This is a genomic window from Kiritimatiellaceae bacterium, assembly GCA_013141415.1.
Taxonomy (GTDB): domain Bacteria; phylum Verrucomicrobiota; class Kiritimatiellia; order Kiritimatiellales; family Tichowtungiaceae; genus Tichowtungia.
The window spans coordinates 172,777-229,732 of the sequence record JABFQY010000002.1; the positions used below are offsets into that span (position 1 = coordinate 172,777).

Annotated in this window: 55 protein-coding genes and 4 tRNA genes (2 of these 59 running past the window's edge); 32 read left to right on the forward strand and 27 right to left on the reverse strand. The window is 55.8% G+C overall.

The window, feature by feature from the left end:
- Positions 1-46: the start of an RsmB/NOP family class I SAM-dependent RNA methyltransferase gene (locus HOO88_03615; GenBank protein ID NOU35844.1), read on the reverse strand. 1,205 nt of this gene lie to the left of the window's left edge; only the first 46 of its 1,251 coding nucleotides appear in the window; its start codon is at positions 44-46; its stop codon lies beyond the left edge, outside the window.
- Between the two features lie 108 nt (positions 47-154).
- On the opposite strand from HOO88_03615, the gene HOO88_03620 reads away from it, so the two are divergent.
- Both HOO88_03620 and HOO88_03625 read left to right on the forward strand, forming a co-directional pair.
- The gene (locus HOO88_03620; protein NOU35845.1) at positions 155-1,315 is read left to right on the forward strand and encodes a nucleoside-diphosphate kinase; all 1,161 of its coding nucleotides are present in this window, start codon (positions 155-157) and stop codon (positions 1,313-1,315) included.
- Positions 1,316-1,402: 87 nt separating this feature from the next.
- Entirely contained in the window at positions 1,403-2,581 is a 1,179-nt protein-coding gene (locus HOO88_03625; protein NOU35846.1) for an aspartate/tyrosine/aromatic aminotransferase, read from the forward strand.
- Positions 2,582-2,631: 50 nt separating this feature from the next.
- Here the strand turns inward: HOO88_03625 and HOO88_03630 are convergent, their stop codons facing one another.
- From HOO88_03630 to HOO88_03645, 4 genes are all read right to left on the reverse strand, one after another.
- Positions 2,632-4,179, reverse strand: coding sequence for a site-2 protease family protein (locus tag HOO88_03630; GenBank protein ID NOU35847.1), 1,548 nt, complete (start codon positions 4,177-4,179; stop codon positions 2,632-2,634).
- A gap of 386 nt (positions 4,180-4,565) precedes the next feature.
- Complete coding sequence (locus HOO88_03635; GenBank protein NOU35848.1) at positions 4,566-5,084, reverse strand: tetratricopeptide repeat protein; 519 nt, start codon at positions 5,082-5,084, stop codon at positions 4,566-4,568.
- 111 nt (positions 5,085-5,195) lie between these two features.
- Positions 5,196-6,089, reverse strand: coding sequence for a HEAT repeat domain-containing protein (locus HOO88_03640; GenBank protein NOU35849.1), 894 nt, complete (start codon positions 6,087-6,089; stop codon positions 5,196-5,198).
- A 109-nt stretch (positions 6,090-6,198) separates the two neighbouring features.
- Positions 6,199-7,605, reverse strand: coding sequence for an MBL fold metallo-hydrolase (locus HOO88_03645; GenBank protein NOU35850.1), 1,407 nt, complete (start codon positions 7,603-7,605; stop codon positions 6,199-6,201).
- A 109-nt stretch (positions 7,606-7,714) separates the two neighbouring features.
- Here HOO88_03645 and HOO88_03650 point away from each other — a divergent pair.
- The 8 genes from HOO88_03650 (at position 7,715) to HOO88_03685 (ending at position 12,087) form a co-directional block, all read left to right on the forward strand.
- Positions 7,715-7,796: transfer RNA gene (locus tag HOO88_03650), tRNA-Leu, on the forward strand.
- A gap of 29 nt (positions 7,797-7,825) precedes the next feature.
- A complete protein-coding gene (locus HOO88_03655) occupies positions 7,826-8,119 on the forward strand; it encodes a hypothetical protein (protein NOU35851.1) in 294 nt (97 codons plus the stop codon).
- A 62-nt stretch (positions 8,120-8,181) separates the two neighbouring features.
- Positions 8,182-8,257, forward strand: a tRNA-Lys gene (locus HOO88_03660).
- Between the two features lie 78 nt (positions 8,258-8,335).
- Positions 8,336-8,422: transfer RNA gene (locus tag HOO88_03665), tRNA-Leu, on the forward strand.
- 112 nt (positions 8,423-8,534) lie between these two features.
- On the forward strand, positions 8,535-9,617 hold the full coding sequence (gene aroC / locus HOO88_03670) for a chorismate synthase (GenBank protein NOU35852.1): 1,083 nt from the start codon (positions 8,535-8,537) through the stop codon (positions 9,615-9,617).
- A 77-nt stretch (positions 9,618-9,694) separates the two neighbouring features.
- Positions 9,695-10,804, forward strand: coding sequence for a tetratricopeptide repeat protein (locus HOO88_03675; GenBank protein ID NOU35853.1), 1,110 nt, complete (start codon positions 9,695-9,697; stop codon positions 10,802-10,804).
- A 64-nt stretch (positions 10,805-10,868) separates the two neighbouring features.
- Positions 10,869-10,945, forward strand: a tRNA-His gene (locus HOO88_03680).
- 38 nt (positions 10,946-10,983) lie between these two features.
- On the forward strand, positions 10,984-12,087 hold the full coding sequence (locus HOO88_03685; protein ID NOU35854.1) for a tetratricopeptide repeat protein: 1,104 nt from the start codon (positions 10,984-10,986) through the stop codon (positions 12,085-12,087).
- Positions 12,088-12,094: 7 nt separating this feature from the next.
- On the opposite strand, the gene HOO88_03690 is transcribed toward HOO88_03685, so the two are convergent.
- Together HOO88_03690 and HOO88_03695 are read right to left on the reverse strand one after the other, a co-directional pair.
- A complete protein-coding gene (locus tag HOO88_03690; protein NOU35855.1) occupies positions 12,095-13,975 on the reverse strand; it encodes a DUF4131 domain-containing protein in 1,881 nt (626 codons plus the stop codon).
- Positions 13,976-13,985: 10 nt separating this feature from the next.
- Positions 13,986-15,257, reverse strand: a complete 1,272-nt coding sequence (locus HOO88_03695) for a hypothetical protein (protein ID NOU35856.1) — start codon at positions 15,255-15,257, stop codon at positions 13,986-13,988.
- A gap of 101 nt (positions 15,258-15,358) precedes the next feature.
- On the opposite strand from HOO88_03695, the gene rmuC reads away from it, so the two are divergent.
- Complete coding sequence (gene rmuC, locus HOO88_03700) at positions 15,359-16,456, forward strand: DNA recombination protein RmuC (GenBank protein ID NOU35857.1); 1,098 nt, start codon at positions 15,359-15,361, stop codon at positions 16,454-16,456.
- Positions 16,457-16,578: 122 nt separating this feature from the next.
- On the forward strand, positions 16,579-16,749 hold the full coding sequence (locus HOO88_03705; GenBank protein ID NOU35858.1) for a 4Fe-4S binding protein: 171 nt from the start codon (positions 16,579-16,581) through the stop codon (positions 16,747-16,749).
- 50 nt (positions 16,750-16,799) lie between these two features.
- Here HOO88_03705 and HOO88_03710 read toward each other — a convergent pair whose 3' ends face one another.
- Both HOO88_03710 and HOO88_03715 read right to left on the reverse strand, forming a co-directional pair.
- A complete protein-coding gene (locus HOO88_03710; GenBank protein ID NOU35859.1) occupies positions 16,800-17,243 on the reverse strand; it encodes a divergent PAP2 family protein in 444 nt (147 codons plus the stop codon).
- Positions 17,244-17,322: 79 nt separating this feature from the next.
- Positions 17,323-18,201 carry an HAD hydrolase-like protein gene (locus HOO88_03715; protein ID NOU35860.1) on the reverse strand — a complete coding sequence of 293 codons (879 nt, stop codon included), beginning with the start codon at positions 18,199-18,201 and terminating at the stop codon, positions 17,323-17,325.
- On the opposite strand from HOO88_03715, the gene HOO88_03720 reads away from it, so the two are divergent.
- The 7 genes from HOO88_03720 to rpiB all read left to right on the forward strand — a co-directional run bounded on the left by HOO88_03720 (position 18,189) and on the right by rpiB (position 24,453).
- A complete protein-coding gene (locus tag HOO88_03720) occupies positions 18,189-18,971 on the forward strand; it encodes a class I SAM-dependent methyltransferase (GenBank protein ID NOU35861.1) in 783 nt (260 codons plus the stop codon). The genes HOO88_03715 and HOO88_03720 overlap by 13 nt on opposite strands.
- A 284-nt stretch (positions 18,972-19,255) precedes the next feature.
- Complete coding sequence (locus HOO88_03725; GenBank protein ID NOU35862.1) at positions 19,256-19,654, forward strand: hypothetical protein; 399 nt, start codon at positions 19,256-19,258, stop codon at positions 19,652-19,654.
- A 171-nt stretch (positions 19,655-19,825) separates the two neighbouring features.
- Positions 19,826-21,091, forward strand: a complete 1,266-nt coding sequence (gene purD, locus HOO88_03730; protein NOU35863.1) for a phosphoribosylamine--glycine ligase — start codon at positions 19,826-19,828, stop codon at positions 21,089-21,091.
- Positions 21,092-21,166: 75 nt separating this feature from the next.
- Positions 21,167-21,673, forward strand: coding sequence for a 5-(carboxyamino)imidazole ribonucleotide mutase (gene purE / locus HOO88_03735; protein NOU35864.1), 507 nt, complete (start codon positions 21,167-21,169; stop codon positions 21,671-21,673).
- 47 nt (positions 21,674-21,720) lie between these two features.
- Complete coding sequence (locus HOO88_03740; protein NOU35865.1) at positions 21,721-22,314, forward strand: threonylcarbamoyl-AMP synthase; 594 nt, start codon at positions 21,721-21,723, stop codon at positions 22,312-22,314.
- On the forward strand, positions 22,311-22,769 hold the full coding sequence (locus HOO88_03745; protein NOU35866.1) for a low molecular weight protein arginine phosphatase: 459 nt from the start codon (positions 22,311-22,313) through the stop codon (positions 22,767-22,769). The genes HOO88_03740 and HOO88_03745 overlap by 4 nt, the downstream gene beginning before the upstream one ends.
- Position 22,770: 1 nt before the next feature.
- Complete coding sequence (rpiB, locus tag HOO88_03750; GenBank protein ID NOU35867.1) at positions 22,771-24,453, forward strand: ribose 5-phosphate isomerase B; 1,683 nt, start codon at positions 22,771-22,773, stop codon at positions 24,451-24,453.
- Positions 24,454-24,455: 2 nt separating this feature from the next.
- On the opposite strand, the gene HOO88_03755 is transcribed toward rpiB, so the two are convergent.
- The 7 genes from HOO88_03755 to HOO88_03785 all read right to left on the reverse strand — a co-directional run bounded on the left by HOO88_03755 (position 24,456) and on the right by HOO88_03785 (position 34,103).
- Complete coding sequence (locus HOO88_03755) at positions 24,456-24,884, reverse strand: hypothetical protein (protein ID NOU35868.1); 429 nt, start codon at positions 24,882-24,884, stop codon at positions 24,456-24,458.
- Positions 24,881-25,486 (reverse strand): sigma-70 family RNA polymerase sigma factor, encoded by a 606-nt coding sequence (locus tag HOO88_03760; GenBank protein ID NOU35869.1) that lies wholly within the window; start codon positions 25,484-25,486, stop codon positions 24,881-24,883. The genes HOO88_03755 and HOO88_03760 overlap by 4 nt, the downstream gene beginning before the upstream one ends.
- 139 nt (positions 25,487-25,625) lie before the next feature.
- Positions 25,626-28,379: a pyruvate, phosphate dikinase gene (locus HOO88_03765; GenBank protein NOU35870.1), complete on the reverse strand. Its 2,754-nt coding sequence runs from the start codon at positions 28,377-28,379 to the stop codon at positions 25,626-25,628.
- Between the two features lie 110 nt (positions 28,380-28,489).
- Positions 28,490-29,773, reverse strand: a complete 1,284-nt coding sequence (locus HOO88_03770; protein NOU35871.1) for a hypothetical protein — start codon at positions 29,771-29,773, stop codon at positions 28,490-28,492.
- A 60-nt stretch (positions 29,774-29,833) separates the two neighbouring features.
- The gene (nadB, locus tag HOO88_03775) at positions 29,834-31,450 is read right to left on the reverse strand and encodes an L-aspartate oxidase (protein ID NOU35872.1); all 1,617 of its coding nucleotides are present in this window, start codon (positions 31,448-31,450) and stop codon (positions 29,834-29,836) included.
- A 76-nt stretch (positions 31,451-31,526) separates the two neighbouring features.
- Positions 31,527-33,104, reverse strand: coding sequence for a hypothetical protein (locus HOO88_03780; GenBank protein ID NOU35873.1), 1,578 nt, complete (start codon positions 33,102-33,104; stop codon positions 31,527-31,529).
- A 114-nt stretch (positions 33,105-33,218) separates the two neighbouring features.
- Positions 33,219-34,103, reverse strand: coding sequence for a 50S ribosomal protein L11 methyltransferase (locus tag HOO88_03785; protein ID NOU35874.1), 885 nt, complete (start codon positions 34,101-34,103; stop codon positions 33,219-33,221).
- Between the two features lie 42 nt (positions 34,104-34,145).
- On the opposite strand from HOO88_03785, the gene HOO88_03790 reads away from it, so the two are divergent.
- Positions 34,146-35,279, forward strand: a complete 1,134-nt coding sequence (locus HOO88_03790; protein ID NOU35875.1) for a 4-phosphoerythronate dehydrogenase — start codon at positions 34,146-34,148, stop codon at positions 35,277-35,279.
- Between the two features lie 225 nt (positions 35,280-35,504).
- Here HOO88_03790 and HOO88_03795 read toward each other — a convergent pair whose 3' ends face one another.
- The 7 genes from HOO88_03795 to ruvA all read right to left on the reverse strand — a co-directional run bounded on the left by HOO88_03795 (position 35,505) and on the right by ruvA (position 41,616).
- Positions 35,505-35,741, reverse strand: a complete 237-nt coding sequence (locus HOO88_03795) for a hypothetical protein (protein NOU35876.1) — start codon at positions 35,739-35,741, stop codon at positions 35,505-35,507.
- Positions 35,738-36,748 carry a tRNA-dihydrouridine synthase family protein gene (locus HOO88_03800; protein ID NOU35877.1) on the reverse strand — a complete coding sequence of 337 codons (1,011 nt, stop codon included), beginning with the start codon at positions 36,746-36,748 and terminating at the stop codon, positions 35,738-35,740. The genes HOO88_03795 and HOO88_03800 overlap by 4 nt, the downstream gene beginning before the upstream one ends.
- A 92-nt stretch (positions 36,749-36,840) precedes the next feature.
- On the reverse strand, positions 36,841-38,166 hold the full coding sequence (locus HOO88_03805) for a phosphomannomutase/phosphoglucomutase (protein ID NOU35878.1): 1,326 nt from the start codon (positions 38,164-38,166) through the stop codon (positions 36,841-36,843).
- Positions 38,167-38,204: 38 nt separating this feature from the next.
- Positions 38,205-38,612, reverse strand: a complete 408-nt coding sequence (locus HOO88_03810) for a DUF1573 domain-containing protein (GenBank protein NOU35879.1) — start codon at positions 38,610-38,612, stop codon at positions 38,205-38,207.
- Between the two features lie 11 nt (positions 38,613-38,623).
- Entirely contained in the window at positions 38,624-39,652 is a 1,029-nt protein-coding gene (ruvB, locus tag HOO88_03815; GenBank protein ID NOU35880.1) for a Holliday junction branch migration DNA helicase RuvB, read from the reverse strand.
- A 74-nt stretch (positions 39,653-39,726) separates the two neighbouring features.
- The gene (locus tag HOO88_03820) at positions 39,727-41,013 is read right to left on the reverse strand and encodes a hypothetical protein (protein ID NOU35881.1); all 1,287 of its coding nucleotides are present in this window, start codon (positions 41,011-41,013) and stop codon (positions 39,727-39,729) included.
- Positions 41,014-41,025: 12 nt separating this feature from the next.
- Positions 41,026-41,616 carry a Holliday junction branch migration protein RuvA gene (gene ruvA / locus HOO88_03825; protein NOU35882.1) on the reverse strand — a complete coding sequence of 197 codons (591 nt, stop codon included), beginning with the start codon at positions 41,614-41,616 and terminating at the stop codon, positions 41,026-41,028.
- 427 nt (positions 41,617-42,043) lie between these two features.
- Here ruvA and sppA point away from each other — a divergent pair, with 427 nt between their 5' ends.
- The 6 genes from sppA (at position 42,044) to prfA (ending at position 47,124) form a co-directional block, all read left to right on the forward strand.
- The gene (gene sppA, locus HOO88_03830) at positions 42,044-43,009 is read left to right on the forward strand and encodes a signal peptide peptidase SppA (protein NOU35883.1); all 966 of its coding nucleotides are present in this window, start codon (positions 42,044-42,046) and stop codon (positions 43,007-43,009) included.
- Positions 43,010-43,021: 12 nt separating this feature from the next.
- Positions 43,022-43,534 carry a LysM peptidoglycan-binding domain-containing protein gene (locus HOO88_03835; protein ID NOU35884.1) on the forward strand — a complete coding sequence of 171 codons (513 nt, stop codon included), beginning with the start codon at positions 43,022-43,024 and terminating at the stop codon, positions 43,532-43,534.
- A gap of 19 nt (positions 43,535-43,553) precedes the next feature.
- On the forward strand, positions 43,554-44,786 hold the full coding sequence (locus HOO88_03840) for a hypothetical protein (GenBank protein NOU35885.1): 1,233 nt from the start codon (positions 43,554-43,556) through the stop codon (positions 44,784-44,786).
- 3 nt (positions 44,787-44,789) lie between these two features.
- Complete coding sequence (locus tag HOO88_03845) at positions 44,790-45,704, forward strand: radical SAM protein (protein ID NOU35886.1); 915 nt, start codon at positions 44,790-44,792, stop codon at positions 45,702-45,704.
- A 69-nt stretch (positions 45,705-45,773) separates the two neighbouring features.
- Positions 45,774-45,971: a 50S ribosomal protein L31 gene (gene rpmE / locus HOO88_03850; GenBank protein ID NOU35887.1), complete on the forward strand. Its 198-nt coding sequence runs from the start codon at positions 45,774-45,776 to the stop codon at positions 45,969-45,971.
- 58 nt (positions 45,972-46,029) lie between these two features.
- The gene (gene prfA / locus HOO88_03855; protein ID NOU35888.1) at positions 46,030-47,124 is read left to right on the forward strand and encodes a peptide chain release factor 1; all 1,095 of its coding nucleotides are present in this window, start codon (positions 46,030-46,032) and stop codon (positions 47,122-47,124) included.
- 60 nt (positions 47,125-47,184) lie between these two features.
- Here the strand turns inward: prfA and HOO88_03860 are convergent, their stop codons facing one another.
- Positions 47,185-47,499, reverse strand: a complete 315-nt coding sequence (locus HOO88_03860) for a cupin domain-containing protein (protein NOU35889.1) — start codon at positions 47,497-47,499, stop codon at positions 47,185-47,187.
- 85 nt (positions 47,500-47,584) lie between these two features.
- On the opposite strand from HOO88_03860, the gene mnmG reads away from it, so the two are divergent.
- Positions 47,585-49,471, forward strand: a complete 1,887-nt coding sequence (gene mnmG / locus HOO88_03865) for a tRNA uridine-5-carboxymethylaminomethyl(34) synthesis enzyme MnmG (protein NOU35890.1) — start codon at positions 47,585-47,587, stop codon at positions 49,469-49,471.
- A 10-nt stretch (positions 49,472-49,481) separates the two neighbouring features.
- On the opposite strand, the gene der is transcribed toward mnmG, so the two are convergent.
- A complete protein-coding gene (der, locus tag HOO88_03870) occupies positions 49,482-50,864 on the reverse strand; it encodes a ribosome biogenesis GTPase Der (protein NOU35891.1) in 1,383 nt (460 codons plus the stop codon).
- Positions 50,865-50,971: 107 nt separating this feature from the next.
- Here der and tpx point away from each other — a divergent pair, with 107 nt between their 5' ends.
- The 3 genes from tpx to HOO88_03885 all read left to right on the forward strand — a co-directional run bounded on the left by tpx (position 50,972) and on the right by HOO88_03885 (position 52,175).
- On the forward strand, positions 50,972-51,469 hold the full coding sequence (gene tpx / locus HOO88_03875) for a thiol peroxidase (protein NOU35892.1): 498 nt from the start codon (positions 50,972-50,974) through the stop codon (positions 51,467-51,469).
- 10 nt (positions 51,470-51,479) lie between these two features.
- A complete protein-coding gene (locus HOO88_03880) occupies positions 51,480-51,812 on the forward strand; it encodes a hypothetical protein (GenBank protein ID NOU35893.1) in 333 nt (110 codons plus the stop codon).
- A 72-nt stretch (positions 51,813-51,884) separates the two neighbouring features.
- Positions 51,885-52,175, forward strand: coding sequence for a hypothetical protein (locus tag HOO88_03885; protein ID NOU35894.1), 291 nt, complete (start codon positions 51,885-51,887; stop codon positions 52,173-52,175).
- A 152-nt stretch (positions 52,176-52,327) separates the two neighbouring features.
- Here the strand turns inward: HOO88_03885 and HOO88_03890 are convergent, their stop codons facing one another.
- Complete coding sequence (locus HOO88_03890; protein NOU35895.1) at positions 52,328-53,482, reverse strand: ATP-binding protein; 1,155 nt, start codon at positions 53,480-53,482, stop codon at positions 52,328-52,330.
- A 69-nt stretch (positions 53,483-53,551) separates the two neighbouring features.
- On the reverse strand, positions 53,552-54,448 hold the full coding sequence (locus HOO88_03895; protein ID NOU35896.1) for a radical SAM protein: 897 nt from the start codon (positions 54,446-54,448) through the stop codon (positions 53,552-53,554).
- Between the two features lie 118 nt (positions 54,449-54,566).
- Between HOO88_03895 and hisA the strand changes: the two genes are divergently transcribed.
- Both hisA and fusA read left to right on the forward strand, forming a co-directional pair.
- Positions 54,567-55,292, forward strand: coding sequence for a 1-(5-phosphoribosyl)-5-[(5-phosphoribosylamino)methylideneamino]imidazole-4-carboxamide isomerase (gene hisA / locus HOO88_03900; GenBank protein ID NOU35897.1), 726 nt, complete (start codon positions 54,567-54,569; stop codon positions 55,290-55,292).
- A gap of 132 nt (positions 55,293-55,424) precedes the next feature.
- Positions 55,425-56,956: the 5' portion of an elongation factor G gene (gene fusA, locus HOO88_03905; protein ID NOU35898.1), read on the forward strand. The gene runs 568 nt beyond the window's last position; the window shows 1,532 of its 2,100 coding nt (coding positions 1-1,532); it begins with the start codon at positions 55,425-55,427; the stop codon falls past the right edge of the window.

Below are 56,956 nucleotides of genomic sequence, written 5' to 3' on the forward strand. Positions count from 1 at the left end.
CCAGCCGGGTTTGCTGGTTGATAATTTTTTCGTTTAAATTTTTCACGGGGTTCCCCAAAGATTTTTGTTTTTTTGTTTTAGAAGTTGGACATAATCCGTGCCCCAACCAGCGGAATGGAAGAGTGCAGGTAAAAGCGGACGAAAGGCAACTGTTATGGCAAAAGAACTAGGATTTGTGATGATCACCCCCCACTCCTTGCGCAAATCGCGCACCGGAGGAATCATCGGCCGGTTCAGCCGGATCGAGGGTCTCGAGTTTGTCGCCTCGCGCATGTTCGGCCCGAGTCAGGATCTGGTTAATCACTACGCCGAGCTGCTGCGCAAAAATCCGGACATCACGCCGGACAAGCGCGACATTCTCGCTGACTACGTTTTGCGCGCCTTCGGCCCCGAAACCGACACCGGCCGACCGCACCGCGTCATGATGCTGCTGTTCGAAGGCGAAGACGCCATCAAAAAAATCTATGCCGCCGCCGGCGGTTTTGACGACACGCAGGAATCGTCCGACACCGTGCGCGGAACGTACGGCGATTGTATCCGCGATTCCGCCGGTAAAGTGATTTATTTTGAGCCATCCGTGCTGGTGGCTCCCAGTCTGGCTTCGGCCAAACAAACCCTTTCGCTCTGGCTGAAATATGCCGAACGCGACGGCGGACTGGTCAAAAACGCCCTCAGCCTGCCGGATGCCGACGTGCAGAAAACGCTCGTCATCATCAAGCCGGATAACTTCCGCTTCCCCAGCTCACGCCCCGGCAACATCATCGACCTGTTCTCGCGCTCCGGTCTGCGCATTGTCGGCGCACAGGTTCACCGGATGAGCATGGCCGAAGCCAAGGAATTTTACGGCCCGGTTCAGCCGGTTCTGCGCGAAAAACTCTGCGGACGCACCACCGATAAGGCCTGCGCCGCTCTCGAAAAAGAATTCGGATTCGCAATGCCCGCTGAAGTCAAAGAGGCGCTCTGCAAAACCCTCGGCCCGTACTACGGGGATTATACATTTTATGAGATCATGCAGTTTATGACCGGCCTGTGGTGCCCCGATGTTCCGGCTTCAGAAATGACCACCGATGGCAAAGTGCGCTGCCTTGCGCTGATCTATGCCGGCAAAGACGCCGTGAACAAAATCCGCAACATTCTCGGCCCGACCGATCCGAGCAAAGCTCAGCCCGGTTCCGTACGCAAAGAATACGGCAGCGATATCATGGTCAACGCCGCACACGCCTCTGACTCCGCTGAAAACGCCCAGCGCGAAATCGGCATCATTAAACCCGAGCGGAATCAGCTCAAAACTTGGTTCGACAAATATTATGCATGATGCGTGAGTGGATTTTTTATTAAAGTAGGACAGGCTTCCAGCCTGTCTGGACAGCCAAGATGGCCGTCCTACATTATGGAGAATATTATGTGGAAAAATGTGACCCCCGCCCCTGAAGATGCCATCCTCGGACTGACCGAGGCGTTCAAAAAAGATACGCGCTTCGCCAAGATCAACCTCGGCGTCGGCGTTTACAAAGACGAAGAAGGTCATACTCCGATTCTGGAGTCGGTCAAAGCCGCCGAAAAACTGATCTTCGAAAAAGAAAACACCAAGTCGTACATGCCGATCGCCGGAGAAAAATCCTACGGCGACGAAGTCCAGAAGATGATCTTCGGTGCGCTGTGCAACCGCTCCGCCACCGTTCACACGCCCGGCGGAACCGGAGCTCTGCGCGTCGCCGCCGATCTGCTGGCCAAGTTCAGCAGCAAAACCATCTGGGTCAGCAATCCGACCTGGGCCAATCACAACAACATCTTCGAAGCCGCCGGTCTGACCGTCAAAACCTATCCCTATTACAACGCGACCACCAAAGACCTCGACGCTGACGGCTTCTTCACCGCGCTCGAAAAAATTCCGGCGGGCGACTGCGTTCTCCTGCATGCCTGTTGCCATAATCCGAGCGGTGTCGATATTTCTGCCGAACAGTGGAAACAGGTTGCAAAAATCGCGCAGAAAAACGGCTGGTCTGCGCTGGTGGACTTCGCCTATCAGGGCTTCGGCGAAAGCATCGAAGCCGACCGCGTCGGCGTCGAAGCACTGCTGGCCAGCGGTATTGATTTTTTCATCGCCAGCTCCTTCTCCAAAAACTTCGGCCTCTACCGCGACCGTACCGGCGCGCTGACCGCCGTCGCCGCCACGCCGGCCGACGCCGAAACCGCCATGAGCCACATGATGGCCACGGCCCGCGTGCTTTATTCCAATCCGCCCGCGCACGGCGGCATGATCGTCACCACGATTCTGAAGGACAAGGAACTTTCCAAACTCTGGAGAAACGAACTCGACGCCATGCGCGACCGGATCGCTCAGGCTCGCGCGGCGCTCGCCGACGGACTCACCGAACGCGGCGTACCGATGGACTGCTCGTTCATGACGAAGCAGAAAGGGATGTTCTCCTTCAGCGGACTGAACAAAGATCAGGTCAAATTCCTGCGCGAAGAAAAAGCCGTTTACATCGTCGGCTCCGGCCGCATCAACGTCGCCGGACTCACGCCCGGTAACATGGGATTCGTCTGCGACGTCGTCGCCGAAGCGATGAAGCGCTGAACCCGGACAAGCCGACTTTTCAGATGCGGAGAATGCGGCTAGATTTTGAACTATCTACGTTCATTGATGCCACGCGGTTTGTCTTGTTTTACCATCTTCATAACGCGCGACCACTCGTCGCGCGGAACATCTCGCATCTCACCATTAATCAATTTCTGATATCGAACGGGGTTGCCCATATCATATTCCGTAATCCCGGTCAGCCGCCCCTCCGCATCCCAAGATTTCCATTCACCATGCCAATAGCCGTCTTTCCAACGCCCTTCTTTGCTCCTGTTTGTCGTAAACATATGCCACGCGGTCTGTGATCCGTGAAACAAGCCATCGTCGTTGATTTGTGTTTCAGAGAACTTCTGCCCGCGTATTGATACTATCTGAATGCGCGTTGTATCACCGGTTGGCAAGGTGCGTGAAATAACTTCTGTTTTACGCTCCTTCATAATAGAAGCCGCCTGAAATATGGGCCCCGAGCTAATGCCCAACAAAATGAAAAATCCATAACACAAGAGGAGCCCTACTGAAGAACCCGTTGAGCACCGTTTATTCCGAACTCTTTGCCAAATTTCAGTAACATATCGAGCAATGAGCTTCGGATCCGCCCGCCCGGCGGGAAGTTTTGCCTGAAGCAAGGTGACCAGCATTGGCAGGCATTGTGATGGAACCGTATAGGAATCGGTGTGATCACATTCACTCAACTGGTTTCTGACCGCACGTGCAACACCTGCTGAAATGTAGGTATTGCGCAGAGACAAGAGCGATATAAAAGCAAACACCCCAAGGAGCGCAGTTTTCGATTCCACTGCCACCCAGCCGAGAATAAGCGCCGTAATAATTTTAAACCCGATTTCGAGTTTCGGATGCCGTGAAAAAAGCACGGCATCAAAGAAGCGTCCTCCATCAAGCGGGTGAAACGGAAGCAGATTGAAGGTGTTCAAGAATAGAAATGTTCGCGCGGCATCAGCAAGAAACGGTTGTCCGGTTCTTAAATAAGCAATCCCGACAGCGATACCGATGATAATCCCAGGGACAGGCCCAAGAAGCGAAATAACAGCTTTTCGCAAATCGCTAGGGGCGGTTTCCGTGCCGGAAACGGCAGCCCCAAACAGAGGAATGAAGAACATCTTGATGTCTTTGTATCGCAAAAGCTTCATGCCGATGAAGTGGCCGCATTCGTGCACAAAAATAACACCAACAAGCAGTGCAACTCCGGCGATCGAAGCGCTGAAAAGCCCGAAGCTCATGAACAAGATCAGGGACACGACCAGCGCCCCTAGATTCTGCCATAGAGTTTTTTGCGTCCCTGCAATCGCATCCAGTTCTACTGAAATATGCGCAAGAAGATCCTCTGTATTTGTGTTCTGTCCCGTTTCTGCGCCCCCCTCATCAAGCTCTTCTGACAATGGGGCAAGCTCGAATCCGTCATCTCCTATTATTTGAGCTGCTGCATCAAAATAGTCCGGGGTTACAAACAACGTGGTGCAAATGCCGCTCATTTCCGTCGTAACCCGACAAGGTATGCCCTCTATCTCAAGTTTGAGTGCAACGTCTCTCGCCTCGTCCTGCGACGAAAAGCTCCTAATTGCGATGTCTTCTTTCATTTTATCCTTCGAACTAGATTGCATGCGATCCCCAGCCAGCGCGAGCGATGCTATCAAAGGAAAAGGTTGGGCGGCAGAAGATTTTCGGGGTTTAGGCGGGAATCCAACTCACAAACAAATCCCGAAGAGCCGGAACTTGGATGTCAGCAAATGGTCCAGCACCGGCAACATGGGCTTCGTCTGCGACGTCGTCGCCGAAGCGATGAAGCGGTAACATAGAGCAAATAACGTTTAAATCGTCGTATCACTTTGTGGTTGTAGGACGCGCTTACCGTATTCGGGAGCGTGTGATGATAAAGACACAGGCTCCTCGGACGTACCGAGGAAGCCTGTCCTACAAGAAAGAAGATAATGCGGCATTTAAATCGGCACATGCTCTAGTCAGCTTAGCGGCAAACTGCGTTCAGCTGTTGCAGTTCCTTTTTAACTTCGCTTTTCGGATAGATTGATCGGCAACCTGATTCTCGAAGGGCAAGGTGGCGTCGATATGCCGTGCGAGCTTGCTTTTTGTTGTCACAGGCTTGGTAGCAGCGCGCCACCCTGTAATGGCAGTCCGCAACCAAGCCTCTTGCCCAGACTATTCCTTCACCACAATCTCCATCGGCAAGACGATCAACACCTCGCCTGATAAGCCGACGGTAGATGTCGAGCGCCTCTTGCGGTTGGTCAAGCATTTCCAGACATCCTGCATAATCCCAAAGAACGAGAGGACACTGCGGAGCAAGGGCAAGTGCTTTCCGAGTGTACTGAAGCGCGCGTTTGTATTGCCGCTGTTCGTAATAAGTTAACCCGAGACGGGTAATCAACCAATGATTGTCCGGCTCCTGTTGCAGCGCATCCCGTATCAAAACCCGCGCTTCAAACCAGCGTTCTTCCTCCAAGGCTCTTTCGATTAGTTTGCTCATAACATTCTCGATACTTTTTATTAACAGCCATCAGCTCCACCCGACGCGAGCGATGCTATCAAAGGGAAAGGTTGAGCGGCAGAAGATTTTCGGGGTTTCGGGGAATCCAACTCACAAACTGACCCCAAAGAGCCGGAACTTGGATGTCAGCAAATGGTCCAGCACCGGCAAATCTTTCGGATAGACGGAGACGAGTCGCTTGCCTTCCTGCTGATAGAGTGTCTGTTTTTTGTACATGCTCATTTTGTACTGCGGCGTATCCAGCCCCCAGTATTCGATATAAAGATCCACCTCGGGCAGATAAAAGTCAGGCCGGATCTGAAATTCGCCGATGATGCGGTACTTTGCGTCGTAGCGGTAGGCCAGCCCGTGCGCCGTCAACCATTCGGCGATACGCCGCTCACCTTCCGACTGCACCAGTGTGCCGTCCCGCGCTTCGATGGTTTTGTTGATCTCGACCTGCGTTTCAAAATTGCGCCGTTCCAGAAACACCTCGTCAAAACAGCGGTCGCAGAACACGCGCTGAAAAACTTCGTTGGCCCGCGCGTATTCTTCAGCGGAAACCGTGACGTTGCATCGTTTACACCGGTGCTTTACTCCGGCTCCGGCATCCTGTGCGGCCAGCTCAATTGCATCGGCAGCAGTCTTGGCGGCGGCCCGCACATAGTTGGGGTTGCCTGGATTACGGGCGGCGTCGCGCAGGTCCGGCACATGCGTCTGAGCGGCGGCCCCGAATTTTTTGAGTGCGCGGATGGCGTATTGCTGTGTCTGAGGATGTCGCCCATGCAGCGCTAACGGGGCCAGCGCTGCCACAGCCATCCCGACATCGGCACCGAAATCCGCCAGCTTGCCGATGGCAGAAGCCGCTAAACGCTGCACCTCGTTCGAAGGAAGGCGCGACAGTTCGATCAGTTCCGGTAATGCCGCCGGGTTGCCGCTGCGCCCGAGGTGCAAAGCCCTTTGTACGGCGGCTTGGTGTTCAGATGGCAGCATCGGGCTTTTCATGGGAACCTCTTTTGTAGGCGACTCGCTATCGCTTGTCACAAAAATTCCCATTGGCAAGCGGTAGCGAGTCATATGTTTCGGAAAAGAATTTTCCAGAGTTGGAAAAAATTCAATCCAAAACAATTTCCTGCTGATACTCTGGCACGATGCAGTTCCAGCCGGTTTTTTCGGTGAGGAATTTTTTGAAGGCGTTGGCGGCTTCCGGTTCGCCGTGGGTGATGAATACGCGGCGCGGCGCTTTTCTGAGCATGGTGATCCAGCGCAACAATTCGTCGCGGTCGGCGTGGGCGGAGAAGCCGGATATTTTTTCGACCCTCGCTCGCATCGGTTGCATTTCGCCGAAGATGCGGACTTCGGCGGGCTGATCTTGAATAACGCGGCCCAAGGTTCCGACGGCCTGGTAGCCGACGAACAGGATCGTGCTTTCGGCGCGGCTGATATTGTTTTTGAGATGGTGCTTGATGCGACCTCCGGTACACATGCCGGACCCGGCGATGATAATGGACGTGCCTTTATTGTTGTTGATGGCTTTGGACTGCTCCACGGTATTCGCCATCGTCAGCCTAGGCAGGTCGCACGGATGAATCCCTTTGCGGAGAAGCTCGCGGGTTTCTTCGTCGAACAGTTCGGGGTGTCTCTTAAAAATTTCCGTAACGCGAATCGCCATCGGACTATCCACGAAAGTGAGCAGATGCGGGATGCGGTTTTCGCGCTGTAGCGCGTTGAGGTGATAGAGCAGTTCCTGCGTACGCTCAACGGCAAAACTTGGAATGACAATGTTGCCGCCCGCCTTGACCGTTTCGTTGATGATGCGCGCCAGTTCGCCGGGAATATCTTTCACTGCGCCATGCGTCCGGTCGCCGTAGGTTGATTCGACCAGAACGTAGTCAGCCGCATCGAACGGATCGGGATCGTTGATGATCGGCATATTCCAGCGTCCGACGTCGCCGGAAAAAAGAATGGTGCGCGTTTCGCCGCCTTGCGCCACGCTCAAGCGGATGCTGGCGGAGCCAAAGATGTGGCCGGCCTCGCGGAATGATGCGGTCATGCCGGTCGCAACCGGAACCGGCGTAATGTAATCAACCGGCGTCAGCAGCGGAACGGTTCTCTCAACGTCGGCGACGGTGTAGAGCGGTTCATAAGGAAACGGACTGGTCTTGTCCTGTTTTTCGTGGCGTTCCTTTTTATGCTTCACATCTTCTTCCTGCAGGAAGGCAGAATCTTTCATGATGATCTGCGCGATGTCCGCCGTGGCGGGCGTGCAGAAAATTTTTCCGCGAAAACCTTCCTTCACCAGTTTCGGCAGACGTCCGCAGTGGTCGAGATGGGCATGCGTCAGCAAAACCGCATCAATCGTTGCGGGCGGAACCGGAAAGGCGTCCCAGTTGCGCTGCTTCAGATCGCGTTCCTGATAGAGCCCGCAGTCCACCAGAATGCGCGCGCCGTTCGCCTCTGCCAGATAGCAGGAGCCGGTGACATTTTGCGCCGCGCCGAAAAAGTTGAGTTTGATCTTCATGCAGGCAATCCCCCGTTTCTTGCGGGTGAGTGTAGCGGCTTTTTCCTGAACGGACAAATAAACCCTTGTGTGCGGCCGTGTTTTTGTATTCTCTTATCCGGCTTTTGACGGGCATGTGGTGAAATTGGTATACACGCAAGATTTAGGATCTTGTGCCTTACGGCGTGCGGGTTCGAGTCCCGCCTTGCCCATTCGACCGTAAACCGGAAAGGGACTTTGCATGTTGCCGCAACACGGAGGAGTGCCGAATTTTAATCTGCGTATTTCCGGGCCGTTTCTGCTCGTGCTGGCGCTGATTCTAATTACCGGCTCCATGCTGACGCTTTCCTTTTATCTCAATGCCGATCCGGGCGACCTGACCGCGCAGACCAGAGTCCGGCTTTCGCTGGCGATCACGTTGCTGCTTTCAGTTTTCGTTCTTCTGGCCGGAACGGGCCGCTGGTGGCATCCGCACCTATGGAAAAACCGCCGCCGGAAACACCACTCTCATCATCGAAAGCACCGTTCGCACTGACCGCCAAGCTTTTTTATTGCGTTAGCCGAAACCGCACAGTACCTTTTGCGCCTTCTTTTGACGGACGCGTAGCTCAGTTGGTAGAGCAGCTGACTCTTAATCAGCGGGTCCCCGGTTCGAGCCCGGGCGCGTCTACCACTTTGCATCCCAATGCGTGGAAATATCCGCTTGCCCCCCACAGAGTGAACCGTTATGTTCTGCACCTTCATTCTCCGGGCTCGGGTGGTGAAATTGGTAGACACGCCAGCTTGAGGTGCTGGTGGCCGTAAGGCTTTCGGGGTTCGAGTCCCCGCTCGAGCACCATTTTTTCCGGTGAAATTTCAGTATCCGGAAAAAATGCGGAAATTTTTTACATTGCCCGGGAAAAGGGTGTATAAACCGTTCCATTGTTTGAGAGCTTCCCCGGAGAACGGTTATGAGCAGCACATTCGGTACACTTTTCAGAACCACCACATTCGGCGAATCGCACGGCAAAGCGGTTGGTGCAATTGTGGACGGCTGTCCGTCTAACCTGCCGCTGACAGAAGCGGATATTCAGCCGCAACTCGACCGCCGCCGGCCCGGGCAAAGTGCACTGACCACGCCGCGCGACGAAGCCGATCGGGTGACGATTCTTTCCGGCACGGAAAACGGCGTAACGCTCGGCACGCCGATCGCTCTTTCGGTAAACAACCGCGACCAGCGCCCCGGCGACTACGGCAATCTGTCCGCCGTGCCGCGGCCATCCCACGCGGATTATACCTATCTAATGAAGTACGGCGTGAAAGCCTCCAGCGGCGGCGGCCGGTCAAGCGCACGCGAAACGGTCGGCCGCGTGGCGGCCGGAGCGATTGCGGAAAAGTGGCTGAAGACCCGCTTCGGCAATGTTTCGATCGTTGCCTATGTCAGCTCGGTCGGAAAGATCGCCGCGCCCGGAATTGACGTAGAGCGTCTTACCCGCGATCTGGTTGATACCAATCTGGTGCGTTGTCCGGACGCCGAAACAGCCCAACGAATGATTGCCGCCATTGAAAAAGCTCGCGACGAAAAAGATTCGCTGGGCGGCACACTAACCTGTATCTGCCGCGGCTTCCCCGCCGGACTGGGCGAGCCGGTGTTCGATAAACTCGAAGCCAAACTGGCGCAAGCCATGCTTTCGATTCCGGCGGTCAAAGGATTTGAAATCGGTTCCGGATTTTCGGGCGCACTGATGCGCGGTTCGCAGCACAATGACGCTTTCATCAAAAAGGGCGACCGGCTGGGAACGAAGACGAACTATAGCGGCGGCGTACAGGGCGGAATTTCGAACGGCGAGCCGGTGGTGTTCCGGATTGCCATCAAGCCGGTGGCGACCATCGGGCTGGCGCAGGATACGGCCGATTTGGCCGGACATCCGGTTACGCTGGAGGCCAAAGGGCGGCACGATCCGTGTGTATTGCCGCGCGCGATTCCGATTGTGGAATCAATGACTGCGCTGGTGTTGGCCGACGCTGCATTACGGCAGGAATATCGCGTCTGAATGTGTCTTGTTTTTTTGTGAGCCACAGCTACTCTGCCTTTCAGTTTAATGTCTTTTAACGAGTTGCTTTTGCGTTCATGAAGAAAATTGACACAGATATCCGGGACATCTACCGCGCGAAGGATCTTTCTTCAGAAGCGGGTGCGATGCCGGAGCACAAGGTCGCCGAACTCATTGAGCGCTCGCTGCGGCGGCAGCAGATTTTTAATCTTTCCGTCGGCTTGCTAACCCTTGCGCTGGTCACCATTTTGGTCTTTGCCCTCGTTGAAGATTTTTTGTTGGGATCTGCCGCCGATGCTCCTGTAAGAAAAAAATCTCCCGGCGTACCTGCTTATACGCTCCCCGAAGACGAGCAATGGGTGCTGGAGTATCGGCAGGTTGCTGTTGAGGCGGACGGCAGTGCGCGGCCCGGGCCAAAGGAGGTTTCGACCAAATGGATAAAAAACGCGGCCTATCACGCCATTATGGGAGAACTGGCACTTCGTCAGGGAGAGCCGGAAACCGCACAAAATCATTTCCAAGTCGCCCTTGAAACATTTCCCTCCATGACCGGGATTCGCGGCAATCTCGGAATCGCCTACTTAAAGCAGCAGTCTTTTGAAAAGGCCGCCGAACAACTGCAAAAGGCGCTGACAGAAGGTCCGTCCATCGCGGCGCTCAATAATCTGGGCGTCGCACGGCTGGGTCTGGGGGAATACGAACAGGCGGAATCGGTTTTACGGCAGGCGCTTCAACAGCAGCCGGCCTTGTCTGGCTGTTATAAAAACCTTGCCTTGCTGTACCAGAAGTCCGGACGGACCAATGACGCGGTCGGCGCGTTTGAAAAATATCTTTCCCTCAATCCGCAGGATACACCGATACTTGAACACTATGTTTCCTACCTGACTGCGGCTGGCCGCCTTCGCGATGCAATCGGGTTTCTTGAACGAATTGATGGAGCGGATTCCCTCGCCGTTCATCTTTTACTGGCGGAAACAGCCGCACGGGATGCCGATGCAAAACTCGCCGTTCAGGCCTTGCGGCACTCCGCGCAGTTTTTAAGCCCGCGCCAGACGATTGTTAAAATGCACGAACCCGCTTTTGAAAAAATCGCCAAGACGGAACCCTTTGAAACCTTGTTATATCAACTGGAGCTGGCAACGGTATCGCTTTCGACAAATTTGCCGGCGGCGGAAACAGCTCCGTAAAATAGGACAGATATATTTTGCTTTCCGATGACTTTTTATTACTCTAGCACGCTTTCGAATAATGGTAGGTGTAGCTCAGTTGGTTAGAGCGTCAGATTGTGATTCTGAATGTCGCGGGTTCGAATCCCGTCACTTACCCCATATTCCTGCCCGTGCGGGGGAAGCAGGAGGAGCCGTTCATGCAGAAGAAAAAAGACGAAATCCGCGATATCTACCAAGGTGGCGAGCACGATCTCGAGAAGGATTTTACCCCGCAAATTGCGCGGGAACGGCTCGAAGAGCGGCATCGTGACCTGCGTCGCAGTCAGCTCGTCTCCCTGTTTTTCGGCTCGCTGGTTATCGTGCTGTCCGTGTCTCTGGTCGCCGTGGTCATTCGCAATTTTCTAAGCGAACGGAGTCCATCAAAAAAAAATCAAACCAAAGAATCCGTTTTCGTACCGCGTTATACCCTGCCAACAGAGGCCCTTTGGGTGATGGATTATCAGGCCGTCTCATCCCAGCTGGATAATGATGAAAAAACCGGGCCGAAGCCGCTTTCAACCAAATGGGTGAAAAATGCCGCCTATCACATCATCATGGGGCAGCAGGCCCTGGCAATGAATGAACTGAAACAGGCTCTGGAGCACTTTCAGAAAGTGGTCGCCGCCTACCCGGATATCGAGGGCTTGCACGGATCCATGGGGCAGCTTTATCTCCAGAGTCAGGAATACGCGCTGGCCGCGCAGCATCTGGAAAAAGCTCTGAAGGAAGAAGAAACCTTTGATACGGTAAATAACCTGGGCACCGCGTACATCGGCACAGAAGAGTATGATAAAGCCGAGAAAAATCTGAAAAAGGCGCTGGGATTGAAGCCGGAAGCGGCCGGAACCCATAAGAACCTTGCTTCGCTGTACCGTAAAATGAAGCGCGACAATGAGGCGGTCTTTCATTTCGAAAAGTATATTGATCTGCAGCCGGGCGATCTGGACACCATGCAGACGTATGCTCTGTATCTGACGAAACTGGGCCGCTGGAAAGACGCTGCGGATTTCCTGACCAAACTGACACAAAACGTCACGGACGTCGCGCCGATCTATTTCCTGCTGGCACAGGTTCAGGTGCAGAACGGTCAGCCTGACAAAGCCATCGCGGCGCTGAAGCGGGGTGTTCAGCTGATCGACCCGCAACTGGCGCTGGCATGGATGAGCCGCGAAGAATTTAATGTGGTGCGCAGTTCGGGCGACTTCAAAACGCTGGTTGATCAGCTGGAAATCGCCAATGTATCGCTCGACAAGAAACGGTAACGCTTCATCACCGGCGGAGTGAAACGCGCACCGTTCCTTCGCCCGCGAGCCACTCGGGCGCATCCGTTTTAATTTCTCGAGGATGAAAGATTTCTTGAATCTGCCGAACGGCCCCGGCATCTGCTTTTGCATCGCTCACGACCAGAGCATACAGCCGGTTGATGCCCTCTTTCTGCAGAAGGCGGATTGTTCGCACCGTGCTGAACGGGCTGCCGTCTGTTACCAGCACCCACCCGCGTTCCGGCAGCCGAACCGCCACGGCCGAACTGCCCTCTCGCAGAATTTTCACATTGCGCTGCGGCTCGATGTGCTGTGCGCCCCACAGCACCACGGAACACAGCACCAGACATAGCGCGCCCTTCCGCCAGCGAACCGGCCCGGTGAAAAACAAAACCAGTCCGGCATACCAAAGGCCGGTCGCCAGCGCAGACGGCGCGCGAACAGCCCGGCAGGCGCCGGGCAGCGCCGCAAGACGGTGGACGATCCATATCAACAGACTGATAAACAGCAAATTGGCCTGATTGAAAAGCGCGGCGGCGGCGGGCAAAAACAACACGCCGCCCAGCAACGCCAGACATCCGGCGAGCATGATCATGAAGGTCAGCGGAATAACCGCCAAATTGCCGATCAGCGCGACCGGCGAAAGGGTGTTGAAAAAATAGGCGGTAATCGGCGCCGAGAACAGCCAGGCCGCCAGCGACGTAAGCATCAGCAGTCCGGTACTCCGCAACAGTGCGGCCGCCGGATGCGATCCGCCGAGTTGCTGAAGCGGAGCCTCCCAGCCCGCCAAACGGAATCCGTTGATTTGCCGCGCGGCCCAGCCGCCCACGATGATGAGGCCGCAAACCACGACGAAAGAAAGCAAAAAGCCCGGATCGCCGATGCTGGCCGGCCAACAGGCCAACAGCAAAACGGCGGCCAGCGCAATGGATGTCGGCGCATCGGGGCGCCGGCCGGCCAGCGGGGCGATAAAAAATACCGCCGCCATCGCCAGAGCGCGCAATGCACTCGATTGCAGTCCGGTGGTAAAAATATAAAGAAAAAGCACCGGAAGAAGTAACAACCCCCAGCGGGGACGGATCACACCGAAAATTTTGAGTCCGGCAATAAAGATGGCGGCCAGAATTACAACGTGCTGGCCGGAAATTGCAAAGATATGCAGCGTGCCAGTGCGGGTAAAGATCCGGTAAAGATCCGGAGGAATCGCCTGCCGGTAGCCGAGCAGCATGGCGTGCAGCAGTTGCGTCTGTTCGGGAAATTTTTCAACTCCCAGCTGAAGGAACGCGGCGGCACGGCGGCGGACTTCATAGCACCGCCCGGAAAATGTGTCCCCGGCTGCTTTGATTTTATAAATATCCGCCCCGGAAACACTGAGAAATCCGTCGGTGCCGCTGCGCGATCTTTCATAGCCGGTATATCGGCCTTTCAACCGCCATTGTTCACCGAAGCGTACCGGCGCGGTGCAGTTTTTCAGATAAACCCGCAACACGGCGTCTGCCGGAAGCCGCTCCTCTCCGCAACGCACAGTCTGTACGCGAAATAAAAAAGATGCCGTTTCGTCCGCGCCTGAAACAGACGGCTCATCTTCGATTGTTCCGGTCAGTTCCTGTTCGTTGAAATTCACCTCAACGACCGGCAGCACCGTGCGGGAAAAAGCCGGCATTTCTTCGATCGCGTTGTGCGTGGCGGCCAGCAGTCCGCAGACGATATAAATCAACCAGGTCGTCCGGCGGCGCAACACCGTCCAGCAGGCGTAGGCCAGCAGAAAGGCGGCCCAGGTGAGCAGGAACATCGGAGAGCCGCCAACACAGCGCTGAATGTAAAGACCCGCCGCCACGAACAGGGCGACTCCAACCAGCGGACGGCGCACCTGTTGAGCCAAGATCATGGCACGCTTATTACTTGCGTCCTTTTAAATCAGGTTGTTTTGGAAGATCCATGCCGGCAGGCATCTGTGAGCTGGATTTTTCAGCTTCGCGTTTGTTAATTGCTTCAATGGCTTTACGGGTTTCAACACCGACAAGGCGGTCGGCAAACGACCGGAACTCTGCGCTTTCACGAATCGGATCGTAAACGGCATCCTTCAGCCAGGGCGAAATTTCAGTTCCGCCAAAAAGACTGGCCGCCTGCCCCATAAAAACAACCGCTTTCCCGGCCTGATTCTGCTGAGCGTAGCAATGGGCCAGAGCCTGATAATAGTCCGGCTTCGGATCAAGTCGCACCAGCTCGACATAATACGGAACGGAATTCGAATAATCGCCGCGCGCAAAATGAATCGCGCCGCAGCTTCTCAGCGCCACTGTGTTTTTTGCATCGTTTTCCAGCATCCGCTCAAACAGCGTCAGCGCGGTGTTCGTGTTGCCCAGCCCGATCTGCCCGGCCGCGGCAATCGAAAGCACGGTTAAATTATTCGGCTGCTCTTGCAGCATCCGCTCGGCCAGCACCAATGCGGATGCGCGTTGTCCGCTCTTCTGCAAAGCTTGCAACAGATTCATCTGCAATTCCTGCTTCCAGCCCTCCTGATCCAGCAGGTGGAGGCATAGCGGCACCGCTTCTGTGTAAAGTCCGCGGCGCATATAAATGCCGACCAGCATCTCCTGCGCAGCCCGGTTGTCCGGCATAACTTGCAGGGCCAGACCAAGCCGCTGCATCGCTTCCTCATCAATTCCGCGGCGGCTTAATGCTTCGGCTGAACGCAAGTGGCGTTCAGTTTCCTCCCATTGCCCTAACCGCTGTCCGATCAGTTCAGGGCTGACACCCAGTGCCTGTGCATTCGGAGTTCCGGCGGAAACAGCGTCCGCTGACCCTCCTTTCCCCATCTGAGTTGCCTTGGCCTCCCAACGTTTCTGTTCCTTCTCAGACGGTTCCGCCATGCGATTCAGAACCAGCTTCAGCACAAAGAATCCGCCAACCAGTAGCACGACAATCAAACCCGTCCGCAACAAAAGCATTGCGATGGCCCAGTTGCTGGCACGATTACTGGTCTCGCGGGTGCGGCTCGGACTGTGCCGTGATGTGCGGTTGGTTTGGCGCCCGGCAGAGCCGGACGCATACTCGTCCGGCGAGCCATCTGCGGTATACCGCGAGTAAAGACCGTGGTCGGCATTCGTCCCTGTAGTTTTTCGGGCGGCTTCAGCCGGACGAGCATTTTTTTTACGGAAGAATTTCATGGTGTTACACGTTCCGGTTAAAGAAATAAAACGGTTGCAGTATCGGGCGGGCCGCGTAAAGTGTCAAGCGTTGCGGGGTGCCGGACAACGTTCGCCTGGAGATGGTTATGGAGTTTTTTATTCTGATTCTTCTGGGGCTTCTCGCCCTGCTGGTACTGGTGCAAACAGGACTGGCGCTGCACGGGAACTCCCGTCAGGACGCCCGGCTCGAAATGCTCACGCGCGGTCTCAATACACTGACTGAACAGATCGACAGCCGAACCCGCAAAAGCGAAGAGGCGGTTCAGTCGCAGGTTGAAAAGCTGATCGCCTCCAACAATCAGCGGCTCGACCAGATCGGCGAAAAAGTGGAACAGCGGCTGGAGAAAGGATTCAAGGACACCACCACCGTTTTCGGCGATGTGCTCAAGCGGCTGGCGCTGATCGACAAAGCTCAGGAAAAAATAGATCAACTTACCGGCAACGTCGTCAGCCTGCAGGAAGTTCTTTCGGACAAACGTTCGCGCGGCGCGTTCGGCGAAGTACAGCTCAGCGCACTGATCTCCAACATGCTGCCCGAAAACAGTTATTCCCTTCAGCACACCTTCCCGAACGGCGTCCGTGCCGACTGCGTCCTGTTTCTTCCCGAACCGACCGGCACCATTTGTATTGATTCAAAATTTCCGCTCGAAAGCTACCGGCGCATGACCGACCTGTCGCTCGGCGATGCCGACCGCACCGCCGCCGAGCGGCAGTTCCGGCAGGACATCAAAAAACACATTAAGGACATTGCCGGAAAATACATCATTCCCGGCACAACCTCCGACGGCGCCATGATGTTTATTCCGGCGGAAGCCGTCTTCTCCGAAATCCACGGACATTATCCCGATCTCGTTGAAGAAGCCCAGCGCGCGCGCGTCTGGATGGTTTCGCCGACCACGATGATGGCCGTACTCACCACAGCGCGCGCCGTTCTGAAAGATTCCGCAACCCGACAGCAGGTACATCTGATCAAAGATCATCTGGTCGCTCTGGCGCAGGATTTCAGCCGCTTTCAGGATCGGATGGATAAGCTGGCCGCACATATCGGTCAGGCCCACAAAGATGTGGATGAAGCGCAGACTTCCGCACGCAAAATCACCAGCCGTTTCGGAAAAATCGAAAAAGTCGAACTCTCCGGCGAGCGCGCCGCTCTGCCGCAAGAGACCGGTGAAGAGTAAGCGTTTTGGCCGAAAGTCCGTTTGGTTTCCGGTTTGAACTCACAGAATGAAGGTGGTACGTTGCCCGCCGTCATTAACAGCAGGCACAACCGACGGGCCTGCGATTAACAAGGAGAAGAATCATGGCTTACGTAATTTCTAGTGATTGCACAATGTGCGGCGCTTGTGAAAGCTCATGCCCGGTAGAAGCAATCAGCGCAGGCGACGGCAAATACGTTATCGATGCTGGCAGCTGCACGGACTGTGGTGCTTGCGCGGCAACCTGCCCGATGAGCGCCATCAATCCGGCCTAAGGCTGGCTTCGCTCACACGCAAAGCCTCTCGCTTCGGCGAGGGGCTTTTTTTATTTCGGTAAAAACCGCAGCAGCGCCAGTGCCGAAAAAATACCGGTCAGCATTCCGAAGAACACTTCCAGCCGCGTATGGCCCAGCAGTTCTTTCAGTTTGTTTTCCGACAGATGGTGCGCCTTGAACAGCTCGTCCACGATCTGATTCAGCAGTCGGGCCTGCTTGCCGGCCGCCGCACGCACCGTCTGCGCATCAAACATAATCACCGCGGCAAAACAAAATCCCAGCGTAAACAGCGGCGAACTGAACCCTTCCGTCATACCGATCGTTGTCGCCACCGCACAGGCCATTGCCGAGTGGGCACTCGGCATTCCGCCGGTACTCACCAGATACCCGAAGTTCAGACGGCGGCTCTGCACCAGACAAATAATCATCTTGGTCGTTTGCGCGACCGTCCAGCCGGCCACTGCGGCCCAAAGGGAGATATGAACAAAATTCATTGGTTTTCCTTATCAGGGTTGCTTCGGGAAGTCGCCGGAACAATAAAGAACTATCGCCGCGCGGCGCAACCTTTTAAAATTATTCCGCCCACGGCGGAACTTCAGACAGAACCGTGTTGAAGCGGGCGATCAAATTTTCCTGGTACGCACCGCAAAAGGTGCCGTTCAAAAGTCGCGGAAGCGCTTCTTCGCGTAGCTCGACCCAGCTCGCCGGCTCGTCGCCCGGAATAATCGGAAAAAACAGACAGCCGACAGCGCGGGCGGTTTCCAGATCGCCGGGAGCGTCGCCGACCATCAGCGTCTTGTCCGGCGCGTAACGCCCTTTCATCGCCGTTCCGAGCGATTCAATCTTCGATCCCAGCTCCGCTCCGGCGATGACGTCGACAAACTTTTCGAGTCCGGCGTTGCGCCACTCATGCACCAGCGCCGCTTCGTCGGTCTGAGAAACCACAATCGAATCCGCCGCCGTACGGATTTTTTCCAGCCCAACAGAAACTCCGGCGAACACCGGCATCTGCGAAACCGCCGCAATCTCCTTACTCACCGACCGGCTCCACTCCAACGCCCGCGTCAGCTCCGGGTCGCCGGTACGTTCAATCCGCTTCGCCAGTTCATCGGCACTCAGCGGAACGCCGGATTTGGCGAACGCCTCCAGAGCGTCCGTCGATGGCGGATTCGTACAAGCCGGAATATATTTGGAGACCCCTTGCAGAATCCGCAACAGCAACTCGAAGCGGTTGAGGCCGCGCCACGGCGAAAACAGCGCCGTCCATTCCGCCACTTTCCGGAATTCGGATTCGACCGCTGCGAGGCTCCAGAATTGGATAATGCCAGTATGAAAAATCCGCTGCTTGATTGTCATGCTGTCGAACACACAGCCGTCGGAGTCGATGGCGACCAGCACATCATGTTTCGGCTTTAAATAGATCAGATCGTCTTTGCACCATGTTTTTTTCATGCGCCGCAGGCTACCCGTTTGCCCGCGCCCTGTCCAGAGGCTTGCCGCACCGGGGGTTTTCTGTAAACTTCACCTGTATGTCGAAACTCTTCACCATCCTGAAGCACGTTTATCGTCTGCTGCCGCCGCCGCTCCGGAAAACTGGCCCCCTTCACAGCTTCGCGTTCCGGATCATGGAAAGGGTTGGCGACCGCAACGACATTTATTCGCCGAAATACTACCAGACACTCGTCGAACCCTACGCCCGACGCAGCGTCCCGCAAATGGCCCGATCCCTTGTTGAAACGTTCAGCCCCGCGTCCGTCATCGACGTCGGCTGCGGCTCCGGCGCCCTGCTCGTCGGCCTGCGCAAACTCGGCGTACGCCGCCTGCTCGGATTGGACTCTTCCGAAGCCGGACTCGACATTGCCCGCGCTCGCGGGCTCGACATCCGCAATTTCGACATCGCCTCTGACCGCTGGAGCGGCGGCGAACGGTTTGATATCGCCGTCAGCATGGAAACCGCCGAACACCTGCCGAAAAATTCCGCCGACCGCTACGTCGAACTCCTCTGCTCGCTCGCGCCGGTCGTCATCTTCACCGCCGCGCATCCCGGACAAGGCGGAATCGGCCACCTCAACGAACAGCCGCCGGAATACTGGACGGAACGATTCAAAGCCAACGGCTTCCAGCATGCAGAAAAAACCGTCGCCGACTGGCAATCCGCCTGGACCGCCGCCGGCGTCGCCAACTTCTACACCCGCAACCTCATGGTTTTTCAGCAATCTTGAGCCAACGTAGACGCGACGCCCTCGTCGCGTTTCTCTGTCACGACTGAACGCGACGAGGGCGTCGCGTCTACATTCCACAAAGCCCCAAAAGGATTTCATGACTCGCCGTAGCCGCTAAACCTGTGAAGCAAATCGGCAAAGGCGGTTGCCCTTTTAGCCCGCCCCTGCTAAAAACATCCCGTATTCGGGGTTTGGAGCTCGGCACATCTTTCTGCCTAACACCGGGATTCCAGTAATAGGCAGAGACGGTCTCTGCCTAATAAACTGTTCGGGTAATAAATAAAATGGATACAGATAATATGACGATTACGATAATTAGCTCATTACTGTCAGGCCTAGTCGGGGTAATTGTTTCTTCTGCATATTACCGACGATTCGAGCACAGAAAAGCCAAGCAAGACGTTCTTCGGCGATTAGTTGGAAACAGGATGTTTCTAACGGACAAATTGATGACAGAAAAAAACAGGGATCTTTTCGTCGCACTAAATGAAATCTTCGTCGTCTACTCTGACTGTCCAGCGGTTATTACCGCATTAAAGAAAATGCACAACGAACTTGGACAACAAGGTCGCCTCCTCGACAACCTTGTTTCGCTAATTAAGGAAATGTGCAAAGCATCCGGTGTTCCTTTTGGAAAACTGAACGACAACTTCATTGAATCCCCTTTTACCCCAAAAAATTAGACCCCAACCACCGCTTGCGCTCTATCGCGGGCTCCGCCCGCTCAGAGTGACGCGAAACGTTCTCTGACAACTCCGCCTTCGTTCCCTCTTGTAAAACTCCCCTTCCGGAGCTTGTCCAAACCGGCGAATTCAGGCTAACTATGCGCCTCGCAACGAAAGGGCTTTTATCTCATGAAGGTACTGGTGATTGGAAACGGCGGACGGGAACACGCGCTCTGCTGGAAACTGAAGAACGATTCGCGCAAGCCGGAGCTTTTCTGCGCGCCCGGTAACGCCGGTACCGCTCAGCTCGGCACCAATCTCGCCCTTTCCGCCACCGATGTCACCGGAATTGTCAGCTGGGCCAAAGCCAACCAGCCCGATCTGACTGTGATCGGCCCCGAAGCGCCGCTCTGCGCCGGTCTGGCCGACGCGCTGGAATCCGCGGGCTTCCGTGTATTCGGTCCGCGCAAGGCCGCCGCCGAGCTTGAGGGCAGTAAAAAATTCGCCAAAGAAATTATGCAGGCCGCCGGAGTTCCGACCGCCGCCTGCGCCGTTTTTACCGATGCCGGTAAAGCCTGCGCTTATGTCCGTCAGCGCGGCGCACCGATCGTTATCAAAGCCGACGGCCTCGCCGCCGGTAAAGGCGTGACGGTTGCCGAAACCGTCGAACAGGCCGAAGACGCCATCAAAGATGCGCTTGGCGGAGCGTTCGGCGACGCCGGAAGCCGCGTCGTCATCGAAGATTTTCTGGTCGGCGAAGAAGCTTCCATCCTCGCGCTGATCGACGGAGAACACGTCGTGATGCTCGCTTCGTCGCAGGATCATAAGCGTGTGTTCGACGGCGACCTCGGCCCGAACACCGGCGGCATGGGCGCCTACTCGCCCGCGCCGGTCGCCACCGATGCTGTGCTCGATATCGTCCGCACCGAAGTGTACGGCCGTACGCTGGCCGAACTGAAAAAGCGCGGCATCACCTACAAAGGCGTGCTCTACGCCGGGCTGATGATTCATAACGGCCAGCCGAGCGTGGTCGAATTCAACTGCCGCTTCGGCGATCCCGAAACGCAGGCGGTGCTGGCCCGCTGGGACGGCGACATCATTCCCGCGCTCGAAGCCTGTATCGACGGCACGCTTTCCGAAAATTTGATTTCGTGGAAAAAAGAGCAGTCCGTTTGCGTCGTCATGGCGGCGGGCGGCTATCCCGGCGACTATAAAAAAGGCGACGAAATTTCCGGCCTCGACGCGGCGGCGGAACACGCCGTCGTCTTCCACGCCGGTACCGCGCTCAAGGACGGCAAGGTCGTCACCGCCGGTGGCCGCGTACTCGGCGTCACCGGAATCGGCAAGGATCTGCGCGCCGCCGTCGACAACGCTTACGCCGCCGTGAAAAAAATCTCGTGGAACGGCGGTTTTTACCGCAAAGATATCGCCCACCGTGAACTGAAAAGAAAGTAGGACAGGCTTCCAGCCTGTCCACCCTGCACTGCAGACAGGCTGGAAGCCTGTCCTACTTTAAAAAAGGAGAAAATTATGGCTAAACCGCAAGTTGCAATCGTGATGGGAAGTGCCAGTGACTGGAAAACCGTCGAGTGCTGTTTTCAGACGCTGGGAGAATTCGGCATCAAAGCCGAAGTAAAAGTCATGTCGGCTCACCGGACACCGCACGAAGCGTGCGAGTTCGCCGAAAACGCCGCCAAGAACGGTTTCAAAGTCATCATCGGCGCAGCAGGCGGCGCGGCGCACCTCGCCGGAGTTCTGGCCGGTCACACGATTCTGCCGGTGATCGGAATTCCGATGCCGGGCTGGGCGCTCGACGGAATGGATTCGCTGCTTTCGACTGTGCAGATGCCGAAGGGCGTTCCGGTCGCTACCGTCGCGATCGGCAAGGCGGGCGCGATCAACGCCGCGATTCTCGCCGTACAGATGCTGGCGCTTTCCGATGCCGGACTGAAACGCAAGCTGGTGGCCTACAAAGCCAAAATGCGTAAAGAGGTGCTCAAGTCGAACGCCGAGCTGCAAACCCTGATTGGAAAGTAGGACAGGCATCCTGCCTGTCTGGACAGGCTGGAAGCCTGTCCTACTTTATGAACAAACTGGTTCAAATCAATGCAACACAGCCCGAGCCGGAAATCATCCGCCGGGCCTGTGCGCTTTTAGAGGCAGGTGAACTGGTCGTGGTGCCGACCGAAACGGTTTACGGAATCGCCTGCGATCCGGCGCATCTCGAAAAACTTTACGCCGCCAAGGAGCGCGAGCGCGGCAAACCCATCGCGCGGCTGGCCGCCAGCTTCGAGCAGGTCGAAGCGCTCGGCGCGAAGTTTGGAGTACACGGACTGGCGCTCGCAAAAAAATACTGGCCCGGTTCGCTGACGCTGGTACTGGATACGCCGGACGGATTGACCGGCTTCCGCGTTCCGGCCCACGAAGTCCCGCTGGCGCTGGCCCGCGCCTTCGGCAAACCTATCGCGCTGACCAGCGCAAATAAAAGCGGCGGCGCAGATGCCGTTTCGGCGCAAGAAGCTTTTCAGACTCTGAAAAATTCCGTCGCGCTGTTTCTGGATGCCGGAGAATGTTCCGGTAAAGTTCCCAGCACGGTCGTCCGGTGTCTGGACGGCGGCTTGACGATTTTGCGCGAAGGCGCGGTTTCCAAAGTTGAAATTGAACGGGTGGTCGCATGAAAAAGCTGATTTTTGTCTGTACCGGCAATACCTGCCGGAGCCCGATGGCCGAAGGGCTGATGAAAAACCTGCTCGGGCCGGATTGCGGCTGGGATATTTCGTCGGCGGGCGTTCATGCGAACAACGGTTGTCCGGCAAGCTCCGGCGCGGTGGAAGCGCTCCGGATGCTGGGGCTTGATCTGTCCGGCCACTCCAGTCGGCGGTTGACTCCGGCGTTGGTTCATAACGCCGATTTACTCGTCACCATGACGCGCGGTCACCGCGACGCCATTCTGGCCATCGCGCCGGAAAGCGCGGGCAAAGTTTTCTTGCTAAAATCGTTCGGAGTTGCACAATGCGCGGCTGATATTTACGACCCGGTCGGGGAGGCGCTGGACGTTTACTGCCGCGTGCGCGACGAAATTGACGCCGCTTTACCCGACCTGATTCTTTACATGATGGAGCAAAGGAACTGACATGAAAATCGTTATCGGTGCAGATCACGGCGGCGTAGAGCTGAAAGAAAAATTTGTATCCCTTCTGAAAACCAAAGGGTTCGAAATCGAAGACGTCGGAACCAACTCCGCCGAATCCGTTGATTATCCCGATTACGCCGCCGCCGTCGCGTGCCGGGTTTCACAGGGAAAGGCCGACCAGGGAATTCTGATCTGCAATACCGGTATCGGCATGAGCATCACCGCCAACAAATTTCCGCGCGTCCGCGCCGCCGTCTGCTGTACGCCGGAAATGGCCAAACTGACCCGTATCCACAATGCGTCCAACGTTCTCTGTCTCGGCGCAAACAATGTCGCGGATTCCGTCTCTCTGGAAATTCTCGAAGCGTGGCTGGCGAACAAGCCGGAAGCGGGCGGCCGCCACGAGCGGCGCGTCAACAAGATCAAAGCCTTGGGCAAGAGTACCAGCGACGCGATCGCGCTCTATGACGCCGATCCGGAAATGTACAAAATTCTCCGCGACGAAAACGTCCGGCAGAAAAACAACATTGAGCTGATCGCCTCCGAAAACATTGTCAGTCAGGCCGTGCGTGAAGCGCAGGGTTCGCGCCTGACCAACAAATATGCCGAAGGGTATCCGGGCAAGCGCTGGTACAACGGTTGCGAATACGCCGACGAAGCCGAGCGGCTCGCCATCGACCGCGCCAAACAACTGTTCGGTGCCGAGCACGTCAACGTACAGCCGCACTGCGGCAGCAGTGCCAATATGGCGGTCTACTACGCCATGCTGCAGCCGGGTGACACCATTCTCGCCATGAGTCTCGCCGAAGGCGGACACCTGACCCACGGTCACCCGATGAATTTTTCCGGCCGCTTTTTCAAAATCATCCCGTACGGCGTACGGAAAGACACCGAGCAGATTGATTACGACGAGCTGCAGCGTCTTGCGGAAGAACACAAGCCGCGCATGCTGGTCGCCGGAGCCAGCGCTTATTCGCGTATCATTGATTTCAAGCGGATGCGGAAAATCGCCGACTCTGTCGGCGCTTACTTCACCGTGGACATGGCGCACATCGCCGGTCTGGTCGCCGCCGGGTGCCATCCGAGTCCCGTGCCGGAAGCGGACTTTGTTACAACCACAACGCACAAAACGCTGCGCGGCCCGCGCGGCGGCATGATTCTCTGCAAAGAAAAATTCGCTGCCGATATCGACCGGCAGGTTTTCCCCGGCATTCAGGGCGGCCCGCTGATGCACGTCATCGCCGCGAAAGCCGTCGCTTTCGGCGAAGCGCTGACGCCGGAATTTAACGCCTACCAGCAACAGGTCGTCAAAAATGCCAAGGCGCTGGCCGAAGCCATGCAGGCCAACGGATTCCGTATCGTTTCCGGCGGCACCGACAATCACCTGATGCTGGTGGATGTCAGCTCATGCGGGTTGACCGGTAAGGATGTGGCCAATGCGCTGGACAAGGCGTCGATCACTGCCAATAAAAACGGCATACCGTTTGACCAGAAGAGTCCGTTCGTCACCTCCGGCGTGCGGCTCGGAACTCCGGCGGTCACCACGCGCGGCATGAAGGAAGCGGACATGGTGCAGATCGCCAATTTTTTCAAAGCCGTCACCGACACTATGGCGGACGAAAAGAAGCTGGCGGAAATTCGCGCAGAAGTCATCGCGTTCTCCAACCGTTTTCCTCTGCTGTAATGCTATTCCGTGTACGGAGGAAACGGGCTTGGGAGACCGACCAGCGTGTTGAACGCCTGCGGAGTGATTCCGGGCACTGAAGTTTTCTTGAATCCGTTGGTGCCGGCGATCGCCGCGATTTCCACGCCGGGCACCTTAAGAATCGGCGACGAACCGGGTGCGGCGGACGGCAGAGGGCGGTTGAGCAGATTCATCCCGAGGAAAATTACAAAGAGTGCGGCGATACCATAACGCGGCTGGGCCACCATCCACCCGAAGCTCTTATCGGGAAAAAGCAGCAGCGACGGGTCGTTGTTGGTTGTGCGAACCGCGCGCATGGTATTTTGAATGTTCTTTTCGACCCGGTTCGCGTCCGGCCGTTCATAGGTTTTGAGCGCCAGCAGACCGGCAATATTCAGTTCCGGAGTTTCGGATTTTTTGGTGTTGCTCATTTTACAAACTCCGCCAGTTCCGCCTGTAGCTGTTTGTGCGCATAAAACAACCTTGAGCGGACTGTTCCTTCCGAGCAGCGCATTACTTCGGCAGTTTCCGCGTGGGACAGTCCCTGAATATCATGCATCGCGACCACGGCTCTTTGCTTCTCGGACAGCTTGAGCATCGCCGCGTTCATTTTTTCCTGGAATTCGCTCAGGCTCATTTTCCGCAAAACCGATCCTTTGCTGGAAAACTCGCGGTAGGATTCGGACGTTTTAATATCCGGATCGAACTCGTCAAAAGATACCGTCTGCCGGCGGTTGCGCCGCTTACGGAAGTTGATGGTGCGATTCAATGCAATGCGGTAAATCCATGTATAAAAGCTGGACTGTTCACGGAAGTGTCCGAGGGCTTTCCACGCTTTGACAAAAACCTCCTGAACCAGATCTTCGGCATCTTCGCGGCTGCTGGTCATGCCGTAAATGAGTCCGTAAATTTTGCTGTGATAACGCCGAACCAGTTCTTCGTAGGCGGCAATGTCGCCGGTCTGTGAACGATGCACCAGTTCAAGGTCGTCCGGGCCGCCGAAACTCGGTTGTGTTTTTGATTCGTCGCTCATTTTTTCCATCGTTTGGAAAAACGGGGTTTGTTTTATTCCAAAGCTTGAACTGCTTGTAGCAGGTTTCTTAAACCTTGGAAAAAGAAAAGCGCCCCGAAAAATTCCGGGGCGCTTTTTGAACCGTTTGACCGGTTCGGGCCTAGCCCTGAATGGCGGCCTGCGCGGCAGCCAGACGGGCGATCGGTACGCGGAACGGCGAACAGCTGACATAGTTCAGTCCGGCTTTGCAGCAGAACTTCACGCTGGCCGGGTCGCCGCCGTGTTCACCGCAGATCCCGCACTTGAGATCCGGACGGGTCGAGCGGCCTTTTTCCACGCCCATCTGCACCAGCTGGCCTACGCCGCGCTGGTCGAGGTGCTGGAACGGGTCGCACGGCAACAGTTTTTCCTGCAGGTAGTCCGGCAGGAACGAGCCGATATCGTCGCGGCTGAACCCGAAGGTCATCTGTGTCAGGTCGTTGGTGCCGAAGCTGAAGAACTCGGCGGTTTCGGCCAGTTCGTCAGCGGTCAGCGCGGCGCGCGGAATTTCGATCATCGTGCCGACCATATATTTCAGCTTCACGCCTTCTTTCTTGATCACTTCTTCGGCCGTTTCGCGGACGATCTTCACAAGGAAGTCGAGCTCGGCTTTGGCGCCGACGAGCGGGATCATGATTTCCGGCAGAACTTTGACTTTTTTCTTGGCCTTGCCGACTTTACAGGCGGCGGCGATGATCGCGGTCGTCTGCATGACGCAGAGTTCCGGATAGGTTACCGAGAGACGGCAGCCGCGGTGTCCGAGCATCGGATTGAATTCATGCAGCTGCTGGACGCGATCCGCAACCTGTTTTGCCGGAACATTCAGACGTTTCGCCATTTCGGCCTGATCTTTCGCGGTATGCGGAACGAATTCATGCAACGGCGGATCGAGCAGGCGCACGGTTACCGGCAGGCCATCCATCGCCTTGAAGATGCCTTCGAAATCTTTCTGCTGCAACTTGAGCAGTTTAGCGAGAGCTTTCTTCCGGCCCGCTTCGTCGTCGGCAATGATGAACTCGCGGATCGCCCAGATACGGTCGCCTTCGAAGAACATGTGCTCGGTACGGCAGAGGCCGATTCCTTCGGCACCGAATTCGCGGGCGTTCTGAGCGTCTTTCGGTGTGTCGGCATTGGTGCGGACGTTGATCTTGCGGTGAGCGTCCGACCACTGGGAAATCTGTTCGTACATTTTGTAGATCGGGTGTTTCTTGGCGGCGGCGTTGTTGTCCACCACGCCGGAAACGACCGGGCTCGACTGCGTCGGAATCTGGCCTTCATAAACCATACCGGTTGATCCGTTCAGGCTGATGAAGTCGCCCGCTTTGTAGGCTTTCTTGCCGACGGTGACGGTGCGTTTCTTATAGTCGATTTGCAGAGCGCCAGCGCCGCAAATACAGCACTTGCCCCAGCCGCGGGCAACAACCGCCGCGTGGGAGGTCATGCCGCCAGTCGAGGTGAGTACGCCCTGTGCCGCCCACATGCCGCCGACATCTTCGGGGCTGGTTTCGTGGCGGACGAGAATAACCTGCGCTTTCGGATCTTTCGCTACGGCCGCTTCGGCTTCTTTGGCGTCGAAAACAATCTTACCGACAGCAGCACCGGGTCCTGCGGGCATCGCCGTGGTGATCAGCTTGGCTTTCTTTTCAGCCGCAATGTCGAAGATCGGGAACAGCAACTGTTCGAGGTCTTCGCCGGAAACGGTCATGATCGCTTCCTTCTGCGTCAGAATTTTGGAAAGCGCCTTGCCGGTGTAAACATCTTTCCCGTTGACCATTTCAACAGCCCAGCGGACGCCAGCCAGACCGGTGCGCTTGGCATTGCGGGTCTGCAACATCCAAAGCTTGCCTTCCTGAACGGTGAATTCCACGTCCTGCGGATATTTGTAGTGCTTCTCGAGACGGTCCATAATCTTGAGCAGGTCGGCGTGCGCCTTTTTCCAGATCGGAGATTTTTCGTTCGGCATGTCGTCGATATTTTTCGGAGTGCGGATGCCAGCCACCACGTCTTCGCCCTGCGCGTTGATGAGATATTCGCCCATCGGCTTGCTGTCGCCTGTTCCACCGTCACGGGTGAAGGCCACGCCGGTACCGGACTCGTCGCCCATGTTGCCGAAGACCATCGCCTGAACGTTTACGGCCGTGCCGAGCAGGCCGGTGACCTTATTGATCTGGCGGTATTTTTCAGCGCGCTCAGAGTTCCACGAACCGAATACGGCCTGAATGGAGAGATTGAGCTGTTCCATCGGATCCTGCGGGAACGGCTTTTTGACATGCGCCTGATAGACCTTCTTATAGATGTCAACCAGCTCCTTGAGCTGTTCGGCGGTCAGGTCGGTGTCTTCTTTGGCTTTATATTTTTTCTTCAGCTTTTCGATTTCGACTTCGAAGTGGTGGTGTTCGAGATCGGTATAGGGGCCCATCACGACGTCACCGAACATGTCGATGAAGCGGCGGTAGCAGTCCCACGCGGTGCGCTCATTGCCGGTCTGCTTGATGAACCCGAGAACCGATTTGTCGTTCAGGCCGAGATTGAGAACGGTGTCCATCATGCCGGGCATCGAGATCGCGGCGCCGGAGCGGACAGAGACGAGCAGCGGATCACTCGGATCGCCGAGCTTTTTGCCCATCAGTTTTTCGAATTTGCTGAGGGTCTTTTTGAGCTGTTCTTCCATGCCTTCCGGATATTTGCCGCCGCTCTTGCTGTAGCAGGCGCAGGCTTCGGTGGAAATCGTCAGGCCGGGAGGAACCGGAAGTCCGGCATTGGCCATTTCGGCAAGATTGGCGCCTTTGCCGCCGAGAATTGCCTTCATCGTTTTGTCGCCTTCGGTATGTTCCTTACCGAATCCGTAGAAGTACACGTACTGTTTGTTCGCCATCGAGTCTCTCCTGGTTGGGTTCCGCTTCACTTGATCCATATTTTCAAAAAAAGACGCGCCATGCTAGCAGAGCATGCGGGTGTGTCAAGGCAGGTTTGGGCCGCGGCAGGCTATTCGGCCGGGCGTTCGAAATGAAACACTTCGCTTTTCACGGCGATCTCATCGATGTCGGAAATTCCGTCGCCGTTGCTGTCGGCTTTTGAATGAACGTATTCATACGCGCCGATATCGGCCCGCGCATTGCCGTTATTGTTGCCGTCGAGAATGCGCGGATGCCCGACCAGATCAACAGCCAGAAACGTCTTGGTGCCCGCGTCGATCAACGGAGAATCAAAGGTCGGCAGGAAAACGCCCTGATCGGTATTCTTAAAGCCCGGCTCCACGCCGCTGTTCCCCGGCCCGTAGCCTTTGGGCATACTGCAACAGTAGCTCATCTCCACTTCGATAAAATTGTGATCGCCCACCAGCGTCTGATTATGGTGCAGCACCGTATTCTGCGCCTTGCCGAACGCCGCGCCGCCGCCCATCACTTCCGCACGGTTGTGCGTCACCGTGCAGTTGAACAGTTCGCTGTGGTGCGTGCCCCCGCCGTACCGTCCGGCGCGGTTATACTGGATCAAACAGCTCCCTAGCCGCGCGCGGCTGACGCCGCCGCCGGAACGCCGCGCCGTATTGCCGGAAAACACACACTGCATCGCGTTGCCGCCGTAAAGTCCGCCGCCGTACCACAGCGCCGTATTGCTGACGACCGTGCAGTTCACCAGCACGCCGCCCGGCTCGCTCCAGACCCCGCCGCCGGAAAGCGCCGTAAACTTATTACCCTCCGGCCCCTCTTTCATCGTCTCGCCGCCGGAAATGGTGAAGCCGACCACCTGCACGCCGTTGGTCATATAAATACAGCGCGTCGAAGGGCCGCCCGCGATGATCGTCACCTCCGGCCCCTTCTCGCTGCGTAACGTCAGCGGCTTATCAATCACCAGCCGCGTCGCCGGACCTTCCTGATTCAGCTGGCGACCGCCCATATCATAAATTCCAGGAGCCACCACGATCTCGTCGCCCGGACTGGCTTTATCAATAACCATCTGGAGTGTATCGGGCGCATTTTTCGGCACATAAATTGTTCTGGGAACCGGAGCCATCGGCGTCACATAAAGCGGGCCGCGCAACGGGCCGCCGCCGCCGAACTCCGCCGCGTTGGTAAACGCCGCAGACACCGTATCGTTCGGATCGCGGAACTGAGCAACGATTTTCGCGAGCTCCGTCGCCTGAATCTCGGTCAGCGCCTGAAGAACCTCAGGCAGCGGGGGCAGCGGGGGGATCTGTTCTTCGATTTGCTGGGCAGACAAAGCAGATGTCGCCAGCAATGATACCATCACAACAACTTTTGTTTTCATAGATGCCTCGCTTTTAACCGTGGGCTGGTTTCTACCTGATTTTCATAAACTTTGGAACTGTTATTCCACATCCAACGGGCCGCCGGGCCGATCTTGAATGACGGTATGGCGGGCGTGGGCGGAAGTTTCCGGCCAGTCTTCATTATAATTCAGTCCGCGGCTTTCTTTGCGGTGCTGGGCGGAACGGACAATCAGTTCCGCCACGGCGGCGAGGTTGCGCAGTTCAATCAGATCGGCGGTGACGAGGTATTCCTTATAGTAGCTGCGGATTTCTTCGCGAATGTTATGAATACGCCGCCGCGCCCGCATCAGCCGCCGGTCGGAGCGGACAATCCCGACGTAGTCCCACATCACCGAGCGCACTTCGTTCCAGTCGTGCGCGACGACAATCTCTTCATTACTGGAAACCGCGTCGCCGCACTCCCAGCGCGGAATCGTAAGATTCGCCACCGGATTTTCTTTCCAGACTCTGGATGCTTCGTCCGCGCAACGATGTCCGCAGACCAGCGCTTCGAGCAGTGAATTGCTGGCGAGACGGTTTGCGCCGTGCAGTCCTGTGCTGGCGACTTCGCCGACGGCGTAAAGCCCCGGCATTGCCGTGCGGCCATTGACGTCGGCAACCACGCCGCCGCAGGAATAGTGCGCCGCCGGAACAACCGGCACCGGCGCGCGGGCCATGTCGAAACCGTATTTCAGGCAGGCTTTATAAAGCGTCGGAAAGCGCTGCTGCAAAAAGTCGGCGTCGCGGTGCGAGATGTCGAGATAGACGAACGGATCGCCGTGCTTTTTCATGACCGAGTCAATGGCGCGAGCCGTGATGTCGCGCGGCGCCAGCGGGCCGCGTTCGTCAAAGTCATAAACAAATTCGTGCCCGCGCCGGTCGATCAGCTTCGCCCCTTCGCCGCGCACCGCTTCGGAAATCAAAAACGTTTTCGCATCGGGATGATAAAGACAGGTCGGATGAAACTGGATCATCTCCATATCGCGGATCGGCAGTCCGGCGCGCCACGCCATCGCCACGCCGTCGCCGGTGGCGACGTCCGGGTTGCTGGTATAAAGGTAAACTTTGCCGAGCCCGCCGGTGGCGAGAATGGTGACCGGCGAGCGAACGGCGAGGATTTCGCCGGAGGTTTTATCGAGAAAGTAACAGCCGACACAGCGGTTTTCGCCGGACAGGCCGATCCAGCCGGTCGGCACCACGTCGATCGCCAGCCAGTTTTCGGCGATGGTAATGTTCGGATCGGCCTTGGCGCGGGCGAGCAGTCCTTTTTCGAGCGCCGCGCCGGTAATGTCACCGGCATGCAGAACACGGCGGCGGGAATGTCCGCCTTCCTGACCCAAATCGTATTCGGCGGGATTATCGTGGCTGCGCTCGAAGTGGACGCCCAGTGTTTCGAGTTCCGCAATCCGCTCCGGCCCGCCTTCGACAATGGCGCGCACAGCGGATTCTTCGCTGAGGCCTCCACCGGTTTGCAGTGTATCGGTAATGTGCTCCGCCATGGAGTCCGCCGGATCGACGACGCAAGCGACGCCGCCTTGCGCATAGCGGGTATTCCCTTCGTCGGCGGAGCGTTTGGCCGCCACCAGCACCTTGCCGTGCGCGCTCAGCCGCAACGCGGCGGTCAATCCCGCCAGCCCGCTGCCGATTACCAGAAAATCTGTGTCGCGTGTTTGCATAAATTAAAATATGGCGAGACGTTAGCACACTTTTTCCGAAGGGTGGAAACGGAAACTCTGTTCCGGCGAAGCTCCGTCAGCGTCCGGGCGCACCGTCCAATACCGGCGAGTTCCGGATGATCAGACGCTTTACGTCGTCAAACCGCGCCGCAACGACGCCCGGAGCCACCTGCGCCTTAAAGTTGTCAATCTCCAGTCCATCCACATCTGTGCAGACGATCGCCGGACGCAGATCTTCTTTTTCATAACTGACGCGAATATTCGCCAGCTCCAGATCGCGGACGTGCCGGGCAAAAATACCATAGGCCGGAAGCGTTCCCAGCTGACGCGGCTCAGGATAGTTGCTTCCCAGTTCCGGCGGAACAATCGCCGCGTCGGCCTGCGTCCCGCCGCCGCGACTGATGAGGCGAATGTTTTCCAGCCGGATTCCTTCCAGCGGCTGTTCCGGCAGCCCCATGATCTGAATGCCGCTCATCGGGCCGGTTCCGTCGATGATGACGTTCGAGATGTTAATGTTGCGAGCGCGGCTGGCGGTCGTGAGGTTCGGTGTGCGGTTGCGGTTTCCGGTGGTGATGTAAATTCCGTAATCCGGAATCTCCGTCATGGTGAGATTGCTGATGCTGATATTTTCCATGATGCCGCCATCGACCTGTTCGAGCGCCAGCCCGAGACTGTGGCGAAAGATGCAATTGGCGATGACGATATTGCGAAAGCCGCCGCTTGATTCGGTGCCGAGCTTAATGCGCCCGTTGCACCAGCTGTTGGCTGACCATGCCGGCCGGGGCAGATTGTAAACCAGCGTTCCCACAGGGAAAGCGGAGAGCTGACAGTTGACGATGGTCACATCCTCCGTCAGGCGCACTTCGCCAAGCGCATAGGTGCTTTTTAAACAGATTCCGTCATCCACCGGCGTGTTGACGCGGCAGTTGGAAATCGTGACGTTGCGACAGCAGTCGACGTCGATCCCGTCGCGACTGGTGTCCATGGTGACATTGTCAACGGTCATGCCGTCACAGCCCGTCGCCAGAATCGCAAAATGCCCGCCGCGAAAAATGGTGATATCGCGCACAACCACGTTACGGCAAAGCTTCAGCGCAATCGCTTTATTGCCTATTCTAACCGGCGGCATCCCGCTGGTTTCGCCGGGCGGAAATGCGGGAAGCGCATCTCCGGTAAAACCGATCATTCGATCCATGATCCCGGTTTTTTCCTTACTGATCAGTCCGCCGCCGTTAATCATGCCGTGTCCGGTGATGAAAACGTTGGTCAGATTTTCGCCCCAGATCAGACTGTTGTGAAAGAAGCTGTGCCCGCCGTCCTGATAACCGCCGGACGTGTACGGTTCGGTTTCGTCATACGCATTCATTTCCTGCGGCGCACCGAGAATGGTTGCGCCAGCGTCGATCAATAGATGAATGTTGCTCTTGAGACGAATAGAGCCGCTTAAGTAGGTGCCCGCCGGAACCAGTACCGTTCCGCCGCCAGAAGCCGCCGCCGCATCGATCGCTTTATTAATGGCCGGACTGTCGAGCGTTTGGCTGTCGCCGGTTGCGCCGTAATCGCGAACATTGAAAAACGCGCCGCCAAACGCCGCAGCCCCGTTCAGCCATATCCCGCTGACGACAAAAGACAGAACGACAAACTTGTTTTTCATCACACATTTTCTCCAAAGACGCCCGCCTTACGGCCTCACGGCACCACATCGTGCCGCCCCGAACATTAAAACAAAAGCCGCTGAAAGCTTCCGTACGTTCTGCGTGTTCTGCGGCTACAAAATGCTGATAACCAACCCGCCCCACTCGTTGTCGCAGTCGCGGACGATTTCGCGTCCGCCGAGCCGGACAAATGTATCGGCCACACCGTCGAGCTCCATTTCGCGAATGCCGGTCAGCAGCAGATATTTCCCGGCGATCCGCAGCAGTGTGGATGCGTTATCGATCAGCAGCGTTGAATAAATGTTGGCGCAGACGATGTCATATTTTTCATTCGGCCAGCCGTCGGTTATGTCGTGCTGACGGAAAGCCGTTTTATCCGCCACGCCGTTGGCTTCGGCATTCTCAATCGAACACTCGACACAGATCGGATCAAAATCCACGCCCAGCGCCTGTTCGGCGCCCAGCTTAACAGCGGCGATCGCCAAAACACCGGAACCGGTGCCGACATCAAGCATCGTCTTTGCGCCGCTCTGCGGAACAAACCGGTCGAGCTGTTCGAGACAGAAGCGCGTCGTGAAATGGTTGCCGGTTCCAAAACTCAGCCCCGGATTAATCACAATCTCAATCTTCTCCCCGCTGACTTCTGACTCCTGATTCCTGTCCCCTGAATTTGCCAGCCACGGCGGAACGACGCGAAGCCGCTGCCCGATATCCATCGGTTTGAAATGTTTTTTCCAGCTTTCCGCCCATTCTTCGTCCGCATATTCGCGGATCGCACGCCCTTTGATCGGGAACTGCTCCAGTGCCCGCGCGGCGATTTCTGCCTCGATGGTGTTGTCGAAATAGATTTCGAGCGCGCATTCCGTTCCGCCCGGCTTTTTCAGCTCAACGACCGTCCTGCCGAGATTTTCTGCCACCCAATCACTAATCCGCTCCGCTTCGTTCTGCGCGATCATCAGCGTCAGAATCGCTCCGCCTTTTGGTTTTTCCGTTTTCATATGCAGACTTATACCGTAAATTCTCCGCCAATGAAAACGGTTGTGACAGAAACTGTACTGCTGGGCCGCGAAGCGTTCGAAACGCTCGGCGAAGTCGTTGTTGTCCCCGACCGGAAGATTCCTCCGGAACAGCTCAAAGATGCCGACGCGCTGATTACCCGCTCTCAAAGCAAGGTGGCGCCGGAACTGCTCGCCGGTTCTGCCGTCCGCTTCGTTGGCACCGCCACCGCCGGATTCGAACACTACGACATCCGCGGACTGGAAACTCTCGGCGTCGTCTGGTGCGCCGCGCCGGGCTGTAATGCCGACAGCGTTGCCGACTGGTTCACCGCCGCGATGCTGACGCTCCATAAAAATCACGGCGTCGCGCTCGAAGGAAAAACTCTCGGCATCATCGGCATCGGTCAGGTTGGTTCGCGCATCGCGAAACGCGCTGAAGCGCTCGGCCTGCGCGTTCTGCTCAACGATCCGCCGCGTGCCGCCAAAGAAGGTGCCGCCGGATTTCAGCCGCTGGAAAAACTGCTGGCGGAATCCGATATCGTTTCGCTCCATGTGCCGCTGATTAAGGAAAAACCGTGGCCGACGCTTCACATGGCGGACTGCCGTTTTTTTGAACAGATGAAGCGCGGTTCTGTTTTCATCAACGCGGCGCGCGGTCCGGTACTGGATAGCGACGCCCTGCTGCTCGCCAAAGAGCGCGGCATCATCGCGCACGCCGTTCTCGACGTCTGGGATCCGGAGCCGGCTGTCCGCGCCGATGTGCTCCGGATTGCCACGATTGGAACGCCGCATATCGCCGGCCATTCGTTTGAAGGCAAGCTGAACGGCACCATTCAGGTTTACCGTGATGTCTGCAACTTTTTCGAAACGGCTCCGGTTTGGAATCCCGCGCCGCGACTGCCCGCGGTAGCCGTGCCGGAACTGAAAATTGATTCGCGCGGGAAACCCGATCTCGATGTGCTGGCCGAAGCCGTCTTCGCGGTCTATGACATTGAAGCCGACCAGCTCTCGGTCGAAGATATTGAACGGTTCGACAAACTGCGTGCTCATTACCGCGTGCGGCGGGAATTTAAGAACACAACCGTTCTTCTTTCGGAAATCCGTCCGGTGCTAAGCAGAAAATTACATCAAGCCGGATTTACCGTTCCGGCGGCTTGCGCACCAGATAACGGGTAAGACACAGTCGGCACTTCATCATGGTGCTATCCGGCAGAACCCAGCGAATAAAACGACCTCGACGAATGCGTTGTGAAGCATCTGCTCGACCACATGCAGGACATTTTTCTTCGGGATGAATTTTCAGGCGCATAACTTACTTCCTCCCAAAACAACGGAGTAGTTATACGCCTTTCCGGTAAAAAACGACAGGCTTTCGTGGGGAATATCCCCACAACGGGTTTCTTAGCGATAATTAAACAACCGGTCGATTTTATAAGCCTCTCCGGTGGAGGCCGAAAGAGCGGAAACGATCTTGTCCTGAATATGGCGGGTCAGGCGGCGCCCCTTGCGCCCTTTTTGCACCTGCTTATGCGTCAGTCCGTCTTTTGACGCCGCGACGAGATCGTGGTTTTTCAACCCGCGCTCTTCCATGATTTTGTCGAGAGGCTGTACACCCAATTCCAGTTCTTTGTCGCTCATAAGTTTTGCTCCATTACCCTGTCCACCGCGTCCATTACCGTTTTGACATCCTGCATCGTATTGAGATGCTGCAAAAGATCGCGGCGGCCGCGCAGGCCTTTCATATACTGCGCCAGATGCGGGCGGAAATGCAGGCAGGCGCTCTGCTCAGGAATATATTTCGTTTTACAGCGCCGTCCCTGCGCTGTGGCGGAAGTCATTTCCACCAGCCGAAGCAAATGCGTTTCAATCGCTTTGCGGCGCCGTTCCAGCGACGGCGGTTCCGCCGCCGGATTTTTTATCTGCTCGAACAGCCATGGATTGCCGACTGCGCCGCGGCCGATCATTACGCCGTCCACGCCGGACACGCGCACCATTTCCGCCGCATCCTCCGGCTTCACGATACCGCCGTTGCCGATCACTGGAATTTGCAGCGCCTGTTTGATTTCACCCAGCTTTTCCCAGTCAGCTGGGCCGCCATGAAAATTACAGGCGTAGCGTCCGTGTACCGCGATCATGTCGGCCCCGGCGTCCTCGACGACTTTGGCAATCGTCAGGTGATCCGGAAACGCCGGACTGAAACCAATACGGGTTTTAACGCTCACCGGCAGCGACACCGCTTTTTTGACGGCGCGGACAATCTCGCCGATCTGCTCCGGCTCTTTCATCAGCGCGGCACCCGCGCCGCGCCGGACGACTTTTTTCACCGGACAGCCGCAGTTCAGGTCGATCCAGTCAAACGTGCCGAGCTTTTCAATATAGATCGCCGCATCAACCATCGCTTCGACCGACTTGCCAAAAATGTGCCCCGCAATCGGATGGTCAAATTTGGAAACTTCCAGGAATTGGAACGTCTTCTGCGAATCGCGGCGGATTCCTTCGGCGCTGGTGACTTCGGTATAACACGCACCTGCGCCGTTTTCTTTACAGATCGAACGGAACGCCGCGTCGGTGTAACCCGCCATCGGCGCAAGCACCACCGGAAAATCGATCGTCACCGTTCCGAATTTTAGAGGTTTTAACTTCATAAAAACTCTGGAGTGCGGACGCAAGCCGCAGGCGCGAGGCCGCTCTGTCCTCAAAGCGGCGTCGCGTTTTACTTGCCGCCGCACTCCAAAAATTATCCGCGAATCAGAGCCAGCACTTCGTCGCGCTTCTGTTCCATCTGCGCCTTGGTTTTGGCTTCGAGGTTGAGGCGGACGAGCGGCTCGGTGTTGGACGAACGGACGTTGAACCACCAGTCGGCGTATTCGTAGGAATTGCCGTCGAGCTGAAATTTGCGCGCATCGCCGTATTTCGCGTCGAGTTTTTTGAAAACCGTCTGCACATCGGCGACCTTCGAATTGATTTCGCCGGACGCGAAGTAGCGTTTGATCGGCTTGATGAGCTGGGAAAGTGTTTTGCCGGTTTTGCTAACGAGGTTGGCGACGCAAATGGCGGCCAGCGCAGAGCTTTCGGTGTAATAGTTGTCGCGGAAGTAGTAGTGGCCGGAAAGCTCGCCCGCGAAAACGGCGTCGGCTTCGCGCATCTGCGCTTTGATGAAGGCGTGGCCGACGCGACTCATCATCGGACGTCCGCCCGCTTCTTCAATGACTTCCTTGACGGCCCAGCTGCTACGCAGGTCGTAGAAAATGGCGGAGCCGGGAAATTTTTCGAGCATGGACTGCGCGACCAGCGCGGTGATCATGTCCATGGTGACGACGTCGCCGTTTTCATCGAGGAAGCCGGCGCGGTCGGCGTCGCCGTCGAAGGCGATACCGAAGTCGTACTTGCCCGCTTTAAGTTTGGCGGAAATGTCGTGCAGCGTGTGCAGGTCGAGCGGATTGGCTTCGTGGTTCGGGAAAGTGCCGTCCATAACATCGTACATCGGCGTGATATCAAACATCTTGTCGGTGAATACGCCGCCTTCGGAAATTCCCATGCCGTTGGCGTAGTCGATGACAACGTTGAGCGGCTTCTTCATGGTCGCAAAGGTGCGGATGTGGGCGAAGTATTCCGGCTTAATGTCATACAGCGTCACTTTGCCGGGCTTGGCGGCAGGCGCGTCGAAGGATTGTTCGTTGACGATACGCTCGATATCGGCGATGCCGGTGGCGCCGCTGATCGGAATCGCCAGCTCGCGGCAGATTTTCATGCCGTTCCATTCGCCGGGGTTATGCGAGGCGGTGATGATGACTGAACCGTCGGCGCCAAGCTTGCCGTTGGCGTGATAGGACATCGGCGTGGAAGCCAGTCCAATATTGATGACGTCAACGCCCTGCATCGTCAGCCCTTTGGCCATGGCGTTGAACAACGGAATGGAGTGCGGGCGCATGTCGTGGCCGATGACAAACGTCTTTGGCTTCAGAAAGGTGGCGACAGCGCGCCCGATTTTGAAGGCCACATCGTCGGTCAGTTCGGTGCCGTAGATTCCGCGGATGTCGTATGCTTTAAAAATTCCAGCCATTTGCGTTTCCCTTTCGATTTCGAAAATGAGCGCCCTTTCTACTGAGATTGGGCGGGCGATTCAACAAAACCTTCCATATAAAATGTGAGGGCCGGAACCTCCGAATCGGACGGCAAAAGGTAAACGGGTTTCTTTTGCTCGCCGGAGCGGCGGGCCGCCGTAAAAACCGCCGTCAGCTCAACCGTTTCGCCCGGCCCGATCATCCGTTTGCTGAGCCGGACTTTGGTACAGCTACAACCGGTACGCGGCATTCCGGCGACAAACGTGGTGTCGCCCGCATTCCGGATGATAAAGACGTTGGTGATCACGGCCGACTGAGTCACTTTTCCGAATTTATACACCGGCGTATCGCACACCAGCCGAGCTCCTTCAACTGCGTTTCCAATGTCTGGAAACGCCAGTAGAAGGAAACTGACGAATATCGAATATCGAATATCGAATTTCATTAAAGAAGTTCCTATTGCGAATGTCCGGGCTTTCCGCCAGAGGCGGATCCGCCGGAGGAGGAGAGACCGAACAAATCAAACCCGCGCGGGAGAACGACGCGGCCCTGCGGAGTGCGTTTGATGAATCCTTCCTGAATCAGATACGGCTCGTAAACTTCTTCGATCGTGTCGGCTTCTTCGCCGACCGAAACCGCCAGCGAGCTGATGCCGACCGGCCCGCCGCCGAACTTTTCGATGATGGTCTGCAAAATCCGCTTATCCATTTCGTCGAGGCCGCTGTCGTCAATTTCAAGCAGCGCCAGCGCTTTGGCGGCGACATCGGCGGTGATGACATTACCGGCTTTGATCTGCGCATAGTCGCGGGCTCGGCGAAGCAGGTTGTTGGCGATGCGCGGCGTGCCGCGCGAACGGCGGGCGATTTCGAGCGCGCCGTCCGGTTCGATATCCACGTTCAGAATGCGCGCGGAGCGGATGATGATTTTCTGAAGTGTCGCGGCGTCATAATAGTCGAGCCGGTTGACGAGGCCGAAGCGCGAGCGCATCGGCGCGGAAAGCAGACCGCTGCGGGTTGTCGCGCCGATCAGCGTGAACGGCTGAATGTTGAGCCGTACGGAACGGGCGTTCGGTCCCTGGTCGATGACGATATCGATGACGAAATCCTCCATCGCGGAATAGAGATATTCCTCAACCGACTTCTGCATGCGGTGGATTTCGTCGATGAATAGAAAGTCGCCGCGCTCCAGACTGGTAAGCAGTCCGGCTAGATCGCCGGGCTTGTCGATGACCGGCCCGGAGGTGCATTTGATGTTCGCGCCCATCGCTTCGGCGATGATATAGGCCAGCGTGGTTTTGCCGAGGCCGGGTGGGCCGGAAAGCAGCGCGTGGTCGAGGACATCGCCACGCGCCTTGGCCGCCTGCACAAACAGCTCCAGCCGCTCTTTGATTTTGTCCTGACCGGTAAAATCAGCGAACCGCGACGGGCGCAGCTTGATATCGAAGTCCTTATCCGGACGGTTCAGCGTTGTGACGGTGTGTTCCATAAAAATACTTCCATCATTCGAAGTCCGAGCATCGGCAAATTCTAAAATTCATTGAATACTCCTTCGTCGACTTTTTATTGAGCCGCTTTCAGTCGGAAAAACATTTTTGGCTCAGAATTAAACTCAGTGAAATCTATCGTTAGCGCATTTGTTCTTGGAAGGCCGAGCTTTGCCCACTCCTTGAGGTCTCTGGAGCATTCTACTTGGAAAACACCGGAAGAAGTGTTTTCGGAATCAAGACATAGAACGTTAACAGTATTAGTAACAGTAACAGGCGGGAATGAAAGCGAGGAGTCCTCGTACTCGTAAGAATCAAACCATATTTTTATGGGTCTGTTCGTGGTGCACGTGACAGGCGGATCATACGTTAACTTATAAAACGTGGTATTGGTTGAGTTTGGTGAGTCCGCCAAAAGACATTCATGCCCATTATCGCCCACTCCGCGGATCGAGGTTAGCTGTGTTGTCGCCCATGTTTGAGCGTAGTCGAAAGATGTGTAAAGGGATCCTCCGAGGGTGACTAATGAAATGCTTCCATTGTAGATAAAAGTATCCGGCGTGCCGCTTGCTGGGTAGTTAAAAGGAACCGCATTCCCAGCTTCATTCAAGACGGACGCCCCCCAAAAGAGGCTATATAAAAAAATGAAGGAGTCATAGGATCCCAAGGTACGTCGTCCCTCAGAAGAAAATAAGACGGTCCAGTCCCTCCCATTTGTCGATGAGATTATACGATTACAAAGAGATGAATCATGCGACATTGTTACAAATTGAGCTCCTTGAACAATGGGTCTGCTCACAGCACCAGGGAAAATCGGATACCCGCCTCCTTGGAAAATGCCAGGACTAAGCCTGCTTGTGGTGAATTCATACATAGTATAGGGCTTCCATACAAATGGAGGTAAAATAAGCTCCCCCACTGTCATCTGAATAAGAAGAATATCTTCACAGGCAGTAATTGATGGATTTGCCGGCTGCTCGTGAATGCCAGAAATTATTTTACCAACATTTGTCCACGACAAGTCGGTCGCGGTTTTCCAAAGCTCCACGGAAACGTTGCTGGAGGCTACTCCTGAAGCGGTCATTGCCAAAAGAGTTCCATGCCCGTCGTGTCCCACGTAAATGGGAGAAATGGCAGAGTCATGCGATTCCCAGCTCGAACCGTTGGTAGATGAAAATATTTTCAGCGTTGGTGCCAGCCGATATCCGACGAAAGCCTCCCCCGTATAGAAGAATCCATCAATTCCTTCCGGGATCGAAGCCACTTCAGACCATGCGTTTGATGCGGCATGCAGTGGAGAATGACAAACCGTTAGCAGAAAAATCGCTATGAGCTGTTTTTTTGAAAATTTCGGTTTCAACATAAAGTCCATTTCCTATTTCCCCGTTAACGCCATACGAATCAGCTCTTCAACCGACGTCGACGGCTCCAGCTTGAGCGCCTTAACCATTTTACGGGCGTCGTCCTGTTTGTAACCGAGAGAAATGAGAGCCAGCGCGGCGTCACGCAACCGGCTGTCGCCGGGCAGATCGTCGGAGCCGGCCAGCGTTTCGAGCGCTTCGCCGGGCGAAAATTTGTCGCGCAGTTCAACGATGATGCGTTCGGCGGTTTTTTTGCCGATGCCGGAAATGGAGGAGAGCCGTTTGACGTCGCTTTCGATCAGCGCGGTTTTGAGTTCGCGAACCGAAAGGCCGGAAAGCGCGGCGACCGCGATTTTCGGGCCGACACCGCTGACGCTGAGGAGCAGTGTAAACATCCGGCGTTCATCATCCGTGGCGAAGCCGAACAGCACCTGCGAGACGTCGGTGATGTGGTGGTAGATCAGGATGCGGGTTTTCGCTCCCTCGGGCGGCAGGCGGTCGAAACTGCTGAGCGGGATGATCACTTCATAACCGACGCCGCCGACGTTCACCACCGCGCGGCCGGGCTGTTTTTCTTCGAGGGTGCCTTCCAGGAAAGTAATCATGGGCGGGAGACTATCAGAGAGTTCCCGAAGGTTGAACTATGAAATGGGAAAGATGAACCTGGAACAGGCTGTTCTGTAGCCGAGGTCTTTGACCTCGGAATATGGCAAGTCCGTTGGGTTCCGAGGTCAAGGACCTCGGCTACAAAAACTTCCATAAAACATCCGCCCCGATAAACAGAAAAGCCCCGCAGAAATGATTTCTGCGAGGTTATTCGGTTCCGGGGTGCAAAAAGTGATTACTTTTTGGCGGCGGCTTCACGAGCACGCACTTTGAGGCGTTTTTTGCGGCGCTCACGGCGTTTTTGTTTGGTGCGTTCTTTAAGTTGCTGACCCATAGTGGGGAGAGCTTGTAGCCGAAGGAGTCTGTGCCGTCAATTGCTTTTGCTAAAAACTGGATTTTACCGGTTCGCATTCTAGAATGCCCCGCATGCACCGTCATAGAAACAGTCGTAAACCGTGGATTATCACCGCCCTGCTGGCTATCGCCCTGCTGGGCACCCTGCTCTCGCACTGCCGTCAGGTCGAAAAAGATTACCCGCGCGACGAAGCGCCAAAACTGGACGAAACCTGGTCGTTCGGCAGCGGTGACGTCAAAGTCGTACGCATTCCGCTCGACGGTGTGATCATGCGCTCAGAAGAAGAAGGTTTTCTAACCGCCCGCTCTGACATGGTCGCCAGTATTCTTGCTCAGGTGTGCGCCGCTGAACGCGATCCGGAAATGCGCGCCATCATTCTGGAAGTCAATTCGCCCGGCGGCGGCGTGACGCCGAGCGATGAAATTTATAATGCACTCCGCGGCTTCCGTCAGAGCCGTCCCGATCGCCGTGTCGTCGTTTTCATCCGCGACCTCGGAGCTTCCGGCGCATACTACGCCGCCATGGCTGGCGATTTCATCATCGCTGAACCGACCGCCGTGGTCGGTTCCATCGGCGTGATCATGCAAACGATGAACTTTCAGGGACTATCTGAAAAACTCGGCATCACCGACGTCACCATCAAGTCGGGCGCGAACAAAGACATGCTCAACCCTTTCCAACCGGTGAACACCAATCAGGTGGCGCTGTTGCAGTCATTGATTGACGAGATGCAGAAGCGCTTCAGCGGCATCGTGGTCGAATCGCGCAAGTTGAATGCTGCGGATGCCGCCGGACTGTTCGACGGCCGGATTTTTTCGGCTTCCGATGCGCTGAACAAGGGGCTGATTGACGAAATCGGCTACTGGAACGACGCGCTGGCCCGCACGGCGCAACTGCTGGACACCGGCGCACTGCGCGTGGTGCGGTATGAGCCGCAGCGAACATTTGTTGAACAACTGCTCGAAGGAAAAAGTCCGGTTGTTCTGCCGAATCTGAAACTGCATTCGCCGCAGTTCCTGTATCTTTGGAAACCGTAAAGGAGTGATGTCATGATGAAAAAGATTTGTTTTACCCTGCTGACCGCCGGACTGCTGACCGGTTGCGAAACCATGCCCTTCCCATTACAGACCCGCGCCGACCGCGCCGCGATGGGCGAAGACCAGCTCATCGCGCAGGAAAATCAGCGCCGCGCGGCTGGACGTCTGGAGTCGCTTGAACTGCAAATGAATCAGATGAGCCGCGATCTTGAAGCGCTGAAAGGACAACTCGACCGCCGCTGCGCAGCCATTGAGCAGAAAAACGAAGCCGATAAGCGGGAAATGGTGTCCCGGCTGAGCGGAGAACTGAACAAGCTGATGAAACAGGCGTCCGCTCCGGTTCCCCAGTCGTCGTCCAGGCCAGCCGTCAGCGGTAAGGCTGTCGAACATACCGTCCAGTCCGGCGAAACGCTCTACATCATCGCCAAGGCCTACGGTGTCAGTGCGAAGACGATTACCGACAATAATAAAATCGCGGATCCGGGCCGTCTCTCTGTCGGCCAAAAACTGATTATTCCACAGTAGGAAACCGAAGGAGGTTGCGATGCGGAGCAGGTGGATTCTTTTTTTTGCCGCCATTCATTTGATCTGTGCCGCCGCGCCGCCCGCCGTTGAGCAGCAAGCCCGCGCCTTACAGGTGATTTTGCGGCAAGCCGACGACGCTTACTATAATAAGCACGAATCGGTGGTGAGCGATGCGGCGTACGACGCGTTGCGGAAACAGTACGATCTGCTTCTGGCCGATTACCCGGAACTGGTCTCGACAAAGCCCGTCGGTTCTCCGGTTGAGGCGTCGACGCGTCGCGTCGCGCATACCTCGCCGGTTTTAAGTTTGGATAAAGTCTATTCCGATCAAGACGTAAGCCGGTTTCTTCAGCAGACCGGAACAAACCTCCTCTATTGCGTGGAGCCAAAACTCGACGGACTGACTCTGGTGCTGCGCTACCGTGACGGATTATTAGTTCAGGCGCTTACCCGCGGCGACGGAAAAACCGGCGTCGATGTCACGCCCGCCGTACTGGCCTCCGGTGCCGTTCCGGCCGCACTTACTAACGCTCCGGCTCAACTTGATGTGCGCGGCGAGGCCCTGCTCCCGTTGCCTGCATTTGAGGCATTGAATCGGCGACGCATCGAGAACAAGCAGGAGCCGCTCAAAAATCCGCGCAATGCCGCTTCCGGAACGCTGGCGTTGACCGACTATGCGGAGATCGCCAAGCGCGGATTGGCGTTCCAGTGTTTCGAGCTGCTGGCGACTGAGAATATGCCCGCGACGCACACCGAGGCTCTCGCTCTATTGAAAAAAACCGGACTGCCGGTCATTCAAAGTGTTGCGGTTCAGTCCGCCGGAGTGCTTTCCACTGTAGAAAATATGAACCGGCTGCGCGCAAAGTTTTCTTTTATGACCGACGGCATCGTTATCAAGGTTGACGACCTCGCGGTGCGCAACCGGCTTGGTGCCACAGCGCATCATCCGCGCAGTGCCGTTGCCCGCAAATACGAAGAAACTCCAGTTCCAACCCGTTTACTGAATATCGAATGGTCACGCGGCGCAACCGGCAAACTGACGCCCGTCGCCCGGTTTGAGCCGATTGAAATTCAGGGCGCAACGGTTCAGCGTGCCACGCTCCATAGTTTGGAACACCTTCGCGCACTTGATTTAAAAATCGGCGACTGGATTAACGTCATCCGTTCCGGCGGAACCGTTCCTGAAATTACCGGCATTTGCGTGGAGCGCCGCACCGGGAACGAAACCGCGATTCCTGATCCGGTGGAATAATTTATGGCCTCTTCCTACAAATATCTTTTTGGCCCGGTGCCGTCACGACGTCTTGGCCGTTCGCTCGGCATCGACGTAACACCGTTCAAAACCTGTTCGTTCGACTGCGTGTTCTGCCAATGCGGATGCACAACACGCCTTGTTACAGAGCGCAGCGAGTTCGTTCCGCTCGAAGATGTCTGCGCCGAAATCGAGCGCTGGCTGAAAGAAGACGGCGCGGCCGATTGCATCACTTTCGCCGGCTCCGGCGAGCCGACGCTCTATTCGCGCCTCGGCGAGCTGATTGCCTTCATTAAGGCGCATACAACGATTCCGGTTATCGTTCTTTCGAATGGCACCCTGCTCCACCGCATTGCGGTGCGCGACGAACTGATGACGGCTGATGTCGTAAAGGTCAGCCTGAGTGCGTGGGACGATGCGTCGTTTCGTAAAATCAACCGCCCGGCCACTGGCCTTACGTTTGATCAGTTGCTGGCAGGACAGCGCGAATTCCGGCAAGAATTTACAGGAACGCTGTGGATAGAAGTTTTTTTGATGGAAGGATTTAACGCTAATCTGTCGCAGGTAAAAAAAATCGCCGCCGCCGTCGGCGGAATCCGGCCGGATAAAATTCACCTGAACACAGCGGCGCGGCCGTCAGCAGAGGCCTCCGTTCTGCCGGTAACCAAAGAAAAGCTGGCCTCGCTTTGCGAACTCTTTACTCCGCACGCTGAAGTCATCGCATCATTTTCCGCCACCCGTGCCGGCGGAGACATCGATGCCGAAAAACTGATCAGCCTGATTCGGCGGCATCCCGCCACGGCAGCCCAGCTGGCACAGAGTTTCGGCGTTGAATCAGCGACTATTTTGCCGTTGCTGGACGATCCCCGGCTGCAAAAAGAGATGCGCGGCGGCGAAGCCTATTACACGTGCCGGTAAAAAGGACTTGCGCCGCACAGCTCGTTATGATTAAAAGGCCCGCTCTTTTAGCAAGGACTAGGTAAATAAATGAAAAAAGAAATTCATCCCGAATACACTGATGCAGAAATTTCGTGCGCCTGCGGCCATGTGGTTAAAACCCGCTCGACCGTTAAGAAAATGCATGTGAACCTCTGCTCCGCCTGCCATCCGTTCTTCACCGGAACGGCCAAGATGCTTGATACGGAAGGTCGCGTAGACCGTTTCCGCAAGCGCTACGGCAAGTAACGACGCGTATTTCAGGCCGGACTCTGTTTTTCGGAGCCCGGCCTTTTTGTGTCCCGCCATGATTAATCACGCCTATCTGGAAAACCTGCGCCGACGCATCTCCGGGCTCGAAACGGAAATGTCCGCGCCGGGCGTTGCCGCCAACCCCCAGAAAATGCAGGCGTTAATGCACGACTATTCGCATCAGAAAAGAGTCGCCGCCGCCGCCGAGTATTTTCTGAAGCTGGAAGAAACAATTGCCGAAAGCCGCGTAATGCTGGCAGACGCATCCACGGATGCCGAATTGCGTGAAATGGCCGAAGCCGAGCTGGCTGATGCCGAAGCCAGATTATCCGGCGCGGAAAAAGCCGTAAAGATCGCCCTGCTCCCGCCAGATCCTTCTGATTCGAAAAACGTGATCATGGAAATCCGCGCAGGTACTGGCGGAGACGAAGCCGCGCTTTTCGCCGGCGACCTCTATCGAATGTACAACCGCTATGCCGAAGCCAATGGACTCAAGGTTTCTGTCATAGATGTAAGCCATTCCGAAACAGGTGGATACAAGGAAATTGTTTTCTCCGTCGAAGGCGAGCTGGTCTATAAAAAACTGAAGTATGAAAGCGGAACACATCGCGTTCAGCGCGTTCCGGCGACTGAAACGCAGGGCCGCATTCACACTTCGGCCGCCACTGTCGCCGTACTCGCTGAAGCCGAGGAAGTGGATATCGAAATCAAAACCGAAGACCTGAGAATCGACACCTACCGTTCCAGCGGATCGGGCGGACAGCACGTCAACACGACCGATTCGGCGATTCGTATCACGCATATTCCGACCGGCGTGGTTGTGCAGTGTCAGGACGAGCGCTCACAACACAAAAATAAGGCTAAGGCCTTGCGCGTTCTTCGCTCCAAACTTTATGAGGCCCGTCAGCAACAAATCGAAGCGGAACAGTCGGCTTCCCGGCGCTCACAGGTCGGATCCGGCGACCGCAGCGAAAAAATCCGCACATATAACTATCCGCAAAACCGCCTGTCGGATCACCGCATCAATTTGACGCTCTACAAACTCGACCGGGTAATGGATGGCGACCTCGACGACGTTTTCGATGCCCTCTATGAGCACGATGTGGAATTAAAAATCAAGGCCCATACCGACAAAGCCTCAAAAGCTTGATTTTTTACAAAAAACCGCAGTTTCGGCTCTTTTTCCCATCAATTTCATTCGAAAACGGCGCTATTTGTAAAAAACCGCCAACCAGACGGTTTGCCCGTCTGCCGCAGTTTTTTCGACCCGGTGACGCTCTCCGGCCTGAATATTCAAATAATCGCCGGGGGCCAAATCAACCAGTCCGTCATCAAATCGGATTTGCGCGGATCCTTCCAATAACAAAACCCATTCGTTTTCCGCCTGCTCATACCAGAACCCGGCGGACGAGCCTTGCCCGAAAGACACAATCCGCTCAATGCGAATATTGTCGGTCGAAAGCAGTTTGGTGAATAACTCTTTCTGTGACTGTTCCGGAATTGGGTCAAACAGGTTCTGTTTCATGCAAAAATAATAACAGGACTGGGTCGTCAGTTGCTGAAAAAAAATCTGGTTTTATTTTTCAGTCGCCCCATCATTCACGGTCTCCATGAGAAACAAGTCATACGATGTGATTGTGGTCGGTGGCGGGCACGCTGGGTGCGAAGCGGCGCTGGCTTCCGCCCGGCTCGGCGCGACCACACTTTTAATCAGTCTTGAAAAGACGTTTATCGGCCGAATGTCGTGCAATCCTTCAATTGGAGGAATTGCCAAGTCGCACATCGTATGTGAGTTAGATGCGTTAGGTGGTGAGCAGGCTCGTAATACGGACTATACGGGAATCCAGTTTAGAACGCTTAACACCCGTAAAGGCCCGGCCGTTCAGGCCTTCCGCGCCCAGTGTGATAAGAATCTGTACCCTGCCCGCATGCAAGCTGTCCTTACAGCACAAAACAATCTGGATATTTTCGAAGGTGTCGTGGCCTCGGTTTGGACTGAATTTGGACAGTTGCGCGGAGTTGTTCTGGAGTCCGGAGAAAAACTCGTCGGCAGGTCGGTCGTGTTGACCTCTGGGACTTTTATGCGCGGACGGGTCATGATCGGCCAAACCGTCGTTCATGAAGGACGCTGGGGGGAACGCTCCGTCGATGATGTCTCTGTTTCGCTGAAAAGCCTCGGCTTTGAGCTTGGCCGGATGAAAACCGGTACGCCACCGCGGATTCACAAAGACAGCATTGATTATTCTAAAATGGTTATCCAGCCCGGCGATGAGCCGCCGCCATTTTTTTCGCGTTCCGCGCGCCGCGACCAGCAGATGTTCCACGTAGAACCGGCTGCAGCTGCTTCCGCCGGGGTTCCACGTGGAACAGCGCTACGTCCGTGGCCGCCCGGAACCGACCAGATTCCGTGCTGGCTGACCCATACCAACGAAAAAACCCACCAGATTATCGCCGACAATCTTAAAAAAAGCTCTTTATACGGCGGTCTGGTTGAAGGCGTCGGCGTCCGGTACTGTCCGTCCATTGAAGACAAGATCGTAAAATTCCCGCAGCGAACCTCGCATCACATCTTTATCGAGCCGGAAGGCCGTAACAATGTGCGAATTTATCCGAACGGAACTTCCAACAGCTTGCCGGAAGATATTCAGGTGGAAATGATCCATTCCATTCACGGTCTTGAGAACGCGGTGTTTATTCGTCCAGCCTACGCTATTGAATACGACTATGCGCCGCCGACCCAGCTCTACCACACCTTAGAAACAAAAAACGTTGAAAACCTCTATTTTGCGGGTCAAATCAATGGGACAACCGGTTATGAAGAGGCTGCCGGACAAGGATTTGTCGCCGGTGTTAATGCTGCACGTAAAGTTCTTGGACTTCCGGAGTTCGTTCTAGGCCGCGACGAGGCGTATATCGGCGTTTTAATTGACGATCTGGTTCTGAAAGGCACCGATGAGCCTTACCGGATGTTTACTTCGCGGGCGGAACACCGATTGACACTCCGGCAGGACAATGCATGGTTTCGACTTCATGCCCGCGCCAAAGAACTGGGTATTGTTTCGGCGGAAGATTTGGCAGAAACCGTGCAGACGCGGGATCAAATTGACAGGGAGATCGTTCGTCTGAAGAAAAAATTCCACAATGGAGCCTCACTGGCACAAATTCTGTGCCGACAAGACAACCACTATTCCGATCTGCCGGGAGAAAAACCGGAACTGCCGCCAGAGGCAGTGGAGCAGGTCGAGATTGCCATAAAATATGAAGGCTATATTAAACGCGAGCAGGGGCGCATTGCTGATTTCCAGACGCTGGAGAAACAGAGGATTCCGGTAGACTATAACTACGATGCCATCTCTGCGCTGCGTTTCGAATCGCGTGAAAAGCTGAAAAAAATCAGGCCGGAAAATCTCGGACAGGCCTCGCGCATTTCCGGCGTCAATCCCGCCGACATCTCTATCCTGTCGGTATGGATGAAGACGGCCAAAAACCGGAGCTAAGCAATTCCCGCTACGCTTGGCGTTTCTTCTTTTTCTCTTCCAGGTCAGGGCGAGGGCGTGGAACAAATTTCAAATCAAGCGGCGCGCCTTCAAGGCCAAACGCCTTGCGGATCTCATGATCGAGGTACCGCTTATACCCTGACGTTGCTCGTAAAGTATTATTAACAAACATTTTAACACGAACAGGTTTTACGCCAGCCTGCGTGGCGTAATAGATCTTCAGCGGGCGACCATTGACGCTTGGGGGCGGATTTTTCTGTACGGCATCCTGGAGAATCCGGTTCAGCACGCCGGTGGAAAGTTTGAGCTGAACCTGATCAGAAATGTAGTCGATCAGTTCCACGCTCTTCCGAATATTATAGCCGGATTTTGCCGAAAGAAAGAGCAGGGGGGCAAAGTCGAGAAACTGCATTTCTTTGCGTAACGCCGGCTCATACTTGGTTTGTGTAACCTCTTCTTCTTCAGCGATATCCCACTTGTTAACCGCCAGAATACAGCCTTTTTGCGCCTCGATGATTTTAGCGGCCAGTTTTTTGTCCTGAAGCTTTGGCCCCTCGGTGGCGTCCATCAGAAGAATAACGACATCGGCGCTTTCGACGCTCTCCTCGGCGCGCAGGTTACTGTAGTGCTCCACTGCTCCAGAGATACGGGTGTGCCGATTGACGCCGGCGGTATCGATCAGGATATAGTGCCGTGCGTGCGGACCGTTGCCGATGGCGAACGGGATCTCGATGCTGTCGCGTGTCGTGCCCGGAATATCGGAAACGATCACGCGCTCGCTGTTCAGCAACCTGTTGATATACGATGATTTACCGGAATTTGGACGTCCGACGACTGCCACGCGAAGTGGCGTGCGCTTTTCCCTCGGAAGCGCGGCAGGAAGCTTGGCCATTGCTGCCTGCAGGACAGAATCAATGCCGCGGTTATGAAGTGCGGAAACCGGAAACACCGGGAAGCCGAGCTTTTCAAATTCGGCCGCCTGTTCGTCGCGGGCGGAGGTATCTGCCTTATTCGCGAGAATAAACACCGGCCGGTTGGCGCGGTGGAGCAGCCGGGCAACCTCTTCGTCCATAGGAACAATGCCGGACGTGATATCGACCACGAAAAGAATGGCCGCGGCGTCTTCGATGGCGACGGCGACCTGTTTATTCGTGCTATCCACGATAATGTCGTGCGCCGAGCCGGAGTCCATCGTTCCGAGTCCGCCGGTGTCGATCAGATCAAAATACTGCTCGTTCCATTCGGCTTCGCAAACCACGCGGTCGCGAGTCACGCCGCGCTCCTCGTGCACAATCGAGACGCGACGGCCTACAATTCGGTTAAACAGCGCCGATTTTCCGATATTCGGACGACCAACGATCGCAACAGTTCTTTTCGGTTCAGGAGCACTCATGTCAAAAATCCTTTAATAAGGCGCACATTGAACGGGTTGCGGCTTGTAAAAGCAACCCTCTTCGTATAAATCGGTATCGAGACCTGACCAAAAACAAGGAGAAATCTATGGCTACCATCACCTTCAAAGGAACCCCGATTCACACCATCGGCGAACTGCCCGCCAAAGGAAGCGCCGCGCCGGACTTCGCGCTGGTTAAGCAGGACCTTTCGGAAACCGTGCTGGCGGATTATAAAGGCAAGCGGCTGGTGCTGAATATTTTCCCGAGCATTGATACCGGCGTTTGCGCCATGTCGGTGCGCAAGTTCAACGAAAAGGCCGCCGCGCTGAAAAACACCGTCGTACTTTGCGTTTCGATGGATCTGCCATTCGCGCAGAGCCGCTTCTGCGGGGCCGAAGGAATAAAAAACGTCGTGACCGCGTCGGCGTTCCGCTCCGTTTTCGGTGACCACTACGGCGTCACCATCGCCGACGGCCCGCTGGCCGGACTGCTTTCACGCGCCGTAGTCGTCGTCAGCGAAACCGGCAAAGTGCTCTACACCGAACAGGTTCCGGAAATTGCGCAGGAGCCAAACTACGACGCCGTGCTCGCCGCCCTCAAATAAAAAGGCGGAAGTGAAAAAATCAGCCCGTTTGATCTGCACGCTCCTTTGGTTCTGCGCGCCGTTATTTGCGCACGCCGAAAGTCTTGTCGTCGGCAAAGACGAGCAGGGCGTGCAGATACGCATTCTGGCGGTGGATGGCAAGGCCGCCAAAGGAGCGCCGGTCCGGCTGACGCCGGGCAAGCACCAGCTGGCTGTCTCCTGCATCAAAACGGAATCCTACGGGGCGCTGAGCGTGGACACCACGCTCGTGCTGACCGTCAAACCGAACTGCGACTACGAACTGCTGGGCTTTTTCGAAGGAAAGAACGCAAAAGTGGCTGTTAAAGAAAAAGTTGTGCGATAACACAAAATTAGAAAAGTCAGGCAGCTGGACTCCAAACGCTCAAAAATTGGAATCGAGTTAATACGGTTAAAAATGGTTAAGAAAAATCTAGAATTGATTTCACGCAATGGAGCCAGAACGCCGTTTTCTATTGAGATCGGAATTCCGGTCAAGGATGACGGATGTTGGTGTTGTCCTGTCAATATTCCGGGACTCCATGATCTGACCATCAGAGGAGTTTGTGGGGAAGATGCCGTTCAAAGCCTTTGCCTAGCCATTGGGTTGGTAAAGAAATTATTGACCACTTCAATAGAAACCGGGGCTCGTATTGTTGAGGTCGGTTCGGATATCGACTGGCCAATGGACGTTATAATGAAAACTTGACCTAGGTTCGGCGGGTTGGACTATCCATCGAACGGCGCGGATTTGTCGAAGTCTGGCAGGTAGGTTTTCTGGCTCTCAAGAGTTTGGATAAAGGCGTTTTCGAGGCCGAGCTCGAGCGCGTAGTCAGTGATTTCGTCGTATTCCTCTCCGCGTTATGCCAATCGAGCAGCCAGCAAGGTCGGCGAAATTACGGTGGCGCGTTCGTTGAGCGGATATTCCTGTTCGTCGTCAAGCGGTGCAACGATGTATCCCTGTTCCAGCCCCAGATCGTCCAGAGATCTGTAAAATCCCGCGGATGGTTGCGGTGACGCGGATGCTTTGCATTCTACAGCCATTAGCCGATCTCCCCGCTGGAGAACGAGATCAAGTTCATCGCCCTTGGCTGTTCGATAATAATAAAAATTCCATTGTCCATCTGCCGCGCCCGCGAGTTGCGCGGCGACATAACTTTCCCAGGAACATCCGTAAACCGGATGTCCGAACAAGCTGTTTCGGTCTTGGATGTTCAGCAGGGCGTGTAGAAGTCCGGTGTCGCGGAAAAGAAGTTTGGGGCTTTTGACCAAACGTTTTTTTACATTCACAAACCACGGATGAAGCTGCCGGAGCATGTACGTATGTTCCAGAAAATCGATGTAGCGCCGGATGGTCGGGGCCGAGACCCCAATGGATTCGGCCAGTTTTGCGGCGTTTAACGTCTGTCCATTTGCATGGGCCAGCATCGTCCAAAGCCTGCGCATAGTTGTCTCTGACAGAGACGTTTCATACAAACGCAAATCCCGCTCCAAATAGGTTCGGATAAAATTCTGCCTCCAAATCAAGCTGGCCTCATCACTGGTCGCCAGAAAACTATCAGGAAATCCACCGCGCAGCCAGTGACGGGATAAATCGCCGGACTTCAGCTCTGAAATCAGGAATGGCGTTAGATCCAGATAGGCGATGCGTCCGGCCATGGACTCAGACGACTGTCTCAGTAACTCAGGCGAGGCGGAACCAAGAATCAGAAATCGGCCGGGCGTGCGCTTTTCGTCGCACAAACCGCGCAATATAGGGAACAGTTCGGGAGCGCGCTGGACTTCATCCAAACAAACCAACCGGTCTTTATTGGCGCGCAAAAAAGATTCAGCATCGTTCAACTTATTGAGATGCGACGGGATTTCCAGATCGAGATATACGGCGTCCAAATTCTCAATGACATGACGGGCCAGTGTGGATTTTCCGCACTGCCGCGGACCGAGCACCGCCACGGCCGGAAACTGTTTAAGCCGATTTTTCAACGCATCCTGTAAAGTGCGGTTGAGGTATTTCATGTCCGGAGGCTATCCTTAATTGTCGGGCAGTGCAAATCGAAAGTTTGATTTTTGATTTGCACCTTTTGTTTACTCAAACGGTGCGGGTTTGTCGAAGTCGGGCAGGTAGGTTTCCTGACTTTCCAAGGTTTGGATAAAGGCGTTTTCGAGGCCGAGTTCGAGCGCGTAGTCGGTGATTTCGTCGTATTCCTCCGCGGTCAGCGGACGGTTCAGTTCCGGAATTCCGCAGGCTTTATACTGCGGTGAATACTGCGACATGATGCTGACGGATATTTCCTGCGACAGCTCCGCCAGAAACTTTAAGCAGGCTTTGCTGTTTTCAAGCTGGCCCGGCAGAACGAGGTGGCGGACGAGCAGTCCGCGTTTGGCGACGCCGTCGTCGTCCAGTTCCAGCAGTCCGACCTGATCGAACATTTCGCGCAAAACGTCGGGAATGACGTCGGCATAATCGGTGGCCGCCGAAAACTTCCGTCCGAGCGCGTTATCCATGTATTTAATATCCGGCAGATAAATATCGACCAGTCCGCGAATCTGCCGGAGTGCTTCGACGGAGTCGTAGCCGTTGGAGTTGTAAACGACCGGAACGGTAAGTCCTTTTTGCTGAGCCGCTTGAATGGCGTCGGCCATTTGATAAATCATGTGCGACGGCGAAACGAAGTTAATGTTGTGTGCGCCATCAGATTGAAGCCGGAGCATTTCGTCCGCCAGTTCCGCGCCGGAGAGCTTCCGAACTTTGGAACCTTCAAACTCCTGACTGAGCTGCCAGTTCTGGCAGAAGACGCAGCGCAGGTTGCATCCGGCAAAGAAAATCGTTCCGGAGCCGCGCGTTCCGGAAATCGGCGGCTCTTCGCCGAAGTGCAGTCCGGCGTGCGACAGCAGAATGTCGCCGCCGACTTTGCAAAAGCCGGTCTGGCCTGCCCGACGGTTGACGCCGCAGCGGCGCGGACAGCATTCGCAGCGGTTCAACTGTTCTGAAAAGGTCTGTTTCACGGTGGCGGTTATAAGGAAGAACCCGGCCGGGCGCAACCGGCGGCTACTTTTTTCGTGTCATACCGGCACCAAGTGCGTATTGTCCCCGCCGATGATTACAATTATTCCAGCGATAGATTTGAAGGGCGGCAAGTGCGTACGGCTGCGGCAGGGCTTGGCGAACGAGGAGACGGTTTACTCCGATTCTCCGGTCGAAATGGCTAAACACTGGGTGAGAGCGGGCGGAGAATTTCTGCATGTGGTGGATCTCGACGGCGCGTTCGAAGGTCGACCGGTTCATACCGAAGTTCTGCGCGAAATCTGCGCCGCGATTAAGATTCCGGTCGAAATCGGCGGCGGAATCCGCACGGATGAAGACATTGAGAAGCTGCTGGCGACCGGCGTGTGCCGTGTCATTCTCGGAACCCGCGCCTGCGAACACCCCGAAGAGCTGGCCCGGCTGGTTCAAAAGTTTGGCGGCCAGCGGATCGCGGTCGGCATTGATGCGCGCGGCGGCAAGGTTCAGACAAAAGGCTGGGTCGAGACGACCGATATTGAAGCGGTCGATCTGGCAAAACAGGTGGATGCGGCGGGGGTCGGCACCATTATTTATACGGATACGGCCCGCGACGGAATGCTCGACGGCGTAAACGCTTTTGAAATGGGTAAAATCTGCTCGGCAGTTTCATGCAATGTGGTCGCATCCGGCGGAGTTTCCGGCATCGAGGATGTTCAGCGGCTGGCGGCGCTCAGCTGCGATAATCTGACCGGCGCAATCGTCGGCAAAGCGCTTTACGAAAAAACGGTCACCGTCCGGCGGCTCAAAAAAGCGGCGCAGTAATTCTGCCGCGTGGTTTCCAAAGCCCTGACAACCAAATTTTAACGGTTTTGCGCTTGAAGGCACGGAACCGAAACGCCATATTTCGCGGCTCTTTTATAAGGAATAGAACCGAACCCAAACGAGGACAGAACCATGGCCAGAACAGTACCAATGTCAAAAGTCCGTAATATCGGAATTATGGCGCACATCGACGCCGGCAAAACCACCTTCAGCGAACGCATTCTTTTTTACTCCGGCAAGTCGCACAAAATCGGCGAAGTGCACGACGGCGCGGCCGTGATGGACTGGATGGTTCAGGAACAGGAACGCGGCATCACCATTACCTCCGCCGCGACCAGCACCATGTGGGGCGACCACATGATTTCGCTGATCGACACCCCCGGGCACGTGGACTTCACCATGGAAGTGGAGCGCTCCCTGCGCGTGCTCGACGGCGCCATCGCGCTGTTCTGCGCCGTCGGCGGCGTTCAGCCGCAGTCCGAAACGGTTTGGCACCAGTCTGAAAAATACAGCGTTCCGAAAATCGCGTTCGTCAACAAGATGGACCGCGTCGGCGCCGATTTCTTCGGCGTAGTTGAAGGCATTCAGAAAGAACTGGGCGGCAATGCCGTACCGGTGACGATTCCGATCGGCGCAGCCGACGAGTTCATCGGCATCATTGATCTGGTCAAGATGGTCGCGGTTTATTACGCCGAAGAAAACAAAGGCACCGAGTTCCGCGAAGAAGAAATTCCGGCAGCTCTGATGGATCAGGCCAAAGAATGGCGCAATAATCTGGTTGAAAAATGCGCGGAACAGGACGAATCGTTGCTGGAAAAATATTTCAGCGGCGAAGCACTGACCGAAGATGAAATCTGGGGCATCCTGCGGAAAGCCACCATCGCCCGCACCGTCGTTCCGGTTTATTGCGGATCGGCGTTCAAAAACAAAGGGGTTCAGCGCGTACTCGACGGTGTGGTTCACATTCTTCCAGCACCGAACGAAATCCCGCCGATTATCTGCGAAAAGGGCGGCGAAGGAATTTCCCGCCAGCCGAAAGACGACGATCATCTTTCCGCACTGGCGTTCAAGATTATGTCCGACAAGCACATGGGCAAGCTGACCTACGTCCGCGTTTACTCCGGCACGCTGACATCCGGCACCAACATTTACAACAGCTCGCGCGACAAGATGCAGCGCGTCGGCCGCGTTCTGCGTATGCACGCCAACAAGCAGGAAGGCATTGATGCCGCCTACGCTGGCGACATCGTGGCCGTGGTCGGCTTGACCGAAACCAAAACCGGCGACACGCTCTGCGCCAAAGACCATCCGATCTATCTCGAAGCCATGGAATTCCCGGCACCGGTTATCTCCATCAGCGTGGCTCCCGAATCCAAAATGGATAACGAAAAACTCGGCGAAGCTCTGCACCGTCTGGCCGACGAAGATCCGACATTCACCGTCGCCTTCGACCAGGAAACCAGCGAAACGATTATTTCCGGCATGGGCGAGTTGCATCTTGAAATTATCGTCGACCGTCTGAAACGCGAATTCGGCGTACAGGCCAAGTCCGGACGTCCGGAAGTGGCCTACCGCGAAACCGCCACGACGGCTGCGAAAGGCCCTTACAAACACGCCAAGCAGTCCGGCGGACGCGGGCAGTACGCGCACGTTGTGCTCGAACT

Bases quoted from the DNA above. Each gene is read 5' to 3' on its own strand.
- HOO88_03620 (NOU35845.1), top strand. From the start codon at position 155: ATGGCAAAAGAACTAGGATTTGTGATGATCACCCCCCACTCCTTGCGC.
- HOO88_03625 (NOU35846.1), top strand. From the start codon at position 1,403: ATGTGGAAAAATGTGACCCCCGCCCCTGAAGATGCCATCCTCGGACTG.
- HOO88_03630 (NOU35847.1), bottom strand. From the start codon at position 4,179: ATGAAAGAAGACATCGCAATTAGGAGCTTTTCGTCGCAGGACGAGGCG.
- HOO88_03635 (NOU35848.1), bottom strand. From the start codon at position 5,084: ATGAGCAAACTAATCGAAAGAGCCTTGGAGGAAGAACGCTGGTTTGAA.
- HOO88_03640 (NOU35849.1), bottom strand. From the start codon at position 6,089: ATGAAAAGCCCGATGCTGCCATCTGAACACCAAGCCGCCGTACAAAGG.
- HOO88_03645 (NOU35850.1), bottom strand. From the start codon at position 7,605: ATGAAGATCAAACTCAACTTTTTCGGCGCGGCGCAAAATGTCACCGGC.
- HOO88_03655 (NOU35851.1), top strand. From the start codon at position 7,826: ATGTTGCCGCAACACGGAGGAGTGCCGAATTTTAATCTGCGTATTTCC.
- aroC (NOU35852.1), top strand. From the start codon at position 8,535: ATGAGCAGCACATTCGGTACACTTTTCAGAACCACCACATTCGGCGAA.
- HOO88_03675 (NOU35853.1), top strand. From the start codon at position 9,695: ATGAAGAAAATTGACACAGATATCCGGGACATCTACCGCGCGAAGGAT.
- HOO88_03685 (NOU35854.1), top strand. From the start codon at position 10,984: ATGCAGAAGAAAAAAGACGAAATCCGCGATATCTACCAAGGTGGCGAG.
- HOO88_03690 (NOU35855.1), bottom strand. From the start codon at position 13,975: ATGATCTTGGCTCAACAGGTGCGCCGTCCGCTGGTTGGAGTCGCCCTG.
- HOO88_03695 (NOU35856.1), bottom strand. From the start codon at position 15,257: ATGAAATTCTTCCGTAAAAAAAATGCTCGTCCGGCTGAAGCCGCCCGA.
- rmuC (NOU35857.1), top strand. From the start codon at position 15,359: ATGGTTATGGAGTTTTTTATTCTGATTCTTCTGGGGCTTCTCGCCCTG.
- HOO88_03705 (NOU35858.1), top strand. From the start codon at position 16,579: ATGGCTTACGTAATTTCTAGTGATTGCACAATGTGCGGCGCTTGTGAA.
- HOO88_03710 (NOU35859.1), bottom strand. From the start codon at position 17,243: ATGAATTTTGTTCATATCTCCCTTTGGGCCGCAGTGGCCGGCTGGACG.
- HOO88_03720 (NOU35861.1), top strand. From the start codon at position 18,189: ATGTTTTTTTCATGCGCCGCAGGCTACCCGTTTGCCCGCGCCCTGTCC.
- HOO88_03715 (NOU35860.1), bottom strand. From the start codon at position 18,201: ATGAAAAAAACATGGTGCAAAGACGATCTGATCTATTTAAAGCCGAAA.
- HOO88_03725 (NOU35862.1), top strand. From the start codon at position 19,256: ATGGATACAGATAATATGACGATTACGATAATTAGCTCATTACTGTCA.
- purD (NOU35863.1), top strand. From the start codon at position 19,826: ATGAAGGTACTGGTGATTGGAAACGGCGGACGGGAACACGCGCTCTGC.
- purE (NOU35864.1), top strand. From the start codon at position 21,167: ATGGCTAAACCGCAAGTTGCAATCGTGATGGGAAGTGCCAGTGACTGG.
- HOO88_03740 (NOU35865.1), top strand. From the start codon at position 21,721: ATGAACAAACTGGTTCAAATCAATGCAACACAGCCCGAGCCGGAAATC.
- HOO88_03745 (NOU35866.1), top strand. From the start codon at position 22,311: ATGAAAAAGCTGATTTTTGTCTGTACCGGCAATACCTGCCGGAGCCCG.
- rpiB (NOU35867.1), top strand. From the start codon at position 22,771: ATGAAAATCGTTATCGGTGCAGATCACGGCGGCGTAGAGCTGAAAGAA.
- HOO88_03755 (NOU35868.1), bottom strand. From the start codon at position 24,884: ATGAGCAACACCAAAAAATCCGAAACTCCGGAACTGAATATTGCCGGT.
- HOO88_03760 (NOU35869.1), bottom strand. From the start codon at position 25,486: ATGAGCGACGAATCAAAAACACAACCGAGTTTCGGCGGCCCGGACGAC.
- HOO88_03765 (NOU35870.1), bottom strand. From the start codon at position 28,379: ATGGCGAACAAACAGTACGTGTACTTCTACGGATTCGGTAAGGAACAT.
- HOO88_03770 (NOU35871.1), bottom strand. From the start codon at position 29,773: ATGAAAACAAAAGTTGTTGTGATGGTATCATTGCTGGCGACATCTGCT.
- nadB (NOU35872.1), bottom strand. From the start codon at position 31,450: ATGCAAACACGCGACACAGATTTTCTGGTAATCGGCAGCGGGCTGGCG.
- HOO88_03780 (NOU35873.1), bottom strand. From the start codon at position 33,104: ATGAAAAACAAGTTTGTCGTTCTGTCTTTTGTCGTCAGCGGGATATGG.
- HOO88_03785 (NOU35874.1), bottom strand. From the start codon at position 34,103: ATGAAAACGGAAAAACCAAAAGGCGGAGCGATTCTGACGCTGATGATC.
- HOO88_03795 (NOU35876.1), bottom strand. From the start codon at position 35,741: ATGAGCGACAAAGAACTGGAATTGGGTGTACAGCCTCTCGACAAAATC.
- HOO88_03800 (NOU35877.1), bottom strand. From the start codon at position 36,748: ATGAAGTTAAAACCTCTAAAATTCGGAACGGTGACGATCGATTTTCCG.
- HOO88_03805 (NOU35878.1), bottom strand. From the start codon at position 38,166: ATGGCTGGAATTTTTAAAGCATACGACATCCGCGGAATCTACGGCACC.
- HOO88_03810 (NOU35879.1), bottom strand. From the start codon at position 38,612: ATGAAATTCGATATTCGATATTCGATATTCGTCAGTTTCCTTCTACTG.
- ruvB (NOU35880.1), bottom strand. From the start codon at position 39,652: ATGGAACACACCGTCACAACGCTGAACCGTCCGGATAAGGACTTCGAT.
- HOO88_03820 (NOU35881.1), bottom strand. From the start codon at position 41,013: ATGTTGAAACCGAAATTTTCAAAAAAACAGCTCATAGCGATTTTTCTG.
- ruvA (NOU35882.1), bottom strand. From the start codon at position 41,616: ATGATTACTTTCCTGGAAGGCACCCTCGAAGAAAAACAGCCCGGCCGC.
- sppA (NOU35883.1), top strand. From the start codon at position 42,044: ATGCACCGTCATAGAAACAGTCGTAAACCGTGGATTATCACCGCCCTG.
- HOO88_03835 (NOU35884.1), top strand. From the start codon at position 43,022: ATGATGAAAAAGATTTGTTTTACCCTGCTGACCGCCGGACTGCTGACC.
- HOO88_03840 (NOU35885.1), top strand. From the start codon at position 43,554: ATGCGGAGCAGGTGGATTCTTTTTTTTGCCGCCATTCATTTGATCTGT.
- HOO88_03845 (NOU35886.1), top strand. From the start codon at position 44,790: ATGGCCTCTTCCTACAAATATCTTTTTGGCCCGGTGCCGTCACGACGT.
- rpmE (NOU35887.1), top strand. From the start codon at position 45,774: ATGAAAAAAGAAATTCATCCCGAATACACTGATGCAGAAATTTCGTGC.
- prfA (NOU35888.1), top strand. From the start codon at position 46,030: ATGATTAATCACGCCTATCTGGAAAACCTGCGCCGACGCATCTCCGGG.
- HOO88_03860 (NOU35889.1), bottom strand. From the start codon at position 47,499: ATGAAACAGAACCTGTTTGACCCAATTCCGGAACAGTCACAGAAAGAG.
- mnmG (NOU35890.1), top strand. From the start codon at position 47,585: ATGAGAAACAAGTCATACGATGTGATTGTGGTCGGTGGCGGGCACGCT.
- der (NOU35891.1), bottom strand. From the start codon at position 50,864: ATGAGTGCTCCTGAACCGAAAAGAACTGTTGCGATCGTTGGTCGTCCG.
- tpx (NOU35892.1), top strand. From the start codon at position 50,972: ATGGCTACCATCACCTTCAAAGGAACCCCGATTCACACCATCGGCGAA.
- HOO88_03885 (NOU35894.1), top strand. From the start codon at position 51,885: ATGGTTAAGAAAAATCTAGAATTGATTTCACGCAATGGAGCCAGAACG.
- HOO88_03890 (NOU35895.1), bottom strand. From the start codon at position 53,482: ATGAAATACCTCAACCGCACTTTACAGGATGCGTTGAAAAATCGGCTT.